The sequence below is a fragment of the Lactobacillus sp. A27 genome (assembly GCF_016742815.1).
Taxonomy (GTDB): Bacteria; Bacillota; Bacilli; order Lactobacillales; family Lactobacillaceae; genus Lactobacillus; species Lactobacillus gallinarum.
Map to the genome: position 1 here is coordinate 1 of NZ_JAEHNT010000010.1, position 51,519 is coordinate 51,519.

Below are 51,519 nucleotides of genomic sequence, written 5' to 3' on the forward strand. Positions count from 1 at the left end.
CTACCTCCGTCTGGTTGAACCAGACGGCTTTTATATTTTATCAAATCTCAAATCCTTTGTCAAGAACTTTTTTGATTTGTTTTTTCACCATCAGGCGATTTCTTTATCACCCGACAACAGTTAAATATATTACACGGTCAATCCTTATTCGTCAAATCCTAGTTTTTGTTCGAATTAAACATGAAACGCTAGGTAACGTTGTAACAATTACTATTTATATTGTCTTTTTCAAATCTCATATATCTTGTTAATTTAATTACTTTTCAAATAAATAGTTCGTCTTTTGCTGTATTTTAGTTTTAAATTCATCAAAATTTTTTTGAAAAAATTTTGATTTTTTGCATTTTTGCTATTTCAGGGCGAACAAAAAGACCCAAGAACGCTAATTCTTAGGCCTTTTTCTAATTATTTTCTTCTACTAAATCAAACTTGATTCTTTAGTAATCTTCTTCATACCATTCATGTATGGTACAAGAACATCAGGAACAGTTACTGAGCCATCTTCATTTTGGTAGTTTTCCAAAATTGCAGCTACTGCTCTACCTACAGCTAAACCAGAACCGTTCAAAGTGTGTGCTAAGTGAAGCTTGCCATCTTCGTCACGGTAACGAATTTGTGCACGACGAGCTTGGAAGTCAGTACAGTTAGAACAACTTGAAATTTCACGATACTTGTCTTGTGCAGGCATCCAAACTTCAAGGTCGTAAGTCTTTGCACTAGTGAAACTTGCATCCCCAGTTGACAAAGCAACTACGTGGTATGGCAAGCCCAACTTTTGCAATAAGTGTTCGGCATTGTGAGTTAACTTTTCAAGTTCATCCCATGACTCATCAGGCTTACATACCTTAACCATTTCAACCTTGCGGAATTCGTGCATTCTGATTAAACCACGAGTATCACGACCAGCTGAACCTGCTTCACTTCTAAATGCTGGTGATAAAGCAGTTACGTTGATTGGCAACTTGTTTTCATGAATGATTTCATTTCTAAAATAGTTTACCAAAGGAACTTCAGCAGTTGGAATCAAAGTCAAATCACGTGGCTTATCTGGATCGTCGTTATCTACGATAGTGTAAACATCTTCGTGGAATTTAGGGAATTGACCTGTACCTTGCATTGATGCATCGTTAACAAGGTATGGTGGAATAACTTCGGTGTAGCCATCCTTAGTGTTTTCATCAAGGAAGAAATTAAAGACAGCACGTTCCAAAAGTGCACCTGCACCAATGTAGTAAACAAAACGTGCACCTGAAACTTTAGAAGCACGATCCCAGTCTAAAATACCAAGGTCAGTACCAATGTCCCAGTGAGCTTTTGGTTTGAAGTTGAACTTAGTTGGTTCATCCCACTTACGAACTTCTTCGTTGTAGCTATCATCAGGGCCGATTGGATCTGAATCTGCTGGGAAGTTAGGCAATCTAAGCAAAATGTAGTTTTGCTTTTCAGTTAATTCAGCAACTTCTTTATCTAAATCCTTGATTTCCTTACCTACTTCACGCATAGCTTTAATAGCATCACTTGCGTCTTCTTTGTTGCGCTTCTTTTCAGCAATTTGCTTAGAAACGTCATTACGCTTAGCCTTTAATTGTTCACTCTTGGTTAAATCCTTACGACGCTTAGCATCGATTTCTACCAATTCATCCAATTCTTCTGGCTTAATGCCACGTGTAGCTAACTTTTTCTTTGACCAATCGAGATTCTCACGAATCACCTTAATATCAAGCATTAAAAAACCTCCATAATGCAAAAAAAGAGCCGACTCATCCCTTGCTTGGGACGAATCGGCTCTTACACAGCTTCGCGGTACCACCCATCTTCAGTCTAATATAAACTGCACCTCTTAATAGACGGATAACGACGCCAAACCGTGCAACTATTAATTGCCCATCTTAACGAAATCTGGAAACGACATCCATTCACTCGCACCAACCGTGAACTCTCTGAAGCAGTCTTAGGATTTCATGTTTGCGTCTATTTTAAGCCATTCTGCTTGTTTGAGCAAATAATATTTTTCTTGATACGAAAAAAGTGTACTAATCTGCGAATAATCTACGGTATAAACATACTGAAATCCTAGTTTTTCCAACAGTTTCTGCGACTTTTCATTATTTACAAAAGTGCCTGCCCAAATTTCTTCTTGTCGTTTCTTTTTAAAAGCATAATTTAAAATTAAACGCAGCGCTTCCGTCATATAACCATGGCCTTCAAAAGCCTGATCTAGCAAAAAGCCAACTTCTTTTGTTTTTAATAAGCCGCTTTGTTCATCTAAACCACGTTCATATAATTCAATCAAGCCAATCGTCTGATCATTTTGACGCAGACAAATAATATAGCTCTCTGGACGGGCCATATACTGCTCTACACCCCGCTGGGCTTCTTCTATATTTTGATAATTCTCAAAGGCAGCCAGATTATGATAGCGGGCATTTCTACCCCACTTCAATAATTGTTCTGCATCTTTTTCTTCAAATCTTCTTAAATATATTCTCTTTGATTCCAGCATTATTTACCCATCAACTTCAGCAGCCATTCGGCACCATACTGCAAGCCAAAGCTATAAGCAATAATTGTCCACGGCTTGCCTAAAACAATTATCCAAAAATAAGTCCAGAACTTCATTTTAGTTAAGCCCGCAAGCAAACAAAGCACATCATCAGGCGCAGCAGGTGCAACAATACAGATGGCAAAGAACCAATTAAACTTCTTCTGATTTTCAGTCCACTTCATATATTTGTCTAACGTTTTTTCCGACACAATATGCAAAATGAATGGACGACCATAGTGCCGTGCCAAAAAGAAGTTAATAATCGAGCCAATACAAATTCCGACATAATTATAGATAAAACCGGCAATTGGTCCAAAAAAGACTACTCCGCCTAGTAGCGACACACCACCTGGAATAATAGGAATTACCACCTGAACAATCTGGATCAATACGAAAATAATCGGTCCCACAATTTGTTTATTGGCTAAATAAGCACGCATCTTATCTTGATCAGTAAATATCCCTAATCGATACCAATAGATGACCAACAGAATAATTACTAATCCGCAAACCACTGTAGCAATATTAATTAATTTTCGACTCGCCTTAGCTGACAAATGATGCATCTTTTTCGCCTTCTTTCATAACTTTAATGCACTAATTCTATCAAAAAACTAAAAAAGACTTTATTAACTTATCTGCTTTTTAATTAATATATAATATTCTTGATAGTACAAATGAAAGGAACACAAATCATGGTTGTCATTAAAAATAATATTATTTATGACGAGAATAAAAAATTAGGAGCTGATATCTACTACCCAAATGATACAACTTCTGAGACTAAAATTTTAATCTTTTGGCATGGTGGCGGCTGGTTCCGCGGAGATAAAAAAGACGTTAAGAAGATCGGCATTAATTTAGCTAATGCAGGGTTCATGACTTTTATTCCTAACTATAGCTTAGCTCCAGCTGCTCATTTCCCAGCTGCTCATGATGATGCACTTCATTTTGTCGATTGGCTATTAGACTCTGATTACACTGATAATGATGATATCAAAAATATAGTCCAGATCGGTGCTAGCGTCGGCGGGACAATGGCATTATACGTAGCTGGTAAGTATGGCTTTCCAACTGTAACTTGGTCTGCTCCTGTTGAATACACTAATTGGATTAAAAACCATCAGGAGGTTAAACCTTCACCACAAGCAAAAGAAGATTTTGGTATCACTGATCCTACTCAAATTAGAACCTCCTTTTACAAATACTTCACTTTAACTTATACCGGCTCAGATAAATCTGATATTTTACAAAAGCTTGATGCTCAATCATATGATTTTTCTAATTTAAATAAATTAATGATGATTAACTCTGCAGATGAACTGACGCCATTATCCACTACGCTAGATTTTATTAAATTCTTAGCTAAGCAAAATCATGGCGTCCAATTATTGGTTATTCCAGGACATGGTCATGCCATGGATTATAGTCAGGATTACATTGATGAATCCCTCGACTTTTTGTATCAAACAATTAAGAGACAAAAATAATGATAATCGATATTAAAAAATTCATTCAAATACGCAAAGCACAGAAACTATCACAAACTGATCTTTGTCATGGCATCTGTACGCAATCAACTTTAAGTAAATTTGAAAATAATGGGCAAGTACCTTCCCTAAAAATTCTCAATCAGTTATGCGATCGTCTGCAAATTGAAGTTGGCTACATTATTAACCGTAGTGATGAGCAACGAATCACGCAGCTATTATTTGATGCAGATTTTGCATTTATTAACTTTGACTACACTAAAATTTTGAACTTATTGTCCGAAGTTAGTGAAGATACGCTTAAACGTAAAGAAGATCAGGTACACTATCAATTTTTACAGGGACAATATGCTCTGAAAAGTGATCGCAACGAAATGAGTGCCTTGTTCTATTTCAATAATATTCTGACAACTAAAGATTTACCTAAAAACGATATCTATCGCTTGCTCGCACTCAATGGTTGTAGTCAGATTTATGCAAACCAAGGTGAAATGCAAAAAGCAGAGCATTATTACAGCCAAGTACTCAAAAATATAAAAAGCGTTGAAATCAACAATCCACTGACCACTTTGCATGCCCTTGCCATTTTATGCGATGCCAGTGAATTCTATGGTCAACGCGAAATGTACAAAGAATCTAATTCACTTTTGCGTTATGCCTACAAGATCGGAACTGAAAAACACGTAATTTTTTACATGGCAAGAATTCTTTTGCAACAAGGTGTCAATGATATAGCCCAAAATAAAAATAAAGAAATCATTAGCCAGCACTTGCATGATGCCTGTGCTTTTGCCCGTATCAATCGTAATAATATCACGCTAAACAAGGCTCGAAAGCTAATTAAAAATTTAGACGATGTAAAATAGCTGAGTTTTTAATGTAAACGTTTTATAATAAAAACAGAGCTTATGCGGATAAACTTTTAATTGAACGGGAGAAAATAAAATGTCTAAATATCAATCAATTAATCCATACACTAACGAAGAATTTGCTAGCTATGATAACCCTACTGCTGAGCAAGTAGAAGAAGCTATTAATCTAGCACATACTTTATACAAAAAATGGCGTCATGAAGACCCAAGTGAACGTGCTAAGTTTTTACATAAAATTGCTGATGCTTTTCGCGAGCATGAAGACGAATTAGCTAAGATGATGACCCTGGAAATGGGGAAAGTGCTGCGTGAATCAAAAGAAGAAGTCGAGTTATGTGCTTCTATTTGTGATTATTATGCCGATAACGCTGCTGCAATGCTTGAGCCTACTCCGATTAAAAGTGATTTAAGAAATGCATATTATCTAAAACAAGCTACTGGTGTAATCATGGCGTGTGAGCCATGGAACTTCCCAGTATATCAAGTTGTACGTATATTTGCTCCTAACTTCGTTGTGGGTAATCCAGTTTTACTTAAGCATGCTCATAATGTTCCAAGCTCAGCTGCGTTAATTGCTAAAATTATTAAAAGAGCTGGTGCACCAGAAGGAAGTTTGATTAATCTCTTTCTTAGCTATGATCAATTGGCAAATATTATTGCTGATCCACGCATTCAAGGTGTTGCCTTAACTGGTTCAGAGCGCGGCGGTAGTGCTGTAGCTGAAGAAGCTGGCAAAAACTTAAAGAAGTCTACAATGGAATTAGGCGGTAATGATGCCTTTATCGTACTAGATGATGCTGATCCAAAATTATTACGCAATGTTTTAAGGGATGCTAGAACTTATAATGGCGGTCAAGTATGTACTTCATCTAAGAGAATTATCGTTGAAAAATCCCGTTATGATGAAGTTCTAGACGACTTAAAGAGTATCTTCTCTGAATTAAAAGCTGGCGATCCACTTGATGATAGTACAACCCTACCACCATTAAACTCACAAAGAACTAAGACCAAATTAGAAAAGCAGGTTCAATCAGCAATCGATGGCGGTGCTAAAGTCTTTTACCAATACCCAGAAATTGATGCTAAGGGTTCATTCTTTAGACCGATGATTTTAACTAATATTGATAAAAACAACCCTATCTTTGATCAAGAATTATTTGGCCCTGTTGCAGAGATCTATGTAGTTGAAGATGATGATGAAGCTATTGAATTAGCTAATGATTCAAGTTATGGCTTAGGCTCATCTGTCATCAGTAGTGATATCAAGCGTGCTCAAAACGTAGCGGCACAAATCGAAACTGGAATGACGGTTATCAACGGTCGCTGGATTACTTCAGGTGAATTGCCATTTGGCGGTGTTAAAAAATCTGGCTATGGTCGTGAATTAAGCGACTTAGGCATGATGGCCTTTGTCAACGAACACTTAGTTATCGATGTTACTAAGAGTAATGAATAGTTCAAACTAAAAAAGAAGCATTTTTGCTTCTTTTTATCTCATCTTTTTCTTGTTTAATCCTAAGCTCAAGATTCCAGATATGCCGGCAATAGCTAAACCCAAAAAAGTGTCTGAAAATATACAATATTGGTATATTTCAGACACTTTTATCTTACTGTTTAGTTTTTTCTTTTTTATCGATTAAGTTATATCCTGATAAAGCTGTAGTTAAAAAACTGGATAAAATCAAGAAATATGTAGATGCTCCAAGTGATACAGCATATGTAATCAGCTGACTGGTTAATTGACTCATGACACCAGTTGCCGCACGACTATAACTTGATAATTTGTAAATTAAATAGATTAAAAAGATCGTCTCAATCAGCGATAAAACAAAGGCTAAAACCTGACTAGCTCGCGTATTTTTCAATACGTTGTAAATAATAAAAATTGGGAACAGGAATAAAAATAGCCAAACTAGGTAAAGCACAATTGAATAAACAGATGTAGCACCAGATGACAATAGTCTTCCTGCCAAGCTAAAAATCACGTTAGAGATCGACATTTTTTGCGTATAACTGACAGCTGAAACAGCGGCACCTGAATCAGTAAAAAGTACAATCAAACTAATTAATGCTGTCAAAATAACTGATAGTTGCACATAGTTAAATCGATTCTGTCTTTGCTTTTTTATTTCACGCACCTGATTTTCAACGCGAGGATGGTTTTGTGCAAAAACTGCGTTACGTTTCTTTATTTGATCTTCACGTTTATCAATCCGATTGAAAACTTTAGATCCCATCTGATTAATTTTTTGCGTTAATCGTTTATCGGCTGTATATTGCTCGATCTTTTCCTGACGATCACAAACTATATAAAGCCAAATCATTAAGACTAAAAAACTAATCCAGCCGGCTGCTCTTGAAAAACTCATCAAAATTAACAGAAATACACCCAATAGAAAAACTATAGTTGCATTTTTTCTAACCCATGCGATCATCCGTTGAACAGTGGTATTTTGCTTTTCAGGATAAAATTCTTCCCGATATGCGGCACGGCTGATAATTTGTTGTCCCTCATCGTCAGATTCATATTTAGTCTTAATATGTTGATCTGTAAAAAAGTTATCACGGTACTTCTTTAAATTAAAACCACAATTTGGACAAATATTATCCTTTTCATTAATTGCTTGACCACAATTTGGACACGTAGTCATATAAAGCCCTCTCTTCTTGGTTCTTTAACAACAATTATAACATGCAGATGAAGGCAAATAGTGACGATATGAGCGGATTTTATTAGTAATTAATTATTCTTTACTTATGGACATAAAAAAGGCTCCACAGGATTTGTAGAGTCTTTTTCATTAATTATTATTTATTGTTTTTCTTAAACAACCTACCAAAGTTGACGCCTTCATAAGTCAATTTAACTGCGGCTGATAAAGTAATTGGCAAGATAAATACCAAGATTAACAAACCAACATTAACAGTTAAAGCAACTTCGATCAAGGTTGGAATACCTGATGGGATCAAGGCTGCAAAAGTACCACCCAAGATAATTGCAGCTGATACAACAACAGTACCGATAATAGCACATGCCTTCAAGATTCTTGAACTTGGAGTTGTGTAGCCCTCAGTCTCAAGTTCACGATAACGAGTCATGAGGAAGATACTGTAGTCAACACCTAAGGCAATCAACATGATAAAGCTGAAGAATGGTGTGTTCCATGAAAGCATGTCTCTACCAAGAACAGCCTTAACAATCCATTGGTTGATTGAAAGTGAGCAAAGGTATGCGATAAGCAAAGTACCAAGAATGTAAACTGGTTGAAGAAGTGAGTGAGTTACAAACATTAAGGCAATGCCGATACCGATTAACATGATTGCGGCAGTTCTAAGGAAGTCGCCACTAGCAACTGTCTTAGTATCCTTAATCTTTGAACTTTGACCACCCATAGCAACAGTAGCATTCTTAAGAGCAGTACCTTGGAAAGTCTTCTTAGCCATTGCGCTCAATTCTTGTGATTCGTTAGTAGCTTCAGTTGCACTTGGGTTTGAATCGAAAACTACGATAATTTGAGCTGACTTCTTGTCAGGGCTGAGGTATACATCCATTGACTTCTTGAACATTTCATTCTTCAAGAATTCCTTTGGAATGTAGAAGGTATCTGCTGCAGCGGATGAGCCTAAGCCCTTCAAGTAAGTTTCACCTTGACCTAAACCACTGTTTACAGTGTCAATACCAGTAGTAAGTTCTGGAACCTTAGCAGCTAACTTGCCAGCACCCATGCTGAGTTGGCCGGCACCACTGTTAAGTTGACCGATACCTGAGATAAGAGCTGGAGCTTGGCTTGCTAATTGACCAACACCTGAGTTAAGTTGACCTGCACCATTAGCAAGAGTACCAAGACCAGTGTTAAGAGTACCTGCACCGTTGGCAAGAGTACCTAAGCCTGATTGAAGTTGACCTGCACCACTGTTAAGTTGGCCAACTCCAGCGTTAAGACGACCTGCACCACTTGCAAGACTGCCAAGACCAGTACTCAAGCGACCTGCACCACTGTTAAGAGCAGCAGCACCTGAGTTAAGCTTGTTTGCACCGGCAACACCTGCACTAGCAGCTGATTGAACTTGACTTAAGCCTGAGCTTAATTGGTTCAAAGCAGTTGCGGCACCTGGAAGTGCTTGGTTTGAAGCTTGAGCTAAAGTATTCACTTGAGTCTTCAAACTTTGAAGTTGGGTCATCAAATCACTTTGTTGCATTGCAGCCATCGAGCCTTGCAAACCTTGAGCTGCTTGAGTTGCATTTTGCATAGCTGACTTTAACTTATCAGTATTAGCACCAGCTTGAGCCTTTTGAACAACTGATTGTACCGCTTGGGTTGCAGCTGCAGTTGCTGCTTGCTGTGCAGCTTGTTTTTGATCACTTGGAACGTCTTTCACAGCTGATTGAACTGCAGCACTAATTGCTAATTGAACATCTGCTTGACTTACAGATGAACCGACACTACCAGCAGCACTTTGCAACTCCTTCAAGCTGCTTTCTAATTGAGCAGCTTGTTTTTGTACAGCAGCTAAACCACTAGTTGCAGATGAAACGTCAACAGAATTGCCTAAAGCAGCATTCAATTGTTGAATACCGCTGTTAATTTGTGGCAAAGCAGTTTGCAATGCAGCAAGTTGTTGCTTGTTTGATCCACTCAATTGGTTAGAAAGTTGTGTACTCAATTGTTGCAATTGGTTAGCCATTTGTTGGGTACCATTTTGCAAGGTCTTGGTACCAGCTTGTAAACTATTAGCACCATTTTGCAACTTGTTAGCACCGCTTTGTAAGCTGCTTGCACCACTTTGAAGTGCGTGAGTACCACTAGCCAAACGACCTGCACCAGTTTCAAGACGAGTAGCACCACTAACTAATTGATTTGAACCGTTTTGTAAACGAACGGCACCACTCTGTAATTGTTGAGCACCGTTTTGCAAACGACTAGTACCACCAACTAATTGTTGTGCACCACTTTGAAGACGACTAGTACCATCTTGAAGTTGATCTGCACCATCCTTCAAGCTGTTGGCACCATTAGCCACCTTGTTAGAACCTTTACTTAATTTACCCAAACCAGAACGAGCTTGATCAACACCGTCGTTAACAGTGTTCAATTGATTGTTTACATAAAGCATATCAATTGGTTCACCATATGGTTGAGTTACAGATGTCGCAAATGAAACATCTTTTGAGTTTTGAAGTTGCTTGGTCAATTGATCAATTAACTTCAAGTTTTCTTCATTATCTAAACGATGCTTACTCTTAATGTACAAGTATGATGGTTCAGCCATACCTTCTGAGAAGTGTTTTTGAACTACCAATAAACCTTGCTTAGATGGAACTGAATCTGCAATTTCATCAGTATCATCGTAATTCAAGTGTCCTGAGTACATTAACATGAATGGAACTACAACTACAGCCAATACAATTAAGTAAATAATTGGATGCTTTAATGTTGAAGCAGAAATTCCATGCCAAAGTTTATCATCGCTTTCACCAGTGAATTTCTTAACTGGCCAGAACATTTTCTTACCAAGAACTGCCATGAAGAATGGGTTGAGTGTTAAAAGCACTACCAAAAGTACTGCAACACCAACCGCTACACCTACGGCTGATTGGTAAACTGAGAACTTAGCTAAACTTAATGCGGTAAATCCGATTAAAATTGATGAGCCAGAATACAGGATGGTCTTACCAGCTTTGAAAAGCGCATCATGTAAGGCTTCGTACTTGTCCATCCCTTTCCCTAGATTCTCTTTAAATTTATCATACAGCAAGATGTTGTAGTCGGTACCAATACCAAAGAGGACGATAACCATGAACACCTGTGTAAAGTTTGAGAATGGGAAATTAGCATGTTCAACTAGGTTTGTAACGATTGAGAAGGAAGTAAGGAATGATACCCCAACTGTCAATAATGAAATTAGCGGAACAATTGGTGACTTAAAGACAATTACCAAAACAATGAAAATAAATACAACGGTAATAGCTTCAGTCTTCTTAATTCCTTGCTGGATTGAAGCAGAGAAGTCATGTTGCAAAATATCAGCACCAGTTACATAAGTGCGAAGACCTTGCGTCTTGGCATCCCTGTTCATTTGATTGTAAACTTCCTCAATCGTGCCATGACTCTTAGCGATATTAAATTGCGCTACCCAAGTCGTGTCATCTTTTGATTGAAGCTTCTTTCTCGTAGCAATATTGGAATCTGGAAGAAGTGAATCCTTAATTCCATACTTGTGTTTATCATTCGTAAACTTGTCAAGCGTATTGTTGATGGCCGCTTTATCAGCCTCCGTTAGCTTGCCGTGTTTCTTGTTAAAAACAAGTGCTACTTCATAGGTGTTCTTCTTTTTTGCACCCCAATTGTTTTTGATAGATTGTGCCACATTGCTTTGTACATTGCTTGGAAGTGTAATGTCCGAGTGGGCATTAGTCAGTTCCTTGATATTAGGCAAAGCAAAAATGGAAATTATCAATATCAAAACCCATGCAATTAAAGAAAAAACATGGTTTTTCAGAAATTTCTGCACTTTCCTATTTCCTTCCTATTTGTAATTCAGGTACTGGTTCTACAAGTCGCAGAATCATCTCATGATAATTACGATTAGATTCATCCTTTGTTTCATCAACAAATGAAGAAGAATTATCCAAAAAAACGTAACCCAATACAGCGCCAATTAAAGCATGGAACGAAATGGCACTTTCTTTTCTAAAATTAAGCCTCTCGCCCAATTTGATCAGATCCAAAATTTCTTGGCTAATTGCCGCATCCTTGGGATATTCATTCAAGTGATACAAAATGCTTGATAAAGCCTGGTCACTCAATAAAAAATCCCGCACCGTATCAGCAAACTTAAGCAATGCATCCCTGCCAGACAAGCCAATCAAGTCATCCATTAATTGATGCCGCAAAATTTTAATCTCCCTTGCACCAACTAAAGATAATAATTGCTTGCGACCAGATACATAATGATATAGCGACTGCGAGCGCACATTTAATGCCTTTGCCAAAGCTGGTAAAGTTGTAGCACTCAACCCCTTTTCACTAATCAACTTAGTTGCTTGATCAATTATTTTATCCAAATCAAGATTTCTCTTTTGTGCCATAACGTCCCTCCTTTTCCTAGCATACTAGATAATATATCACTACAATTTGAAGATTACAATCTACAATCTGTAAATAAATGCTTTTTCTAATAAAAAAATAATGAAGCCCTTTTCAAGCTTCATTATCTTTATTTCTTATTTATGTTTTTTATCAAACCAGGTGTTAACATTCTTTTCTAACTTATTAAAGTTCTTATTGTTGCTGCTCCAAACAGCTATACAGTAATTTCCTCTGCCTTGAACAATTGCCGTAGCAAAATCATTATCACCTGTAGCATAGACACCACCAGTGATGCCTTTAACCATCTTGATTCGCTCTTTTGACTTAGCTAAAGCACTCAAGACCCTGCTGGCATATTGTCGATTCAAGACCCGTCCTTGATAAAGACCAATCATGGTTTTAGCTAAATCATTAGCAGTAGTTTTACCATAATTATCGCCATCAAAGTTCTTGGCAATAGTAGTCTGGTCAGCTCCCATTCTTTTAGCAACTGATTCAATATTTTTAATGCCAATTTTTCTTATCAAAGCATTGGAAGCCGTCTTATTATTCTTCAACATAGCTTCACGCAAGTAGGCAAGGCCATAAGCCATATTAACTTGGAACATGCCATCGCCCTTAGCTTTATCTGCCTTTTTAATTTTAACAGCAGTTTTAGATCCCATCTTACCCTTTTGCTCTTGTTCATAAAGTGCAATCAACAAGAACAATTTCATGACATCTTTAGCGTCATGGGCTTTGGCAGTATTAGATACAACGGCATAGCGACTAGAATTATTCAAATCTTGCACGGCAACTTGATAACTATCATCAAGCCCCATCACATTCTTAATCAACTTAACCAGTTGTTTATTACTACCGCTTTTAGCCTTAACATGATTCGAGTATTCAATCGAATTAACTTTAGGTTCTTTAACCTTTTTTACTTTTGGCTCTTTAGTTTTCTTTTTGCTTTTCTTAACTTTGCTAGTTGTCGGTCCCACGATCTTCAATTGTGCATTTTCAACTCGTCGCATGTTGCTCGTATACAAGATGAATGCCAACAGAGTAGAAATAATCGAACCTACCAATATTTTATGTTTCATAAGATTTCCTCTTTAAAAGAAGTGATGCTTTTTCATCAAAACGACCAGCCATACCATTAAGACGACCATCAAGACAATAATTAAAATCCAGTCAAACGAATTCTTTAAAATAGGTAAACTAACATTCATTCCGTAGAACCCTGTCAAAATAGTTGGAATCGTTAATACCAGTGACCAGACCGTCAAAAATTTCATGGTATCGTTCAAGTTATTGTTCATCATGTTATTTGAGGTAGCCGACAGCGTCTTGGTGACTTGTTGTGAAATCTGAACCATTTCTGCAGACTGGCTTGACTCAATGAGAACGTCATCAAGTCTTTCACGCGCATCCTTAGTAAAGTCTAATTTGCTATGGTCCAAACTGTGAAGCATCATCAAATCTGTCTGAATTGAACTGGATAAATAAACTAAACTTTTTTCAATATTAGATAATTCAACCAGATCTTTATTATTAATATCATCAGATAATTTCTGATCCAGACTATTACGCTCAACATCCAATTGAGTCACAGCACGCTGGAAATATTGTGATGAATAAAGGAAGAAGAGCATTAACAGCTCTGTTACATCTTTAGCCTCCGAAAGCCGTTCACGCATGTGTTCATCATTGAATTCATCAAAAACATAGCTAGTTGATTCCGTATGGAAAGTAAAGACATTTTCACCAACAACTAAGAAAGTGATTGGGTGTGAAGTGAAATGTTTAATTGTATTAGTTGGCCAAATAGGTACATCATAAACTAACAGGTGACTATGCGTATGCACATCATAGTCATAGTGAGGACGTTCGTGACGGTCGGAAATATAAGAAATAATATCCGGGGTAAAATTGAAGTCTCTTTGCAATTTCTCACTATCTTCTTCACTTAAGTTGTTGATGTCGTACCACTTATATTTTGTTGGTACGGGGAAATTTTGTTGTCTAATCAACCAGCTCACCTCTACTTTTTATTCGCTTCTTAAATGTTAACATTTTTTCTAAGCACATAGGAACTGCAAACTTATTATTTCCATCAAAAAAAGCAGACCCAGCACGGTCTGCTTTTAACATTAATTGCTATTTAGTTTTATTGCTTCCAAGCAGCATCAAACTTTTGCTTACCAGCGTTAATTTGGCTGTTAACATTTTGACCCTTTTGTGCTGCGGACAAAATGTTTTGCATAATGCTGTTCAATTGTTGGTATGCAGCGTTTGAGTTCTTTGAAACAGGAACACTATACAAGTGCTTCATTGAGTCTTCAAGTTTAGCAGGAAGCTTGGTGCTCTTGTTGTTCTTGTATTCGCTTGAAGTTACAACGCTTTCGTTAACTGGAATGTAACCAGTAGCATTAGCCCACTTAAGTTGACTTGACTTAGATACCAAGAACTTAATGTACTTAAATGCGGCTGCCTTTTGATCAGCAGTTGCGTGGTTGAACATGTAAATGTCAGTACCTTGTTGCATAGTGTACTTGCCAGGACGAGGAGCAACATCGTAAGTAAACTTGTTGCCTACACCTTGCTTAACGAAACCTTCACCTGCTGAAGTACCGATGAACATAGCAACCTTTTCGTTAGCAAATGGACCTGAAAGGTAGTGTTCTGAACCAGCTACTCTGAAGTAACCCTTCTTGATACCATCTGCGTAGTAGTTAATAACTTTCTTTGAAGCAGCACCACTGAAGTTAACCTTGTCTGAGAAGTTAACGCCTTCGTTCTTCAAGCCAAGAGTGTAGTAGTTTGAAAGTGAGTCAAAACCAGCACCTACAACCTTGTGGTTACTCTTCTTGTAAATAGTTTCTGACACTTGCTTAAGTTCGTCCATAGTGGTTGGAACTTTCTTAATGCCATACTTCTTGAACATGTCAGCGTTGTAAGTCAAGGTTTCGATTGACTTGTTAAACGGAATACCATATTGGGTACCCTTGATCTTAGCACCGTCAAGAAGTTCGGTTCTAATACCGGATGCCTTAGCACTACCCCAACCAACATTCTTGTTGTTGATGTATGGAGTCATGTTTACAAGCATCTTGTTTTGTGCAGCATTCCAAAGCCAGCCTGGATATGCTTGGGTGATAGTTGGCAAGTTGTTTGGTGATTGCAAAGCTGAGTTAATCTTAGCTTGCAAATCATTGTAATCACCTTGGTTTTCCAACTTAACATTAATCTTTGGGTTCTTCTTTTCGAATTCGTTAGTCAATTGCTTCAAAGTAGAACCTTGTACACCAGGCATAGCGTTCCAAAAGACAACTGTAGTCTTCTTAGTAATCTTTGATGGAATCTTTTCTGATGAACTTGATGAAGAGTTGCTACCGCCATTTGAACAAGCGGCAGTTCCTACTAAGGCTAAAGCAGCAACGGCAGCCATAGCAAGTTTCTTACTAAACTTCATTTGGATAAATCCTCCTAAAAAATAAAACTAAACAACAATAATCTTTAATTTTACTAAAGCGTGACTGTTTGACCACGTTTAGGTAAAATACGTTCTCCAAATGGATTCTCTTCCAGCTCCGGATGCAATGTGTGCACCGGTACCAAAATAGCTGGCTGAATCCCACCAATTATTTCTTTGAGTTCTTTTTCATCGGCGTGGCCTGAGCAACGCAATGCAATGAACTCAATTTTATTTTTAGCGAATTGCTCTACAAATGGCTTGTAGGCAGGGTCAAAGTCACCCAATGGCTCGGCATTTGAGTGGATGTAAAGGCCGCCCACTTGAAGCTTATCATAATCGCTTACAGCTTGCCACAAGTATTTATGATTATCCGCCAAAAGCTCGTCATAGCTGACTTCAAGCTCTGGATTCAAATCAGAATACTTCTTGTCTTCTGGCAAGTAGTAATATGGATAATCTTCGTTAAGACTGTCCTTAATCAAATGCGCACGCTTAGCATGCAAAACCACCTTACGTGGAGAATCAGAAACAATTCTAAGCAAACGCTCCACGTTAGTTGGGTAAGTGTTAAAGGTGATTTGGCGATCAGGGTTGGCGTTTTGCAAGCGCACGATTTTTTCAGTTAACTCCACTTCGTTCTTAGGACCAGTGAATTCTTCGCTGCTTTCATCGTGCTTTTCTTCTGGCCAAGAAACGCCAGTACCCTCAATGATCAACATATCGCTAGCTTTGGCCGCTTGCATGAAGGCACGAACCCAATCTGGGTGGTAGCCATGCAAACGAATATCACCAGTGTAGGCGATTTGCTTGTCCGGTGTCTTAACTAGTAAGCCAGTTGCACCGTAAGCATCGTGGTCACTAGGATATATTTCCAAGGTAATATCTCCCACCTTGATCGGCTTCTTATACTCAGCCGCAATGATTGGACGAGTGTAGTTCTTCTCGTGTCCAGCGGCTGGTAAAAGAAAGTCGCCATTTTCATTCAAAGCAGGAAGTAAATGAGCAGTAATTGGACCTGCATAAAGTGAAATTTCAGGTGCAAGCAAATTTAGGGCCTTGCTGTGGTCCAAGTGTAAGTGTGAAATGTAAGCCGCAGAGTGTTCCCAGCGTTCAGTATCGATTGGCTTGCCCGTAATTTTTGGATCGTAAAAATTAGGCACATCCCCAATCAGCTGATTTTTAATCAAAGTTTGGTAGCTTTCATCTGGCAGCTTTAACTCAGGACGATATACTTCGCCTAAGTCAAACAGAACGTGTGACTTGTTATAAGCCACTTCGATCATTGGTCCACCAATTGTGGTTAAACCGTTATAAAAGGTAACGGTTGTTTTATCCTTTAAGGTCATTACGTACTACTCCTCGAATAATTCGCTTTCTAAAGATGAAGTATAAGATCAAGATTGGCAAAACGGTTAATGTAGCAGCTGCTAATTGCAATTGCGTTTCGCTACCTGCATCTGAGGCAAATGAAGTTAAACCGTTGTTCAACAGTCTCATGCTGTCTTCATTGGTTACCAATAATGGCCATAGGAATGAATTCCAACCTGAAATGAAGCTCAAAAGCGCTACAGTGAACAAACCACCTTTAGACATTGGTACCAAAATTCTCCAGATGTATTCCCAGTCGCTAGCCCCGTCAATCATCGCAGCCTTGTAGATGGTTTGTGAAATTGAGCCGAAGTAGCTTTGTAAGTAGTACATGTAGAAAATTGAAGTCAAGAATGGTAATACCAAACCGATGTAGGTATTAAGTAAGCCCATTCTGGCAATGGTGTTGTAGTTAGTGAAGATGATTGCTTCACCTGGCACCATCAAGAGTGACAAAAGAACGACTTGTACAACGCCCTTACCCTTGAACTTCAAGTTAACCATGGCAAAAGCACCAAGAAGTGCGTTAAACAAACTTACGATAGTCGTTACACTAGCCGTAATAAAGGTGTTTAAAAAGTAACGAGCAAATGGTGCTTGGGCAAAGACCTTAGCATAGTTTGACCATTCAAAGTGCTTAGGAATTAATGTTGGCGGAATCGTTGTCGTTTCTCTAAAACTCATTAGTCCGCCCAAAATCATGTAAACAAATGGAAAGACAGTAATAATCGCAAAGATTGCTAAAACGATGTAAGCAACTAAAGCACCCCAACGAATCTTCTTCATTTTTTACCGTCCCCCAATCTTTTTCATCATCTTACGTTGTAAGAAGGTTACGAACATAATGATGAGGAATAAAATTACCGTTGCGGCCATCGCTACACCTGGCGTACCTACAATTTGAAATTTGTTATAAATGTAGAACACTGCCGTTGTAGCTGAGTTTCCGACACCTGCTTGTCCGTTGAACAATGCATATACGGAAGTATAAATCTTGAATGCCGCAATAATGTTCATCGTCAATAAGAAGGCGATCGTTGGTACAAGTTGTGGCATAGTAATACGCCAGAACCTTTCGGTACCGGTTGCGCCGTACATATCGGCAATAGTGTAGTAGTTTGGATCAATGTTACGAAGAGCACCCATCAAGATAACGATGTTAAAGGCAAGTGATGTCCAAACACCAAAGATAATGATGGTTGTCAGTGACATTGATGGATCATCAATCCAGTTAGGAGCTGGCAAATGAAGTGCTCTTAATAGGAAGTTAAGCATCCCGTATTCACCATTAAAGATGTAACGGAACACGATACCAATCGCAATGGTTGAAGTAACGTAAGGCATAAAGAAAGTCGTTTCAAAGAATGACTTGTGCTTTACCTTACTGAAAATAAACCATGCGAGCATGATTGAAATAGCTAATGCTACAGGCACCGAAATTAGCGCATAAAGAATGGTGTTTCTAATTGCGCGCCAAAATTCGGGATCACTAAAGATGTATTGATAGTTGCTAAAGCCAGTCCAGTTCAAATTGATTAATGGACCGCTTTGGAAACTCATTACAAATGCCCGTAAAATTGGGTAAATACTAAAGAAAGTAACAAAAATGATTGTTGGCGCTAAAAAAAGCCAAGCCTTCTTTTGATTGCTCCTCATTAGTAGACACGCTCTCCTTCCTTAGTAAAGAGGAATACGCGATCAAGGCGCATCTTTAAGTTAACGTTGTCTCCCCTCTTAATTTGGGTTTCAAGGTCAACAAGTGAACGAGCTTGAACGCCATCATGAGTAAATTTCAAAATACGTTCACGGCCGATCAATTCAACGTCGTCTATCTTAGCTGAAACATGACCAGTTTTGGCTGGCAAAATATTTTCAGGGCGAACAGATAATGTGTATTCGCCATCAGTCAAGTCACGCTTGAAGCGACTTTTATCTAAATCATCTACATTAATTTCAAAGTCTGAGCCGGTAATCTTGCCGTCTTTTACATTAACCTTGAAGTTATCGATTACTGGGTTACCAACGAAGTTAGCAACGAAGTAGTTATTTGGTTCAAGGTAGAAGTTTTGACCCATATCGTCTTGTTGGATCACACCATTGTTGAAGAGGATGATTTTATCACCAATGGATAGGGCTTCTTCTTGGTCGTGGGTAACAAATAAAGTAGTGATGCCCACTTTCTTAACCAAGTTACGGATTTCTTCACGAATCTTCAAACGAAGACGTGCATCAAGGTTACTCAATGGTTCGTCCATGAGCAAAATCTTAGGTTGTTGTACCAAAGCACGTGCAATAGCAACACGCTGTTGTTGGCCACCGGATAAGTTACCTGGCTTTTGATCAGCTAATTCCATAATTTGGGTAGTCTTCATGTACTTTTCCGCAATTTCCTTAGCCTTATCCTTAGGCATCTTTTGTTTACCTACAGTTAAAGGAAACATTACGTTTTGCAGTACTGTCATGTGTGGATATAAAGCATAGTTCTGGAAAACATAACCGATTTGTCGATCTTTTGGAGCTACGTTAACAACAGACTTTCCATCAAAAAGGATATCTCCACTAGTAGGATTAAGTAATCCTGCAAGCATGTTCAAAATGGTTGTCTTACCACAACCTGAAGGGCCAAGCAAACAAACAAGGTCGCCTTTCTTAACTGAGAAGCTAACGTCCTTGATTGCTTCGTGACCATTGTCGTAAACCTTTTTAAGGTTCTTTACTTCAACAAATTTATCATCATTCATAAGTTTCACACACCACTATATATTGATTTAAGTTTATAAATTTCTCTATTAATTCTAAGCTAAAAGGGCAAAAAGCACAAATGATTCAGTTAAAAAATTCGTGGTTTCTCAGTGTTGATGAAATAAATTTCTCTCAGTATTCGGATTTTGTTCGTATTCAAGCCTTCGCGTTATAATATTTTATTTTTTGTTCGCGTTTTCTAAATATTGTGGTACGCACCAAAAAAGGTCATGGTTGAACATGACCTATTTTTTATAAATTATCTCCGCGTTCGAATTGATATTTAGAGCTGTTTAATGCTTGTCTTACCAAATCACTCATTAACTTCTTAGTCTTCTTGGTAATCACACCAGCAGTCTCATCATTGGCATTAGTCAAGTACTTGATCAATTCTGTATCTTCAAGATCTTTAGCTTTTTCATCAATAGCGTCAACACGGCTAATAGCATAACTTTGGCAATCGTCACGGTAGGCATTTACTTGATAAATGTATTGGTGGTAACGTGGTTCAACGATTACTTGCAAAGTCTTGTAGAGCCAGTAAGCACTGCTATCAGGATCTACCATGTGTTCAGCTACCTTATAGTTAAGTGGCGTATCTTCGATGTTGGTATAGAAAGGAACATATGGTGAGTATGCGTAAAAGCCCATGTTGATCCATTGAATAGCAGCCATCTTAGCTGGAACATCGTTTCTGATTTGCAAGATGCTTGATTCTTGGTTTCTGTCTAATGCGATTGAACGGAACATCTTTTGTTCTTTTTCAGTGCCGGATGAGAAAGTATCCATTGGATCATATGGGGTGCCGTTGTAGTGACTTGATAAAAACTTTTGTACATCTTCAACGCCAATCTTCTTTTCAGGTACACGAGTAAATGGCATTTCTTGGCTAGTTGGATCTTGTTCAATGCTTGGATTAAACAACTTTTGACCATACCAGGTTCTTGGGGTGTTGTAGAAAGCATCAGCTTCATCCTTAGTGCCAAAAATATCTCTAAATGAGAAACTGCCATCAGTACTATTATTCAAATGATTCTTCTCAACGAATTCTTGAATACCTTCTGAATACATAAAGTTGTCTGGATCATCAAAATCAACGTGTTGAATCACCATAATGTTAGGACAAATTGCGTAAGAATCATCTGGCACACGAGCAGCTACCCATTGGTGACCTGCACCAGTTTCAAGGTACCAAACTTCTTTATTATCTGAAAAAGCAATTCCGTTAGTTTCACCAGTACCATATTTTTCAATTAAACGGCCTAAGCGTAATACCCCTTCACGCGCAGTCTTAACAAATGGCAAGGTGATATAAACCATTGAATCTTCATTAATACCATCTTCAACGAGTGGGTCATGGCCTAAGCAACGTGCATTAGTTGCTTCAGTTTCGGTAGCTGACATGGCAACGTTATATTCGTTAATACCTTGTTCATCCCAACGACCTTCTGAACCGTCTGCAGTTGGAGCAGCAGTCCACTTGCAGCCATCACCTTCAAGATGCATCTTAAAGCCGTTGTATTTTGAAACGTAGTCTTCATCATAGTGGCGTGCTTTGTTGACAACAAAAAGCTTTTCATTGATGCCGCCGTAACCATCTTCGTCACGAGCAATCATAGTTGAGCCATCAATTGAAGCATCTTTACCAACAAGCATCGCGGTACAGTTATCTTTTTTCATGCATGTACTTCCTTTTTTAATCTATATTCAAATTTTGCTATTCATTAACCTGAATTTGTTGATTAACTTTAGCCCTGCCATTATTATAGTTGAATTCATAGCCAGGTTGCACGTTATAAAGATAAACATTGAAATTTAATGAGCCATCAGTAGAAACAGCTTGTAGATTTACCCCTCGTGCCATTAGTTCATTGCCCCTAAAAATTGCGGTTGCCTGGTAAATTACCCGCTTATTTTGACGTAATGCTTTACGCACCTTTGCTTCAAAAATTGTCTGAATTTTTTGATTAGAAAAAGCAGACTGAGTAAACAAATTCTTAGGGTTATTCTGATCACCTGACTGATTACGCGGATTGTAATTACCATCTTGATCAATACCAGCTGAAACAGAATAAGCAATTAAGTGGCCGCGATTATAAATTTGTGTGCCATTTCTACGATTATAGTGCCAGCCAGTGGGCTCTACAAATTGCCGTACTCTCAAACTATCATTAGCCACATTGCGCTTTTCTAAAAATGCAGTGTTAGGACGAGAGGTCCGGTTAAGTGAATCAAGATTAGAATAAATTACACGATTAACTTTCCATGAATTTTTCACTAAAGTTGAGCGGTTGTGATTCACTACAGTAAAAGCTTTATCTCCGCTCTTAAAATTCAAATTAGCTAACTTTTTATAATCAACATCAGACAATCCGCCATAAGCCTTATTCGCTTTAGAAGCATCCCCAATCGTGTTGGTTACATGCTGTTCATCATGATTGCCGGTAAAATCTTTCAAAAATTGACTACCACTTGGATCGCCGCCAGCTTTAGTAAAAAGTCCCCATGCGATTGCTATCAGAACAATAACTGATGACAGAACTGTCCCCTGTTTTTTACGTTTTCTTCTTGCCATAAAAATCCTCCATTTATTAAGAAATAATACTAATTCAAACATCAGTTTGCAATAGAACAAAAGAAAAAAGCCATCTTTTTTCAAGATAGCTTTTAACTACGAGCCCAATCATCAAGCATTGATAAAAAGAAACTCTCTGATAAACGCTTAATCTTAACCCCATCTTTAATCAATAAACGCGCTCTATTCAAGTCATCATTATCTTTTCTAAAGAAATCATGATCACCCATAATCAAATAATTCGTAGTATTTTCTACATTTTGATCAAGTTGACCACCCATATTGTTAATCATTTTTTCCGCATCGTGCTGATACATGTGTAAATTACCAGATAAAACAATATTTTTATCTTGAACAGGATTACGGAACCCAAGTTGGTAACAATCAACTTCATCCCCAGTTAAATCGACATTCTTAATTTTGCCAATTGCCTGCTCTAATAAATCCTCCGTAAAATGCTGATTAAAGTCGTTATACACCTTAATTGTATCAAGAGAATCTGCCAAGCCGTGGTGCTGTTCTACTTGAGCAATTCCCGCACGCTGCATGCAGTCAATCAAACGATTATGCTGGTGCGGATAATATACTCTTGCTAGGCGAAGCACATCGACATAATCATTATTTAAAACTGGCAAGTTGTACTTTTGACTAAGATCATATAAGAAGTTTAAGTCAAAGTTAACATTATAACCAATAATGATGTCATCACTGATAAACTCACGAAATTCCTTAATTGCCTGTTCTGCAGGAATTCCCTCATTAACTAACTGTTCTTCAGTAATTCCGTTTAATTTAGTAATAAAAGCAGGAACTTTATTATTTTTAGGGAATTTTACTAAATTAGTGTATTGATCAACAATTTGACCATTTCTCACTTTTACCCCACCAAGTTCGGTAATCCGATCACGGAAAGGACTAAGACCAGTTGTTTCAATATCAAGCATTGTGTAATTAGACAAAAAGTCTGGTTTTTCTTGTCCCTTTTGCCGGAGTTTATCTTGTGCACCATCTACATGCAAAACCCCGTTTTTTACGTAAATACTCATCGTTCACCCTATTTAGTTAAATTCATCAACATATCACGCGAGCTAGTTGCAAAGCCTGCTGATCTCTTCTTCAAATCATCTAGCATGTCTTCATCAGCCAAATCAGCTGCTACATACTTCCAATTTGGAAATTGTTCTACCAATTTAACCATTGGATCAAGAAGCTGTGGACTAGTCTCATCGACGCCAAGCTCTAAAACTACAACTTTCTTGTCTTCATTACCAGTTAAAAACCAACGAAAACGAGTATTAGCATCTGTATCAGGGAAGAAGTTAGCATTAAGCGGCATGTGCAACTCCATTGGACTGTTGCAATCTTCACATTTTGGCACTTCACCTTCACCCACTAAAAATTTTTTGACTACTTCACGATCATCTTTTTGTCCATGGTTAATACCACTAGAACATTGCATTCTGGTCCAATCGCCAAAGGCATTGAAAATGTGATTCTCATTAAAACCAGCATTTTCAAAAAAGTGAGCAAAAGTACTAGTTGCAATAAAGTATTCCTTATCTTGCAAAAGTTTCTTTAAAGCTTGCATCGTTTCGCCAGGTTCGTATTGAAGAGAATATTCATTCACCAATTCACTCCAAAAACTCCATTGTTCACTCCAAGATTCGAATTTCTTATCAAGGGCATCCCCAATTGTATGCACATCGTATTTGTCGGCAATTTTGCCAAACTGGTCATCGAAGTTTTCTTCACTTAAGATGTCCAATCCTTCTTCTTTAGCCATGCCATTACCTGCAGTAACGATCACTGCATCCGCATCTTTAATCCATTCTTTTACCTTAGTAAAATCTGCCATCTTTATCTCTTTTCTTATTTAGAATAACCGGTCAAACGTAATTGTCCATCGATGTATTCACCTAAGAACACATCATTGATTCCATTATAACCTGCAGCTTGTACTTCTTGCTCAAGCCATGCTTTTCATCCTGATTTTCTTATTCTTCAACTTTTTGTTTAATTCTACCATAATAAAAAAGCAGCGTTTTTTGCGCTGCTTTTTAAATCTTATTATTTAGAAATTTCTTTAAGCCCAGCATGACGACGTCCCATGTTAAACCAAGGTGAAACGGTAAATGCCAAAACATCATTAATGACATAAATCAATGAGTTGATAGCCATAGCCAAGTTGGCATCACCTTGTGCGTAAGTGATTCCCCAAAGAACAAGTTGAAAGATACCACTTGCAGTCCACCAGAAGTATTGGTTGTTGTAACGCATGAAGCACATGATACCGGCAGTAAGTGAAATAGCAAAACTGATAGCATCAACCCAAGGACGTGGATCATTAGTGAACTTACCAATTAAGAAGCCTGATACTAAGTAAACAGCCAATGTACCAACGATAGCGATGATCCATTCTTTTGAGCCAAATTTTCTCAAATGGTTCTTAGTATCATTATTCCATGACTTTACTGACAAAATAACTGGTAAGTCCAAAGTTGCAATATAAGCAATTTGTTCAAAGATGGAAAGATAATTCTTAGCTGACCAACCTGCATAAATAAAGCAAGCTGCTGATACTAATCCTAACCATCCATTAATTGCCTTAGTAGCATTAATTGCCAATACACAAAGCGTACCTAATAAAGTACCAATAAAAGTAATTAAAGTTACGCTGGTAACCTTAGCTTGAATAAGTAATGCTAATTGAAAACCAAAAGCAAAAAACCATAAACAATAATTTTGTATTGGCCATCCCTTTAATTGATTAAATAGCCAAACGAAATAATTCTCGTGTTCTCTTTCCATCTACACAAACTCCTTTAAATTTAGGTTCACAAAACACAACATTTTGTGCCTTATCCGCTTTTTCCTAATAAAAGCATCGATATATATCGTAATCGAATTAAGCATTTTATACAATCTTGAATCTTACAAAATATTGTGCTAATAGCACTTAAAGATGTCTATATGTTGTGTTTATGAGAAAAATTATTAGTTTTGATTTTTATCTATATAAAATCAAATTTGAATACTTAAGAATATATAAAGGTACTCAAAAAGTACTATTCTGGAGTGGCACACCATCATATAATATAAGTGTAAATTAGTGACATATTGTCATACTATCCAGATGAGGGTAAAAAAATGTTTAAATCAACAAAATCACAATTTGCAATTAGAAAATTAAGTAAGGGCGCTGTTGCGGTTTTATTGACTTTCGGTATTTTCGCTAACACTACTTCTGGTATCGTGTCAGCTACAGTAAATGATGGTATCGATATAAGCGCTATCGAAATCAGAGGGGGTACAACAGATACTACTGAATCTTCAGTAGAAGATATTACTCCTGAATCCACTACTGAAGTTTCAACTTCAAATGATGATCAATCAACTCCAGTAAATTCAGAAATTACTCAAAATACAGAAACTATTTCTGAAAATACTCAAGTTGAAACTGCCACTGAAATCAACAAAGCTGAAAATACAGCTAAAGAAGAATCAACGGTAGAAAATGCAACTACTAATGATGCAACCGTCACCGAAGATCAAACCACTACTGATAAAACTGAAACTTCTTCTCCAGAAAATACAAATCAAACTGAAACAACTACTAAGAAGCCAACAATTAACGTTGATACTGAAAAAGTAGACAAAGAGGATGAAGAAGAAACAAAAAAATTAGAAGATATTAAAAAATATATCGAGGAAGTAGCTGCAAAACACCCATTGGGAATTGCCGGTATCTTCCACATCTTTGGTAATGAAGTAGATGGTCAAGTGCACATTGCTGGTAATATTGCCGCAGATAAAGTTGGCGCTGGCGATTTTGGCACTAACTCAGGTGCTACCAGCAACTTAACTAATGGTGATATTCACTACATCGGTAGCATTGACCACCTCAATAAAATTAATGGTGACAACAAGTTAGTTATCTTCGGCCCAGACATTGAATACCGTTCATGCGAAAATGGTAGCGCTATTCAAGTTAACTTTGGTACTAAGGATGAACCTAAATGGCAAAAAGTTGACATTAAGCACAGCCACATTATTCAAGCTGACAAGCCTTTAGACATTCAAGGTGAGTTAGACAAATTAGGTGAAAAGTCAGACAACTGGGCAGGCCAAAGCCAAACTGAGGGTGTTAAGGCTGACTTCACTGACCACAATAACAGTTGGATCGATGTTTCCGAAGCAATCAAAAATGCCGGTGATAGAAAAGAACCTATTTACGTAACAGTTGATGCTAGTCACATCTCAGGTGATAACAAGCGCAATATCACTATCAAGGGTATCCCTGCTGGTGAAAATGCTCCAATCATCATTTTGAATGTTACTAATGTTCAAAACGGAGACTTGACTGTAAAAACACATCTGGTTTTAGAATACTCAGACCAAAACAATGTAAATGGTTCTAGTGAAAAGCATGGTCAAGCTAACAAGTTATTGTGGAACTTTGGTACCAACCTTAACTCATTGAACATTGATGGTGACTGTCACTTAGGCAGCATTCTAGCTTCAAACGCACACATTACTACAAATGTAAACGTGGATGGTAACATCATCGGAGACAAGGTTACTATCAAAGGTGAAAGTCACCGTTGGGACTTAGTTCCACCAATGGAGGAAATTCAGATTCCTGAAGAGCCTAAGCCGGAAGACCCAACTCCGGAAGAGCCTAAACCCGAAGAGCCAACTCCGGAAGACCCAACTCCGGAAGACCCAACTCCGGAAGAGCCTAAACCCGAAGAGCCAACTACACCTCCTACTGATGAAGAACTTCCTCCTAGTGAAGAAGACTTCATCCGCCCACTTCCTGAAGATGTAGTAGACCCTATCGGAGAGGAAGAAGAACCTAAAGAAGAGGAAAAACAAGATGAAGAAGACTTCATTCGTCCGCTTCCTGAAAATGTAGTTAAGTCTACAGCTAACAAGGTTCAAGAACAACAAAAAGAAGAAAAGGCAACTCCTCAAACAAGCACCAGTACAGTCGTTGAAACATCAACTGAAGAAGAGATCGCTTTGCCAGAAACTGGCGAAAAGCAGAACCCACTTATCTCTATCGGTGCTGTGATGAGCGCAGTTGCAGTGGCTCTTCTCTCACTTGGCCTTATTATCAAAAAGAAGAACTAATTACGAAAATGACTCATCTAAGAGTCGTTTTTTAATTATTTCTAAATAGTGACGCTTTGTCATTTACAAATCAAAAAATAGTTGATACGATTAGTATAATTAATTTAAGAAGCGAGGCTGAATATATTGAAATCAAACATAACAAGTATTCCCAAAAAAGTAGTTAAACGTACTACTTCATTATTTTTATCATTTAGTTCCCCGTCTCTACCTACCAAAAAAATTACGATTAATTATTACGATGCCGAAGGCAATAAAGTTGACTCTCATTCTCTTAATCCAGTCAAGGATAACCGGGTTATCACCAAGGATGCCTTAAGAATCTTAATTGATTTGCATATTCCTCAATATTATAAAATCATGCCATACTTTGCTTATCCAGAAGAAGACATTACTTTAAATAATATTCCTGACGAAATCATGATCGCAGTAAAACCTAGCTACTAAAAAAGCAGCTCAAAATTGAGCTGCTTTTCTTTCTAAAATTAATGTTGTGAAGCACCTGAAGTAGTGTCAGGCTTTTCTTCAACCTTTTCTTCTTTAGCCGCCTTAGCCTTAGTAGAAGCACCACTGACTGCATCTGGATCAGAATTTCTACGATAAGTTGCACCAGTTGTTGCGTCATCATCAACTACCAATTTTTGACCAGTAGTTTCACAGAAGTACTTAACTAATGGATACAAATCTTGTACCCATTCATAAATACCAGCATAGTTGCCGTTATCATCTTCCACACGCTTATAGTAGTGCAAAACCAACTGTTTTAAGTTACCGGTTGGCACGGGCATATAAACATCATCGTGACCATCTTGCTTTTCACGCAATGCATGAACAACCTTCTTAGCATTAGGAATAACGTCACGTACATCTGGGTGAACTGCACCCATGTTATCCCCAACTTGATCAGGAGTACGCTTAGCTTTCATCTTTGCATTTGGATCGACTGGACGGTTGTACCACAAGAATTGATTATTATCGTCAACAAAGGTCATTTCACCAATCGTATTACGAAGCATCCAATTCAATTGATTTACTGTCAAAAGACCTGAATCAAGCTTAACATAGTCATCACCTTCTGCAGCGTGAACCTTCTTAGCAGCCTTGTCTAACCAGTCAGGATCATTTTTATCGATACCTTCAACTGTATACCTAGACTTTCCTTTTGCTTCAAAGTCTTCTCTTAAATATTCATCAGAATTCATATTGTGTAACCATTTGGGCTCAGCCATAATTTCATCCCCCTAAAAGAATTATCATTGTTACTTTGATTATATAGTGGAAGTGGTTACATTTCAATAAAAGATATCATTTATAGGAATATTCTTTGTGTGAATATCATATATTAAATTATATAAATATTTACATAAAAATAAGGGATTAACACCCCTTACATCTTAGTTTCAACTGTATGCTTATCCAAATGAATAATTACATCAAACATAGCCTTTTCTTCTGGTGATATCTTGTGAGCCACCTCAAGTACAGCTACCTTAGGATTTTTAAGCAAGGTCTTGTGAATATCAAGTGACAGCTTAGGATCAAGCGCACTCGTTGCTTCATCAGCCAGTAAGATTGGTCTGCCAGAAAGCAGCGCACGTGCAATTTCTACTCTTTGAATTTGACCACCTGAAAGTTCACTACCGTTTTCACCGACTTGCTTGTCTAAGCCTTGTTCTTTCACCAGTTCATCAAGTCCTGCTTCATTAATTACTTGCTTCAATTGCTCATCACTAACTTGTCTTCCAAATGTGATGTTAAAGCGAAGTGTATCATCAAACATAAACGGCTTTTGATTGACATAAGAATAATAGTTATGGGCTGCATCCCAATTACCCGTTACGTTCTTATTATTAAGCAAAATCTTACCACCTTGCGGCTTCTTTAATCCAAGAAGCAATCGCAACAAGGTCGTTTTACCCCAACCACTTGGGGCCATGAGCAAGACCTTTTCACCAGGCTTAATCTGCAAGCTTACACCGTCAAAAATACGCTTATGATCGCTATTAGTAACATAAGATAAATCCGCAACTTCCATGCCTTCAAAATGACTGATCTTTTGCTTATCATCTTTCATCACGTGCTGCAAAGCCGTTTGCGTCTTTTCCCACATCGGCACTGTTGATTTAACCTGATTAAATTCATTAAACAGCGTTACGACTGGCGTTATAAAGTTCATCGCCAAGTCGACCATCATAACCAAGGTACCAACCTTTAAGTTGCCTTGCATCATCAATATTCCACCAACAGTACATGGAATAATAAAACAGAAAAGTTCCGCAGCTGAATAAATCAACTCCAGTGCCCATGCCTGCGTCAAAGTCATATTTCTTAACGCATTTTCCATTTGTTGGGCAGCGTTTGCGGCACGCGTTACAATATTTGTTCGCACGTTATAAAGCTTAGTAGCTTGCGCACCATTCAATGAATCAGATACGTGCTGTGTATAATTGGCATTAGTTTTAGCCCAGATCTTGGATTTTTTAGTAATAATTGGACTGGTAATCATTTGCACTAACGCTGGTGCAATTGTCGCTACTAAAAATACTAAAGTCATTTGCCAAGAACTATAAAATGCAAAACTAATCGCACCAAAAAATGATAGTCCTTGAAAAATCATATCTAATTGAGCAGTAACACGATTAGTTTCAATTTGCTTCAAATCGTTGGTCATCAGTGACAAGCCACTCTTAATATCTGGATCCCCCTGATCAACCAGATAGCGCAGGTTAGCTCTCTTCAAAGTCATGTTGACATCACGAATGATTCCCATTTTAACTGTTTCATAAACAAAGTTGCTGGCCATGAAGCACATTTGACCTAGAGCAGTCAATAAAGCTAGTCTAATCAAATGCATGTAATCATGTGAACCAGATGAAGCCACATTCAACATGATTTGGATCATGTAAGCTACAAAGACGATGTTGCAGGCTTTAATTGCCGCCAAAATGGTAAAGCTAATTATTTGGCTTTTTTTAGCATATTTAAGACTCATAAACTCTCCTTTTTTATATACTTGAACCATTATACCCGCATACTTGTCTTTTTCTCAATCTGATACGATAATTAATGTAATACATTCTATTTTTAATAAAGACTGAAAGGAAATTCTATGAAAACTGGTACTAAAATTATTACTTTAGACAACGGTTATCACTTATGGACCAACACTCAAGGTGAAGGTGATATTCATTTATTAGCTCTTCACGGCGGTCCTGGCGGCAACCACGAATACTGGGAAGACACTGCTGAACAATTGAAGAAGCAAGGTCTTAACGTTCAAGTTACCATGTACGATCAATTGGGTTCTCTTTATTCAGATCAACCTGATTACTCTGATCCTGAAATTGCTAAAAAATATTTGACTTACGAATACTTCTTAGACGAAGTTGACGAAGTCCGTGAAAAGCTTGGCCTCGATAACTTTTATTTAATTGGTCAAAGCTGGGGTGGACTTCTTGTTCAAGAATACGCAGTTAAATATGGTCAACATTTAAAGGGTGCCATCATTTCATCCATGGTTGACGAAATCGATGAATACGTTGCTTCAGTTAATAGAAGAAGACAAGAAGTTCTTCCACAGACTGAAATCGACTTTATGCATGAATGCGAAAAGAACAATGACTACGACAACCAACGTTACCAAGATGATGTCCAAATCTTGAACATTAACTTCGTTGACCGTAAGCAACCTTCTAAGCTTTACCACTTGAAAGATATCGGCGGTAGTGCTGTTTACCACGCATTCCAAGGTGATAACGAATTTGTCATCACTGGTAAGTTGAAGGACTGGCACTTCAGAGATCAATTGAAGAACATCAAGGTTCCTACTTTGCTTACCTTTGGTGAAAATGAAACTATGCCAATTTCTACTGCTAAGATTATGCAAAAGGAAATTCCTAACTCACGCTTGGTTACTACTCCAGATGGTGGTCACCACCACATGGTTGATAACCCAGACGTATACTACAAGCACTTAGCTGACTTCATTCGTGAAGTTGAAAACGGCACTTTTAAAGGTGAATAAAGATTGAAAAGAAGTCCAATTTGGGCTTCTTTTTTCTCCCTAATATGCTAGAATTAGAACAATTTAACATATTTAAGGGGATGACAATATGAGGAAACTGATTGATTTACACCTTCACCTAGATGGTTCCGTACCATTTACCACTATCAAAGAGTTAATGACCATCCATGGTCTGCCTACTATTGATGATCAAATTCTGCGGCAAAAACTATCGGTGGGTCCTGACTGCCGTGATTTAAATGAATTTCTGGAGAAATTTGCTTTTCCCGTTCATTTAATGCAAACGGCAGCTGATCTGCAACTGATTGTATTTAGTTTGCTAAAAAAAATAAAGAAACAGGGACTGGTTTACGTCGAGATTCGTTTTGCGCCCCAGCTTCATACTGAGCAAGGTCTGACTCAAGAGGAAGTAGTGCGCGCAGCGATTAGCGGCTTAAACCAGTTTTTTAATTGGCAAAAAATGCATTCCTCTAGTCAGCCTGAGCTACATGCTAATCTGCTGCTGTGCCTGATGCGACTACCTCATAATTATGACCAGAACCTAGAAACGATCACTATAGCTAAGCATTTTCTGGACCGCGGCGTCAGTGGCTTAGATCTAGCTGGAGCCGAAACGCCCGCCTTTGCCATCAACAATTATACTTCTTTGTTTAATCTTGCTAGTCAAAACAGCATTCCTTTCACCATTCATGCAGGCGAAGCGATGGGCCCAGAGTCGATTTACCAAGCGTTAGATTTAGGAGCCAGGTGCATCGGCCACGGCATCCGCTGCATTGAAGATACGCAGCTAGTAGCAGAGCTCATCCAAAACAAGATCACGTTAGAATGTTGCGCTACCTCAAATTTGAATACTAAAGTATTTGATCAAATTGACCACTACCCTGTTAAAAAGTTGCTCAATCAGGGCGTTAACGTCACGCTCAATTCTGATGACATGACCGTTTCTAACATCGACTTGCCCCATGAATACGAACTGTTAGAAGAAAAGACGGGGTTAACTCGAGCCGACGAAAAACAACTCTATTTAAACGCGGTTACTGCCGCCTTTTGCTCAAATGCGGAGAAAAAGCGATTATTTTCTTTAATCTAAATGTGCTAAAATCAAACTAATTTTTAAATTAACTATGATGGGGGAAAATTATGAAAGCAGTAGTTCCAACAGGAAAAATTTATTTAGGTTCACCATTTTACAGCGATGCTCAAAGAGAAAGAGCAGCTAAGGCAAAAGAGTTGTTAGCAAAGAATCCAAGCATCGCGCATGTCTTCTTCCCCTTTGATGATGGTTTCACCGATCCGGACGAAAAGAATCCTGAAATCGGCGGTATCAGAAGCATGGTTTGGCGGGATGCGACTTACCAAAATGATTTAACTGGTATTTCAAATGCCACTTGCGGCGTATTTTTATATGATATGGATCAATTAGATGATGGTTCTGCCTTTGAGATTGGCTTCATGCGTGCCATGCACAAGCCGGTAATCTTGGTGCCATTTACTGAGCATCCTGAAAAAGAGAAGAAAATGAATCTGATGATCGCTCAAGGCGTAACCACGATCATCGATGGCAATACTGAATTTGAAAAACTTGCTGAATATAACTTCGACGAATGTCCTTCTAATCCAGTTCGCGGCTACGGCATTATCTAATATCAATAAGCAATCCCTTAATTTCATTAAGAAATACATAAGTTAGTGACAATATGTCATTTTTATCTATACTTATTTCTCGTAAGCGTGTATAATTAATATCATGATATAGAAAATGATATTGATGTAAATGTGTCAGGAGAAATGTGTATGAATAAATTAACTAAACTCACCGCTGGTGCTGCCTTAATTGGCGCTTTAGCTGTTGGTACTGTTGCATGTAGCAACAATGATCACAGTGAATCAACCCAATCTTCTAAGGTTGAAAAGTCAAAGAAGAATACTAAGAAGGCAGTTAAGCAAAACGAAACCAAGCTTAAGAGAACTAAAATTGATCTCAGTCAAAGCGAAGCTTTAAACAAATTCAATGAAAAATACCCTAACAAGAAAATTAAGAGTATTGATTTGAAGCAAGAAAACGGTACCTACGTTTATGAAATCGACGGTTTTGACAAGACTAATGAATATACTGCAACAATTAACGCCGATACTGGCAAGTTGTTACATTCACATTCTGAAAAGCTTGACTTAGACGATCGTCACCAAAAAGCGCTTGATCTTGATAGCGTAATCAGCCGTGATGAAGCAACTAAGATTGCGGAAAAACATGCTGACGGCGTAAGTAAAGAATGGAATCTTGAACTCGATGAAGACGATGGCAAGGCTTACTGGGATGTTGAAGTAAGCGATGGCACTAAGTCAACTGAAGTTAAGATTAATGCCACTAGCAAAGACGTTGTGAGAACTGATCGCGATCATGGCGATGATAATGACTAAAAAAGAGGTCCAAATTGGACCTCTTTTCTATTGCAATTTTTTAAGTAATAACCAGTCAGTTTGTGGATCGCTGCCAACTTGAAAAGTATGCTCGCTTACCTTTTCAAAACCATGATGCTTGTAGAAATGTTGGGCATTAATATTCTTTTCGTAAACGCCAAGCCACATATAGTCATAGCCCTCTTTTCTTGCCGTATCTTCTGCATAATCTAGCAACACATTACCTAATCCTTTATGTTGAAAACTTGGCAATAAGTAAATGCGTTCCACTTCTAAAGCATTTTCTTTTAAATGCTCAGTTTGCGCATCCCCTACATTAATCTTCAAGTAGCCTGCTACTTCATCGCCCACCATCAAGAAAAAGAAGCGACTATTCGGATTTTCTATTTCCTTAATCAACTTGCTGGTTTCATAATCTTCTTTCAAAAAGCGCTTCATATCATCTGGAGCAGTATAGTCATCAAAAGTATCCTTGAAAGTCTCACGTGATACTTCTTGCAACTTCTCCACATCATTAGTTGTTATAGACTTAATTGTGTAATCCATTAATATTCCCTCTTTCCACCGTTTTTAACAAAATACCAATTGGCACTGACATTCTTCTCTACTATCTGCAGTAAGGCAGTTAATTCCGCTCTCTGTACTGAATCTAATCCTGTTAAAGCCAACTCATTTGAATAGGCATTCTCCTGCTCAATTTTCTGCGCTAACTTCTCGCCTTTATCCGTGACAAACAAATGCTTGATCTTTCTATTTTTCTGATCATTCTTCTTTTCAATCAGACTGTTTTTTTCAAGCTTTTGAATAGCTCTAGCAGTGGTCGTACGATCAACACTCAACAACTCAGCTAAATGATTAGCAATAATCCCCGGATTTTCCTTAATTCTAGTCAAATACAAATACTGACCACGATTGAGTTCAATCTCCTTAAACTCAACATTAGCAATTGAATCCAGAGCACGGGCAATCGTTCCGATTCGTCTTAAAATATCTTCTTCCATTTTTTCACCTTAAGAATATTATATTAATTATTGTTGCAAATGCAACAATAAAATAAACATTACAAAATAACAACAAAAGACATAAGAAATTTTTAAGCAAACAGTAACGCTATGTCACTTTTAGATTATATAGTTTATAATTTAGATAAATTCAACAAAACTACACAACAGAGGACTATTATGAAGAAATTTATCAAACCTGTTTTAATTGGCGTTACAGGAACTTTAATCGGTGTATTTTCGACCATTTTCTGGATCAAGCAACAACCACAAAAGCCTATCAATTTTTCAATAACCACTAAGAATGTTTTACCAAAAAATGTAAACTATTCCAGCAACAAATTGCCCCAAATTAGAATGAGTCAAGTTTCCGCAATCCAAAAATTCAAATCCTTGTATTCAAACGCCGAGATTAAATCCATTACTTTAGCCTTAAAAAATGATACTTATGTTTACACCATTGTTGGTTTTGATTCCATAAAAGATTGCACTATTCAGCTCGATGCAACCAATAACAAAATCATGGGACAATCTACTCAGCTTTTAGATTACGATTACAACAAAGAAGAAGCATTAAATCTTAAAAAGACCATTTCTCGGCAAGAGGCCAATGCCGTTGCACTCAGAGAATTACGCGGTGCCACCCCAATTCTTTGGGAATTAACCGATGAAGACGGCAAGGCTATTTGGAAAATCAATCTAATTTATAATAATCAAAAACGTGAATTAAAAATCGATGCTTTAAACAAAAATATTATTTAAAAAATTTTTAGCTGATTGCAACCTAGCATTGTAATCAGCTTTTGTTATATACAATCCAAATTGACATCCTCACTTCCATAACACATTTTTATCAAAATACAAGATCTTGTAGTCAATATTTTATATGCTACAATAGCTAGTGCTTATAAAAATATTCATCGGAGGATTACTAATGAGATTAGGTAAAAAATTAATCACTTTTGCTGTAGCCGGCCTTGCGTTAGTAGGTACAGCTGCTTGTTCCAATGGTAAAAACAATTCATCTTCAAATGATGCTAAGATTCCATCTAAAATCACTAAAAAGACTACTGTAGTATTTTGGCACGGGATGCATGGTGCTCAAGAAAATACTCTTAAGCAATTAACTAATGATTTTGAAAAGAAGAATCCTAACATTAAGATCAAGCTGGAAAACCAAGGCTCTTACATTGATTTGCAAGGCAAGATCAATTCTACTATGCAATCACCTAAGAATTTGCCAACAATTACCCAAGCTTACCCTGGCTGGTTATATAATGCCGCTCAAAATAGAATGTTGGTTGATTTAACTCCTTACATCAACAATAAAAATGTTGGTTGGGGCAGCGCCAAAGCTTCTAATATTCGAACTGAATTGTTAGATGGTGCCCAAATTAAAGGTACCCAATATGGTATTCCATTTAACAAATCTATCGAATCTTTGACTTACAACAAGACTATGTTCAAGAAATATGGCATTAAAAAAGTTCCTACAACAATGGAGGAACTCAAACAAGTCTCTGAAACTATCTACAAGAAGAGTAACCACAAGGTAGTCGGTGCTGGCTTTGATTCATTAGCCAACTACTACACCCTTGGTATGAAGGATGAAGGCATTAACTTTACCGACAAGATTAATTTCACCGGTGCTGCTTCAAAGAAAGTTATCAATTACTATGCAGAAGGCGTAAAGAAGGGTTACTTCCGTGTAGCTGGTTCTGAACACTACTTATCTGGTCCATTTGCTAACGAAAAAGTCGCAATGTTCATCGGTACTTCTGCAGGTGAAGGCTTTGTAAAACAAGGTGTTGGCAACAAGTTTACTTACGATGTTGCTCCTCGTCCTGGCAAATATACCATGCAACAAGGTACTGACATCTACATGTTTAAAGAAGCTTCATCAATGCAAAGAGCTGCCGCCTTCAAGTACATGAAATTCTTAACTTCTGAATCCTCACAACTTAAGTGGGCAAATGCTACTGGTTACACTCCAGTTAATAACGGCGTACTTGACGACAAGGAATTCCTTGATAACAAGAACATCAAGATGCCTACTAAGTTGAAAGCAGCAATGAAGCACCTCTACAGTGTTCCAGCTAAAAAGAACTCTAATACTGCCTACAACCAATTAGACAGCATTATGCAAAACATCTTATCCGCAGCTCAAAAAGGTCAAAATGTTAACAGCCAAATTGACAACGGTAAGCAAAAATTTGATGCCGCTTGGAAACAATAAAGTGCAAAATAAAAAGCTCTCTTTCGAGAGCTTTTTTTCTGCCTATTTTTATCTCGGTTGACTGTCGGCACGTGACTTGTAATCACCATTTTCAGTACCGATAATCAACTTCTCGCCTTCCTTAATGAAGTCAGGAACTTGAACAACCAAACCTGTTTCCATTGTAGCTGGCTTACCACCACCAGCAACAGTAGCACCCTTAATTTCTGGTTGAGTTTCCTTAACAGTCATTTCAACAGTTGATGGCAATTCAATACCGATAATCTTGTTGTCACCAGTGAATTCCATATCTACCATGATGTTAGGCATTAAAAACTTAACATCATCACCTAATTGGTCAGCAGAAACTTCGTATTGATCATAAGTTTCAGTGTCCATAAAGGTATAAACATCGCCTTCACCATAGAGGTATTGTGCAGTTCTCTTAGTGATATCAACTAAATCTACTTTTTCAGTTGGACGCATAGTCTTGTGGACAACAGCACCGCTCTTAACGTCACGCAAATCCATTTGCATAACGGTGTTACCCTTACCTGGCTTATGGTGGTTAGCCTTTAAAACCTTAATTAACTTACCATCTTGACTAAAAATCATGCCTTTTTTCAAATTAATTGCTTGCATAAAATTCTCCTTATCTACACATAGATTATAACAAACTAAATATGTCTCAAATAAATCTTGTCAATTAAATGTCCATCAGTCTTATGCAAAATTAGGCTTGCACGTTCTTTAGTTGGAGCAATGTATTCACGAAGGTTTACTAAATTGACCATTTGCCATACTTCTTCGGCAAACTGCATCGCTTGATCTAGTGGTCCATTAGCCATTTGATAATAAAAATTATCAGGCTTGTTTTTATTCAATTTCAATACTTTTTGGAATCGTTGCATATACCATTTTTCAATTAAATCTTCTTCCGCATCGATATAAATTGAAAAATCAAAAAAGTCACTAGTCACAACTTGTCCACTTTCCGGTAGTTGCAGAGTATTGATTCCTTCAATAATTAAAATATCTGGGTTCTTAACATGACCATATTTTCCAGGAACAATATCGCTCAATTCTTGTGAATAAAGTGGGTAAACAATATCCTTTTTACCACTTAAAACATCCCACAAAAAGTCACTTAATAAGGCCATATTATAGCTTTCAGGGAATCCCTTGCGTGACATTAATCCCTTACGCTCCAATTCTTTATTTGGATAAATAAAACCATCCGTGGTCATTAAATGTACTTTGAGATTGGGATAAGTTCTTTGCAAAAGTAGCTGCAAAAGACGCGCCGTAGTCGACTTTCCTACAGCTACCGAACCTGAAATACCGATGATAAACGGTGCTGGTTCAAAAGATTTATGCAAAAATCTAATCTGAGCTTGGCGCGCTTGTTGTTTATCCTGATAAACTAAATGTAGATAGCTAATTAGGCTAGTATAAATTTCATGCACATCGGTCAAATCGACTACATCGCCTAGTGACTTGATTTGTGTTAATTCTTCTTTAGTAATATTTACTTTATTTTTTGGAGCTAGTTTAGCCCATTCATTTCTTTCAAAACTCGTATAATTTTTCATTGCTATTATCCATTTTTTCTTTTACATACATTTACTTATTATAATTGAAAGGCATTAAATTATGAAAAAAATAATTTTATTCGGTGATTCTATCTTTAACGGCTTTCGCGATGGTCAAGACACAGATTTAGTTACTAATCTATTTCAAAAAGAGCTAAAAGATTATGCACAGGTGGAAAACATCTCTAAAAGTGGTGCCACTACCGTTGAAGCAATAGATTATTTGCATTTAATTCCTCAAAAAAGAGATTTAGTTGTAGTTGAATACGGTAATAATGATGCCGCAACCGGTTGGGGAATTCGCCCAGAAAGTTATGAGCGAAATCTAAATGAAGTTCTCACCCAAGTAGGCAAAGCCATAGTTGTTGGCCTCTGTTATCCTGATCCTACCAATAGTGAAATTAACCAATTTTACGGAGACGAAAGATTAGATCTTTTCAACGGCATCGCTAAAAAGGTCGCAGAAAAGCACAGTGCACAATTTGTGGATATCTTACCCGCCTTTAGAAAGCTCAAGGCCATTTCGACATACTATCAAAAAGATGGACAGCATCTAACAGACAAAGGCAACGAATTTTTAGTTAACCAAATTATGCCAGCAATCAAAAAAGAACTTGATTAACTCAAGCTCTTCTTCATCATAATATGCTCAACGCCGCCCTCATCAAATGGCTCGCCGCATGTTTGATAACCTAATTTTTCATAGAATGGCTTAACATGCATTTGAGCATGACAATACAAGGCTGAGGCATTTTGCTCTTTTAAGTAATTATGCACAGCTAGCAGCATTTTCTTACCTAAGCTTTGGCCGCGACTTTTCTTTGAAACTGCAACGCGGCCCAGCATCCATTTATCTTTTTCCACAAACAGACGACATGTTGCAAGGGCATCCGTCTGTTTTTCATTTAGCAAAAAAACTTGAACTGCTGTTAAATCTTGATCATCTAAATCCGGCAATGTAATTTTTTGTTCTGCTACAAAAGTTTCATTACGCAGGCGAGCTACGGCAAACATTTCTCTGCTCGTCATTTCATCAATCTTTTTAAAAGAAAAATTATTATTCATCGTTACTTTCCTAAATAATTACTATCTTTACCAAACCATTTCTCATTAATTTGTCTTAACTTGCCATTTTTCTGCAATCTGGCCAAGCCCTCGTTGAGCTTTTTTTGCAAAGTCTTATCATCTTTACGCATCCCGACCGCAAACAGATCCATCGGTACACGGTCATTTTGTATCACCTTATACTCGCTACTCTTAGCCATGTGTGCAATGTAGTAATCGGCGTAAACTTCATCAAGCAAGATTCCTTGGATACGACCTGAATTTAAATCTAAGAATGAATTAGAAATTGTATCGTACAAAATTGTTTTTTTAGCATGCAAGACATTCTGCTTAGTCTCATACCACTGCTCCGCGGTTGAACCAGTTTGCATCCCCAATTCATACTTTTTCATTTGCGCAAAATTGTCGATGCTGCTATTTTTCTTTACAACCAAAACTTGACGATTACGCAAATACGGGCGACTAAAAGCAACCTTCTTCTTGCGCTCAGGCGTAATACTGTAGCCGTTCCAAATCAAATCAATAGTGCCGTTACGCAGTTCCGTTACGTTCATCGACCAGTCGATCGTTTGAAAACTAACTTTAATGCCATACTCCTTAAAAACGGCTCTTGCTAAATCAATATCGTAACCTGTAAGTTGGCCATTTTTCTTCTCAAATCCCATTGGCACAAAGCTATCATCTAAACCGATGACCACTTGCTTATTCTTTTCCATTGTTTGCCACGTATCAGCATTATTGGACTTAGCGCACCCAGTTAAAGTCAGCACTAGAACTCCAATAATTGCTATTATCCATTTTTTCATGAGCTTATCCCTCACTTAATGGTTGAACCTTTAACATCTGATCTGCCACATTCTTTGCAAACTGCAAGTCGTGCGTAATAATTAATTGCGTTAACCCGGATTTTTTCAGACCTAAGATCATCTTCTCAACCTCTTTGCGCAAATTAGGATCAAGCGCTGATGTTGGTTCATCATAACAGAGAATGCGTGGCTTCATTGCCAATGCCCGTGCAATGGCGACACGCTGCTTTTGACCACCAGACAATTCATAAGGATATTGCTTCTCACGGCCATTCATTTGCAAACGATTAAGCAATTCATAAGCCTTCTTATTGGCTTCTTCCTTGCTCTCCTTAAGTACCATCGTCGGTGCCAGGGTAATATTTTGCAACACATTCAAGTTAGGGAAAAGATTATAATCCTGAAATACCACGCCAACTTTACCTGAATCATAAGCTTGACCATCGATTAAAATTTCGCCGCTATCCTTGGTTTCAAGACCAGCAATAATTCTAAGAAGCGTGGTTTTCCCCGCACCAGATGGACCAACAATGGTCATGATTTCACCATCTTTTAGAGTAAAAGAGATATCTTTTAAAATTGGTCGATTATTAAATTCTTTGTATAAGTTTTTTACTTCTAACATTTAATCCACCTGTCACTATCTGTAATAAGAGAAGTGCTTTTCCAACTTTTTCAAAACAAAAGCACAAATACTAATCAAAAGTAGATAAATCACGCCAACTAAAACTAATGGTATCAGCGTTACATCACGCGCCATTGCTACATTACCTGCTCGAAGTAAATCGCCTAAGCCGATCACATAAACAAGTGATGAGTCCTTAACCAAGTTGATCACTTCGTTACCAATTGAAGGTAAAACAATTTTGATTACCTGGGGAATGACAATCTTAGTCATTGTTTGCCAGCGATTCAAGCGTAACACTTTTGCGGCTTCAAATTGTCCTTTATCAATTGATTGAAAACCGCCCCGGAAGATTTCCGCAAAATATGCAGCATAATTTAACACAAAGGCAAGAAGCGCTGCCTGATAACGTGGAAATACAATATGGATAATTGGTAAACCATAAAATACAAAAATCAATTGCAATAACAGTGGTGTACCCCGCATGATCCAAACGTAAAAATTAACTAGCCATTTAATTGGCTTAATTTTGCTCATTTCTCCAAGTGAAACTAAGATTCCGAGCGGCGTTGCCAAAATAATAGTCCAAAAGAAAATACTAAGCGTCATCGTTGCGCCGTTAAAAAGGGCTGGTAAAATTTCTCCAATATATTTTAATGACATATCCTCACCTGCATTTTTCTAATAAAAAAGCCCTCTTAGGACTAACCTAAGAGGACGAACTGATCGTGTTTCCACCTCATCTTCGCATCTGCTCACGCAAAATGCCTCACTAGGTTGATTATCTTAAAAAAAAGCCCCCATAGCCAATTGGCTACGAGGGCGAATGAAATCGCGATTCCACCTCATATTCACAGGCTATTCACATAACCTGCCTCAATAAGTTAATAATCAACCTTTAGCTATAACGGGCTATCCCGGGTCTTCCTACTCAATTCAGAAAATCAACTCACAGATGTGACTTCGGATTAGCTCGTGTTTCATTTCCACCATCAGAAACTCTCTATTACCGCAGCTAGCCTTACTGCTTCTGTTCTAAGTTGTTTTTAATATTGCTATAAATCTTATAAGATTAATTAGTATTTGTCAATTATCTATTAATTACTTTTCTTCATAAGTAACTGGATCCACATCTAAAAGCGGACTCTTTTCACCAGTGTAAATCACGTCTAACTTGTACATAGCACGAGATGTAATCGTGTAAACAAGTTGCGTTTCATCTAATTGATGATAATTCTTTTTATTTGCGCCCCACATAACTACAGCATCAAACTCTAGTCCTTTAGCCAAATATGATGGAATAACCAAGGTGCCATCAACTAAACGCTGGTTAGCCGTCGCAATCAAAGTGGATTTTTCACCTTTTTCGCTCAACTTTTCATGGACAAATTTAGCATCAGCCAAATCCTTCGTAATGATAGCAGTAGTCATCTTGCGCTTTTCATTATCACGTAAAACATCGACTAAAACATCAATTGCCTGTTCATCGCTATCTCTACCCCAAATCACAGGCTTTGGACCTTGACGGTTAAAGGCTTCGATCTTTTCACCTTGACGCAAAATCTGCTTGGTAAAGTTAGTCAGTTGCTTAGTTGAACGATATGACTTAGTAAGTTGGACCACATCGATTTTTTCTGGATCAAATAAACCTGAAATCTGCTTGAGCAAACTGCGGCTTTCATCCTTAGTAAAAATAGCCTGATTCAAATCACCGAGCATCGTGAATTTGGCACGTGGGAAATTATATTTAAGGTAGGCCAATTGGAATGGCGTATAATCTTGAATTTCGTCGATGAAAGCATACCGCATTTCATAATCAGTTCTACGACCAGTAATTAAATCATACAAGTAAAGATAAGCAGAAACATCAGTGATTGCAATATCATGCTTCTTGAAATTTTCCTTAACTTCATCAATATGATGCATCCAGTCTTCTTCATCGATATTCCACTTAGCTAAATCAACCATTTTAGGTACAGCACGCAAGAAGCTTAAGTATTGCGCACGCATATTGATAAAGTGATTGTGCAAAATACGCTTGTGCACGCCCTTCAATGCCTTAAGTACAATCTTTCTGCCTAAGAATGCCTCTTCCTTAGCTTCTGATTCAAATTCTTGATCAGGTCGATCGTACAATTCATTTAACTCAGATTGACTCATCCCTTCAATGGTGCGAGCAACCCAAGCTTTTCTAGCTTCTGGCGCGATCTTGCGATTAAGTATCTTAATCAATTCTTCACGCGTTGCATCAATGCGGTTAGCCAAATTGTAATTGTCGTTATATGAGTAATAGATTTCCTTGATCTTTTCCTTATCAAAGTAAGGCTTCTTCTTGTCACGGAAATAAATATTCTTAAAGACTACACCGCGTTTATTTAAATGCTTTGCATAACGCGTTACCAAATTAAAGAAGTTAACCGAATCCTTAAATTTACTAATATTAGTATCCGCATTTTGATCTTCAAATTGTTTAAACAGGTTTTCCACATTCATCCCTGGAAGCCGGCGGGCAACAAATTGCCAGTAAGTCATCTGTACCATATTTTGTTCACCCATTTCAGGCAAAACATTCTTAATATAGTCATTAAACAATTGGTTAGGACTGAACATGATAACATCACTAGAAGTCAAATTACCACGGTAACGATAAAGCAGAAATGCAATTCTTTGCAAAATTGCACTAGTTTTACCAGAACCTGCAGCACCTTGAACGAAAAGCAAGTCAGCACTAGTATTTCTAATAATCTTATTCTGTTCTTGTTGAATCGTAGTTACTATTGATTTCATCTGAGTTGATGATTTTTCAGATAAAACCTCTAAAAGCATTTGGTCACCGATTGACTCATTGGTGTCAAACATGTTGACAATCTTGCCATCTTCAATCATGAATTGGCGTTTCTTAGTCATATCAACGGTAATTTTGCCTTCTGGCGAATTATAAGATACTTCACCTAACTTACCATCGTAATAAATTGAAGAAATAGGCGCACGCCAGTCATAAATCAAAAAGTGATCGTTTTTATCTGCAAAAGATCCCAAACCAATATAAATAGTTTCAGGCTTCTTTTCCCCTTGCTCTTTAAAATCAACTCGAGCAAAATATGGCCGTTTTTCCAGCCTTTCAACGGTATCCAATTGCTTAGCTGAATGCTGCCAAGCATGTTCGCGTTCACTTAATAATTGCTGCTGTTGATGAATCGACAAGGCGGTTTCCATTGAAGTCGAGTAACCATCATAATCCAACTTAACATCATCAAAGAAGTGTGAATTAAGATTTCTAGCTTCGCCTTCAGCGGATTTAATTGACTTTTTTAAAGATTTTTCACGTTCCTTGATTTGTTTCATAATATTATCAAGGTGTTTTTGTTCAAGTGCTTCTTCACTATTTTCATTTTTTGCTGTGGTCATTTAATCACCTTTTCTTTAAAAACTCGCATTCTATTTTATCATGAGTAGCGCTTTTTTATCATGAGTAGCGCTTTTATAGTAGTCTGCACGCTCATAGGCAAAATACAAGTAAAAATAGATGAAAACTTAAGATTTGAAGATTATAATTTCAACATTGGAGTTGAAAATTATGAGAACGTTTTTTAGAATCATCAGAAATATTTTCTTGCTTGCAGTACTCGCCTTTGCCGTTTGGACTTATAAAAATGATTCTAACATGCGCATGGCAGCGCAAGATTCTCTGACTACATTAAATTATCGCATTCAGCAATTATTAAAAAATGGAACTACTACCCCGCATAAATTAGGCGATAAAGACACTTCTACCAGAACTGATAAAACAAAAGATGATGATACCTTTGAAAACCGGACATGGTCAAAACCGAAAGCAAATGTTTACGTAGATGTCAAAAATAACTTACAGTTACGTTCGGCTGCAATCGATGCCATGAATGCTTGGAATCGAACCGGAGCCTTCACTTTTCACCAAATTAGTAATAAAAAGAAGGCACAAATCGTTATCAGCATTGTGGATGATAGCGACACAAATGCTGCTGGTGAAACGGCTACAACTTATAATCCAGCAACTGGACATTTATTAAAGGCAGATGTTCACCTCAACCGCTATTATTTGCAAAATGAGTGGTACGGTTACAGCAATAATCGAATTATCAACACCGCTGAACATGAACTAGGACATGCGATTGGTTTAAATCACACCAACAGCGTTTCAGTCATGTATCCTAAGGGATCAATTTACACCATTCAGCCACAAGATATCAAAAAATTGAGAAAAATCTACCACGAAAACAATTAACTTTAATTACTCCTCTCTTTTTTCTAAAATAAAGAGGAGTTTTTTGATGAGGAGAAAATTATGAAAAGAATCTATATTGTCCGTCATGGTCAAACTTATATCAATCGTTATAACAAGATGCAAGGTTGGTGTGATACCCCACTAACTACTGCAGGAATTGAAGGTGCCGAAGAAGCTGGCAAGGCATTGCACGACGTTTCTTTTGACATTGCCTTATCTAGTGATTTAAAAAGAGCTAGCGACACCTGCGAAACAATCATGAAATACAACGTTAACAAAGATGAATTGCAGCATATTGCCAGTCCATTTTTCAGAGAACAATTCTATGGCTATTTTGAAGGAATGGATTCTGAAATGGCTTGGCGCATGATCGGTGGCAGTCACGGCTACGCTACTAGACAAGAAATGTTTAAACATGAAAGTATCGATACCATTAAAGATTGGATCAAAGAAGCTGACCCATACCACCAAGCAGAAGATGCTGAAGAATATTGGTCTCGCATGGAAAATGGTTTAAAGATGATCAGTGAACTTGATGGAGCTGAAAACATCTTGTTGGTTACCCATGGCTTTACTATTAGAAGCTTGTGGTACCGTTACGGCGATAACATCCCTCTTGTACCCGGTCCAAAGAATGCCTCAATTACCGTGATGACCATGAGCGATAAAGGTGACATCAAGATCCCTATTTGGAACAAAATGCATTTATGAGCATATACAAAAAGAAGCTTAGATCAACTTGATCTAGGCTTCTCTTTCTAATGAACGCTATATCATTACTATGCTATTTAGTTTGTGGGTATTTAATTTAATCATACATATATTTCTTAACTGCTTCTTTTGGATCCATTCCATTTCTAATCTTTTCTTCTAGTTCAATGGAAACGTCAGCAATAATTGATTAGGGGTCAATTACTGCAACATCAGGATCGGGTGCTTTTGTTGCAGCCAGCCAAAGTTCAGGCCAGCGAACAATGCACCACTACCGCCACCAAGAGTAAGTGGGATCTTGTGAATCGTAATTACGATAACACCAAGCAAGATACCTATTGACATGAAGCTAACATCTGTTTTGGTTCCAGTAACTTTTTCATAACCAATTGTCTTAATGGCATTAGTTATACAGTTTACTGGACCAATGATTGTTACATGATCGCCAACAGTTAACCGGGTGTAGAAAGTAAGTTTTCAAATATGCATATTAAAAAAGCTGTCATTTTGACAGCTTTTTCGTATACCTAGCTTATTAACGAGTACTGATTTAAGCCTAAGATTCTACTTTTTCAGCACTATATTCTCGTATAATTTTACAGTCACAATGTAGTAAATGAAGTAAAGTACGATGAAAATTAAGAATGGTAGCCAGATGCCCATGTATGGCTTAGGTAATAATGCCTTGAACAATCTCAAACCGAAGAGAACATCGATGATACCTAGTGCTCCAGGTAAAGCAAATAGCACCCCAATTTCATTTCTAATTGATTTTCTAAGCATCTTTTCCCTAGTCCCAATCTTGTAGAGCATTTCGTAACGTACTTTGTCGCTGGCGGCGCCGCTTAAAACTTTGAACATCAAAGTTGAAGCGAGCATGGTTAGGAACGCGATTCCTAGGAAGAAACCCATGAATTCGAAACCGCTGGCAAAGCCAAGCACTACTTGATAAGTAAATGGCTTAGTGTTGCTCAACACTCTACTAATCATAGGTGAAGTCATTTGAAGCTTTTCAATCTTTGTTAAAGTTGGATAGTCTTTAACAAAATCCTTAACTCTAATTAAAGTTATAAACTTCTTTTGTCCTTGAATAGTATTAAATTTAGCTGGAGAAACTAGTTCAATCTTTTTAGTGCCATTAAGTAGCATCATGCTCAAACGAGTATTAGCAGAATTACCAGGAGTAACCAAATCTTTGGTCTTGGCTACAGTTGGTGTATAAGTTGGGAAATCATTACCGTGTTGACTAAATTTAATATATTTAAATGGCTTTTTGTCGAAATCAGCCTTGTTAAAGAATAGTTCTTTCTTAGTTTCAACGTAGTGGTAAGTAGCCTTAGATTTAATATCTAACTTGTCCACATTTTTTTGCACAGCTGGTGTATTTTGCACAATCTGTGCATCATAGTAGTCGCTGACTACTGCTTGGTTCTTCAATGAATTGAAGTTAAGACCAACAGTAATCGCACCAAGAGCTAAAGCGAAAAGTAGTGAGATAACGGAAAGAATACGTGTGTAATCACGAATTCTGAATTTTAGTTGTCCAAGAGTAAAGACGCGAATACCGCGGTAAGCGAAGCCTTTTTTCTTGAGCAAAAGATTGATGATGAGAGTGAAAAATGAATCAAAAGTGAAGTATGAGCCTGCCACGATAGTTACTAATGCTGCTGGAATGATGAAGAAAATAGCATTAGCGGGCATCCCCATAATGTAATAGCCTGCTGCTAAAAGCAAAAGACCTAAGATAGCTTCAACCACGCGCAAGCCGTTCTTGCGGCTGATCTTAATTGGCTTTTGACTCTCATGAAGCAAGTCAATCACTTTACTACGCACAAGTTTATGCACATTTCTCAACGCTGCTAAAAAGAATACAACTACAAAGAAAATCAATGTCCATAAAATTGCATTAGGCAAAATTATTTGAAAGTGCGTAATATGTAAGTCTAAACTGCTAATCAATAATTTAGACACAAGAGCAGTTAAACCCAAGCCAACAATAATTCCTAAAATAGCTGCCAAAATCCCTGTTAACAAGGTTTCACAGAAAATCAGCAAACCAAGCTTAGAACTTTTTGCCCCTAGCATCATGAACATGCCATAGTCGTGCTGGCGCATGCTGAGCAAAAATGAATTCGCATAAACCAAGTAAACGAAAGTAATAATTGCGAGTAAGACAATCCCGAAGCCAAAGATGAAGCTTAAGTATTGTCCTGGTGCATTAACATCTTTACTCATGAAGCCTGGGTTAATTGCCAAGGATAAGAACATATAAAAGATTGTACTTGCAACTACCAATCCTGAAAACAGGACCGTGTAGTCTTTGAGCCGGCTTTTAATCCCGGTTAAAGATAATTTCCAAATCATTTTTCCTTCCTCCTATTCCTCAGTACCCAAGTGAGCAATCAATTCATGGTAGAAGTCTGTTCTAGATTTTTCACCTTTAATCATTTGTTCACCGATTTTACCGTCTTTGATGAATAAAATGTGATTAGCAAAACTTGCTGAAAATGGATCGTGGGTAACCATCAAAGTTGTTACGCCGTCATGCTTGTTTAAGTTTTCCATCGTGTTTAGTAATTCTCTTGCACTCTTAGAATCAAGCGCACCGGTTGGTTCATCGGCCAGTAAGATTGATGGTTCGTGAACCAAGGCACGTGCAGCCGCTACTCTCTGCTTTTGTCCCCCTGAAATTTCTGCAGGGTACTTATTCAAAATTTCTTTAATTCCTAATTTTGCTGCAATTCTATCCACAAGTGGATTAATTCTGCGTGCTGATAATCCACGCAAGCTAAGTGGTAATGCAATATTTTCTCGATTAGACAAATTTTCTAGCAAATTAAAGTCTTGGAAAATAAAACCTATTTCTTTGCTACGGAAGTCAGCCATCTGATTAGTATTCAAAGTGCTAACATCATGCTTATTAATGAAAACTTGCCCCGTAGTTGGTTTATCTAAAGTTGAAAGAATGTTAAGTAAAGTAGTCTTACCAGAGCCAGAAGCACCCATGATTGCTACAAATTCACCTGCGGCAATCTTAAAATTGATGCCCTTCAAAGCTTGGTATTGTTTTTCGCCTTTTTTACCGTAAGTTTTGGTGACGTTGTCAACCACAAGAATTTCGTTCATTTTTATACCTCTTTCTCCCCAATTTATTTACTGTATTATTTGCTTAATACACTAATATGATATTAACCTTTTGTCAATCTATTTTTGCGTAAAAAAATAGTTCTTCACGTCTTAACGCGTGAAGAACCTTGATCTATCAACATTTAGTTGCTAGTTTTTGTTTTGATTAATTTACATTTTCCTAATGTTTGAATCTCTTGATGACCGTTTACTAGATGTAAAATTGCATCCCGATATAACAGTTTTTCTGTCTTTTTGCTCTTATCCTTGTACTTTTTAACAAAAGTTACTTCATAATCAATCTTGCTATAATTGCGCTTACCTGGCAAAACAGATAAAACTTTGACCTTAACGGTGAACTTCTTAAGTTTCTTATCCTTTTTCCACTTCTTGATTTGTTGCTCAATCTTCTTATAATCGGCGTTTTCTTTACCATTTTCAAAATTGGCTACCATCGGCTTTTTAAAGTTGGTATACAGCATTCTCGCCGCATTTTCAACTTTAATTAAACCTGGCCAAATTGGGTTAACAATATAGTCACCTTCTGCATCTTGGTAAACGTCTTTTTCACCATTGCCTTGGTAATCTGCTGCACCATCATAATCAGTTACATCGTCTTCGCTATCGCTAAATTCCGAACTGATTGATTGTGATAAATCTGTCACATTTTCAGATTTAATGGTTTGACCATCAACCTTGCTTTTAACAAAAATTTCCATTCTCTTAGCAAGCGGATAATCCTTAAATGTATAGTGGCCTTTTTTATTAAGAGTGGCTGCTTTATGATCATTGATATAAACTACGCCATTAGGAACGCTGCGAATTTGGAAAGTGGCAGTTTTAATTTTCATATCTACTGTCTTATTTGACCAAATATTTACAATTGAGTCAGCATCTAACTTTCTATTGTTAACCTTGGATTTAACCAAAATATGGTAACGACCAGGGAAAACTAATCCTAAATCTTGATAGTAATTCTGATTGCCGCCATTCATTTTGCCGTAATCTTCCCCGTTAACAAACAAAGCCGAATTGGCATGGTTGGTTTGAACCTGCGGACGATAGCACTGCACTCGCAACTTATATTTACTGAAAAATAAGAAATAGCGGCCAGCTTCAACTAATTGAATCTCACCATTGTCACGATCATGGCGTAAGTTAGAATCCAATTTTTTTGCAGCCGCTGCATGATTCTTAAAATAATTTTGCAACGGCTTTAAACTATCATCGGTTACCTTCATATCAGGAGTTGAAGCAACCACATATTGCGCCATCCCCGTCTTAGGGTCTTTTAAGTTGGCAACAATGCGGCTAATCTGCCGATCTCTTGTATAATAAAAATTGCCAGCGGTAATTAATCCGCCAACTAAAATCACAATAATTCCAAATAACCAAATAGTTTTACGTTTTTTCATACTTAAAACCCACCAAATTAATACTTTTAATCTAGATTAACAGGTTGAGCCAAAATAGCAACTATCTTCATTTTTGTGAGGAAAAATTATGGAAATTAACTTCAATTTTATCAAAAATAGTCCAACATTTAACGAGGAATACTCTACTGCTGAAAAGATTCACAATTTATACACAATCGATGATTATCGTGACGTCATCAGCAACTCTCGCCTTTTGTTTGAAACACTTACTAAGAAAATCTTCAAACTAGAGAATCTGAATGCTTATTATCATGTGCCAGACGGTGAATATCGCAATTTGCGCAATGACACGCATTATTTACGCGAGGAACTCGATTATCCTTTAAGCATTATGGCTTTATTCGATGAAGTCCGCCGGATGGGGAATGCAGCGATCCACGATAGCAAAATCGAACCTGATAAAAAGCAGGCCTGGCGCTGCGTTTGCGACGTTCATGACATTCTAGTCTTTTTAATCAATAGCTATGATGGTCAGGATTTATATTACATTCGCCCCGACATCGCTATGGAGGCTCAAACCTCTAGTCAATTTCATACCCGTGTCAAAAATACTAAACCGCATATTAAACTTAAAGATCATCAGACTAAAAAAGTCGAAAAGCATCATTTACACACTAATTTGAAAAAGGTTAAGCATTTCTCTAGTGTAAAATCTGTGGATAAACCTGCTGAAAAACATGAACAAATTAAGCCTGCAAAACAGAATTGGTTTACCAAACTTTTCCACAAAAAATAGCAAGGTATACGTAACCTTGCTATTTTAATTCAAGAAAGTGTAATCATTAAAGATCACATTATCCGACTACTAAAAAACGGGCTGTACATACTCCCCCATCAATACACCCGTGCAATCATCATACACCTTATTTTTTGAGTCAACTACCCTAGACTGAAGTCTAGGGCTTAGTGGCTCGTTAGCTTACGCTAACCAGAACACCAACTTGCTTAGATACGGAC

General features: G+C 37.5%; 48 protein-coding genes, 1 pseudogene and 1 other annotated feature. Of the genes and pseudogenes, 15 read left to right on the top strand and 34 right to left on the bottom strand.

Annotated features, from left to right (window positions below):
• Window positions 1–418: 418 nt before the first annotated feature.
• The 3 genes from serS to JEM49_RS01645 form a co-directional block, all read right to left on the bottom strand.
• Window positions 419–1,726, bottom strand: coding sequence for a serine--tRNA ligase (gene serS, locus JEM49_RS01635; protein ID WP_201873342.1), 1,308 nt, complete (start codon window positions 1,724–1,726; stop codon window positions 419–421).
• Window positions 1,727–1,951: 225 nt separating this feature from the next.
• Window positions 1,952–2,503: a GNAT family N-acetyltransferase gene (locus JEM49_RS01640; protein WP_201873344.1), complete on the bottom strand. Its 552-nt coding sequence runs from the start codon at window positions 2,501–2,503 to the stop codon at window positions 1,952–1,954.
• Window positions 2,503–3,111, bottom strand: a complete 609-nt coding sequence (locus tag JEM49_RS01645) for a TVP38/TMEM64 family protein (RefSeq protein WP_025006305.1) — start codon at window positions 3,109–3,111, stop codon at window positions 2,503–2,505. Before JEM49_RS01645 ends, JEM49_RS01640 begins: the two co-directional genes overlap by 1 nt.
• 129 nt (window positions 3,112–3,240) lie before the next feature.
• On the opposite strand from JEM49_RS01645, the gene JEM49_RS01650 reads away from it, so the two are divergent.
• The 3 genes from JEM49_RS01650 to JEM49_RS01660 all read left to right on the top strand — a co-directional run bounded on the left by JEM49_RS01650 (window position 3,241) and on the right by JEM49_RS01660 (window position 6,363).
• On the top strand, window positions 3,241–4,035 hold the full coding sequence (locus JEM49_RS01650; RefSeq protein WP_201873394.1) for an alpha/beta hydrolase family protein: 795 nt from the start codon (window positions 3,241–3,243) through the stop codon (window positions 4,033–4,035).
• A 2-nt stretch (window positions 4,036–4,037) separates the two neighbouring features.
• Window positions 4,038–4,901, top strand: a complete 864-nt coding sequence (locus JEM49_RS01655; RefSeq protein WP_201873396.1) for a helix-turn-helix domain-containing protein — start codon at window positions 4,038–4,040, stop codon at window positions 4,899–4,901.
• A gap of 79 nt (window positions 4,902–4,980) precedes the next feature.
• Complete coding sequence (locus JEM49_RS01660; protein WP_201873346.1) at window positions 4,981–6,363, top strand: NAD-dependent succinate-semialdehyde dehydrogenase; 1,383 nt, start codon at window positions 4,981–4,983, stop codon at window positions 6,361–6,363.
• A gap of 151 nt (window positions 6,364–6,514) precedes the next feature.
• Here JEM49_RS01660 and JEM49_RS01665 read toward each other — a convergent pair whose 3' ends face one another.
• The 15 genes from JEM49_RS01665 to pnuC form a co-directional block, all read right to left on the bottom strand.
• A complete protein-coding gene (locus JEM49_RS01665) occupies window positions 6,515–7,558 on the bottom strand; it encodes a zinc ribbon domain-containing protein (RefSeq protein ID WP_201873348.1) in 1,044 nt (347 codons plus the stop codon).
• Between the two features lie 157 nt (window positions 7,559–7,715).
• Window positions 7,716–11,420, bottom strand: a complete 3,705-nt coding sequence (locus tag JEM49_RS01670; protein ID WP_201873353.1) for an MMPL family transporter — start codon at window positions 11,418–11,420, stop codon at window positions 7,716–7,718.
• Window positions 11,421–11,424: 4 nt separating this feature from the next.
• A complete protein-coding gene (locus JEM49_RS01675; RefSeq protein ID WP_098036662.1) occupies window positions 11,425–11,997 on the bottom strand; it encodes a TetR/AcrR family transcriptional regulator in 573 nt (190 codons plus the stop codon).
• A gap of 135 nt (window positions 11,998–12,132) precedes the next feature.
• A complete protein-coding gene (locus JEM49_RS01680; protein ID WP_201873354.1) occupies window positions 12,133–13,083 on the bottom strand; it encodes a serine hydrolase in 951 nt (316 codons plus the stop codon).
• 12 nt (window positions 13,084–13,095) lie between these two features.
• Window positions 13,096–14,013, bottom strand: coding sequence for a magnesium transporter CorA family protein (locus tag JEM49_RS01685; protein ID WP_056945472.1), 918 nt, complete (start codon window positions 14,011–14,013; stop codon window positions 13,096–13,098).
• A gap of 137 nt (window positions 14,014–14,150) precedes the next feature.
• Window positions 14,151–15,455: an extracellular solute-binding protein gene (locus JEM49_RS01690; protein ID WP_201873355.1), complete on the bottom strand. Its 1,305-nt coding sequence runs from the start codon at window positions 15,453–15,455 to the stop codon at window positions 14,151–14,153.
• Between the two features lie 53 nt (window positions 15,456–15,508).
• A complete protein-coding gene (locus JEM49_RS01695) occupies window positions 15,509–16,804 on the bottom strand; it encodes an MBL fold metallo-hydrolase (RefSeq protein WP_098045828.1) in 1,296 nt (431 codons plus the stop codon).
• Window positions 16,788–17,612: a carbohydrate ABC transporter permease gene (locus JEM49_RS01700; RefSeq protein ID WP_201873361.1), complete on the bottom strand. Its 825-nt coding sequence runs from the start codon at window positions 17,610–17,612 to the stop codon at window positions 16,788–16,790. The genes JEM49_RS01695 and JEM49_RS01700 overlap by 17 nt, the downstream gene beginning before the upstream one ends.
• Window positions 17,613–17,615: 3 nt before the next feature.
• Window positions 17,616–18,482 (bottom strand): carbohydrate ABC transporter permease, encoded by an 867-nt coding sequence (locus tag JEM49_RS01705; RefSeq protein WP_025006297.1) that lies wholly within the window; start codon window positions 18,480–18,482, stop codon window positions 17,616–17,618.
• Window positions 18,482–19,567 carry an ABC transporter ATP-binding protein gene (locus tag JEM49_RS01710; RefSeq protein WP_087235744.1) on the bottom strand — a complete coding sequence of 362 codons (1,086 nt, stop codon included), beginning with the start codon at window positions 19,565–19,567 and terminating at the stop codon, window positions 18,482–18,484. The genes JEM49_RS01705 and JEM49_RS01710 overlap by 1 nt, the downstream gene beginning before the upstream one ends.
• Before the next feature lie 253 nt (window positions 19,568–19,820).
• Window positions 19,821–21,248 (bottom strand): C69 family dipeptidase, encoded by a 1,428-nt coding sequence (locus JEM49_RS01715; RefSeq protein WP_201873365.1) that lies wholly within the window; start codon window positions 21,246–21,248, stop codon window positions 19,821–19,823.
• A 37-nt stretch (window positions 21,249–21,285) separates the two neighbouring features.
• Window positions 21,286–22,143 carry a DNA/RNA non-specific endonuclease gene (locus JEM49_RS01720; RefSeq protein ID WP_056945475.1) on the bottom strand — a complete coding sequence of 286 codons (858 nt, stop codon included), beginning with the start codon at window positions 22,141–22,143 and terminating at the stop codon, window positions 21,286–21,288.
• A gap of 92 nt (window positions 22,144–22,235) precedes the next feature.
• Window positions 22,236–23,189 carry an exonuclease domain-containing protein gene (locus tag JEM49_RS01725; protein ID WP_201873367.1) on the bottom strand — a complete coding sequence of 318 codons (954 nt, stop codon included), beginning with the start codon at window positions 23,187–23,189 and terminating at the stop codon, window positions 22,236–22,238.
• A gap of 8 nt (window positions 23,190–23,197) precedes the next feature.
• Window positions 23,198–23,998: a Sir2 family NAD-dependent protein deacetylase gene (locus tag JEM49_RS01730; protein ID WP_201873369.1), complete on the bottom strand. Its 801-nt coding sequence runs from the start codon at window positions 23,996–23,998 to the stop codon at window positions 23,198–23,200.
• Between the two features lie 212 nt (window positions 23,999–24,210).
• Window positions 24,211–24,951 (bottom strand): nicotinamide riboside transporter PnuC, encoded by a 741-nt coding sequence (pnuC, locus tag JEM49_RS01735; protein ID WP_201873371.1) that lies wholly within the window; start codon window positions 24,949–24,951, stop codon window positions 24,211–24,213.
• 339 nt (window positions 24,952–25,290) lie between these two features.
• Between pnuC and JEM49_RS01740 the strand changes: the two genes are divergently transcribed.
• A complete protein-coding gene (locus JEM49_RS01740; RefSeq protein ID WP_201873372.1) occupies window positions 25,291–27,276 on the top strand; it encodes an LPXTG cell wall anchor domain-containing protein in 1,986 nt (661 codons plus the stop codon).
• Between the two features lie 126 nt (window positions 27,277–27,402).
• On the top strand, window positions 27,403–27,723 hold the full coding sequence (locus JEM49_RS01745; protein ID WP_087176375.1) for a hypothetical protein: 321 nt from the start codon (window positions 27,403–27,405) through the stop codon (window positions 27,721–27,723).
• Window positions 27,724–27,761: 38 nt separating this feature from the next.
• Here the strand turns inward: JEM49_RS01745 and JEM49_RS01750 are convergent, their stop codons facing one another.
• Together JEM49_RS01750 and JEM49_RS01755 are read right to left on the bottom strand one after the other, a co-directional pair.
• Window positions 27,762–28,505, bottom strand: a complete 744-nt coding sequence (locus JEM49_RS01750; protein ID WP_025005999.1) for a PAS domain-containing protein — start codon at window positions 28,503–28,505, stop codon at window positions 27,762–27,764.
• Window positions 28,506–28,663: 158 nt separating this feature from the next.
• Window positions 28,664–30,268 (bottom strand): ATP-binding cassette domain-containing protein, encoded by a 1,605-nt coding sequence (locus JEM49_RS01755; RefSeq protein WP_201873374.1) that lies wholly within the window; start codon window positions 30,266–30,268, stop codon window positions 28,664–28,666.
• 117 nt (window positions 30,269–30,385) lie between these two features.
• On the opposite strand from JEM49_RS01755, the gene JEM49_RS01760 reads away from it, so the two are divergent.
• The 4 genes from JEM49_RS01760 to JEM49_RS01775 all read left to right on the top strand — a co-directional run bounded on the left by JEM49_RS01760 (window position 30,386) and on the right by JEM49_RS01775 (window position 33,721).
• Entirely contained in the window at window positions 30,386–31,300 is a 915-nt protein-coding gene (locus tag JEM49_RS01760; protein WP_003627833.1) for a prolyl aminopeptidase, read from the top strand.
• Window positions 31,301–31,388: 88 nt separating this feature from the next.
• Window positions 31,389–32,390 (top strand): adenosine deaminase, encoded by a 1,002-nt coding sequence (gene add / locus JEM49_RS01765; RefSeq protein WP_201873376.1) that lies wholly within the window; start codon window positions 31,389–31,391, stop codon window positions 32,388–32,390.
• A gap of 50 nt (window positions 32,391–32,440) precedes the next feature.
• Window positions 32,441–32,944, top strand: a complete 504-nt coding sequence (locus tag JEM49_RS01770) for a nucleoside 2-deoxyribosyltransferase (RefSeq protein ID WP_201873378.1) — start codon at window positions 32,441–32,443, stop codon at window positions 32,942–32,944.
• A gap of 150 nt (window positions 32,945–33,094) precedes the next feature.
• Window positions 33,095–33,721: a PepSY domain-containing protein gene (locus JEM49_RS01775; RefSeq protein ID WP_025006002.1), complete on the top strand. Its 627-nt coding sequence runs from the start codon at window positions 33,095–33,097 to the stop codon at window positions 33,719–33,721.
• Window positions 33,722–33,748: 27 nt separating this feature from the next.
• On the opposite strand, the gene JEM49_RS01780 is transcribed toward JEM49_RS01775, so the two are convergent.
• Window positions 33,749–34,267, bottom strand: coding sequence for a GNAT family N-acetyltransferase (locus JEM49_RS01780; RefSeq protein ID WP_098044242.1), 519 nt, complete (start codon window positions 34,265–34,267; stop codon window positions 33,749–33,751).
• Entirely contained in the window at window positions 34,267–34,722 is a 456-nt protein-coding gene (locus JEM49_RS01785) for a MarR family winged helix-turn-helix transcriptional regulator (protein WP_025006004.1), read from the bottom strand. Before JEM49_RS01785 ends, JEM49_RS01780 begins: the two co-directional genes overlap by 1 nt.
• A 180-nt stretch (window positions 34,723–34,902) precedes the next feature.
• On the opposite strand from JEM49_RS01785, the gene JEM49_RS01790 reads away from it, so the two are divergent.
• The gene (locus JEM49_RS01790) at window positions 34,903–35,484 is read left to right on the top strand and encodes a PepSY domain-containing protein (protein WP_239464578.1); all 582 of its coding nucleotides are present in this window, start codon (window positions 34,903–34,905) and stop codon (window positions 35,482–35,484) included.
• A 172-nt stretch (window positions 35,485–35,656) separates the two neighbouring features.
• Window positions 35,657–36,958, top strand: coding sequence for an extracellular solute-binding protein (locus JEM49_RS01795; protein WP_087176380.1), 1,302 nt, complete (start codon window positions 35,657–35,659; stop codon window positions 36,956–36,958).
• A 48-nt stretch (window positions 36,959–37,006) separates the two neighbouring features.
• Here the strand turns inward: JEM49_RS01795 and efp are convergent, their stop codons facing one another.
• Window positions 37,007–37,579, bottom strand: coding sequence for an elongation factor P (gene efp, locus JEM49_RS01800; protein WP_025006006.1), 573 nt, complete (start codon window positions 37,577–37,579; stop codon window positions 37,007–37,009).
• A 35-nt stretch (window positions 37,580–37,614) separates the two neighbouring features.
• Window positions 37,615–38,529 carry a type I pantothenate kinase gene (coaA, locus tag JEM49_RS01805; protein WP_087176381.1) on the bottom strand — a complete coding sequence of 305 codons (915 nt, stop codon included), beginning with the start codon at window positions 38,527–38,529 and terminating at the stop codon, window positions 37,615–37,617.
• A gap of 61 nt (window positions 38,530–38,590) precedes the next feature.
• Between coaA and JEM49_RS01810 the strand changes: the two genes are divergently transcribed.
• Window positions 38,591–39,151 carry an SGNH/GDSL hydrolase family protein gene (locus JEM49_RS01810; protein WP_087176382.1) on the top strand — a complete coding sequence of 187 codons (561 nt, stop codon included), beginning with the start codon at window positions 38,591–38,593 and terminating at the stop codon, window positions 39,149–39,151.
• Here JEM49_RS01810 and JEM49_RS01815 read toward each other — a convergent pair.
• The 5 genes from JEM49_RS01815 to helD form a co-directional block, all read right to left on the bottom strand.
• Entirely contained in the window at window positions 39,148–39,594 is a 447-nt protein-coding gene (locus JEM49_RS01815; protein ID WP_025006009.1) for a GNAT family N-acetyltransferase, read from the bottom strand. The genes JEM49_RS01810 and JEM49_RS01815 overlap by 4 nt on opposite strands.
• Before the next feature lie 2 nt (window positions 39,595–39,596).
• Window positions 39,597–40,400, bottom strand: a complete 804-nt coding sequence (locus JEM49_RS01820) for an amino acid ABC transporter substrate-binding protein (RefSeq protein WP_201873380.1) — start codon at window positions 40,398–40,400, stop codon at window positions 39,597–39,599.
• 4 nt (window positions 40,401–40,404) lie between these two features.
• Complete coding sequence (locus JEM49_RS01825; RefSeq protein WP_201873382.1) at window positions 40,405–41,025, bottom strand: amino acid ABC transporter ATP-binding protein; 621 nt, start codon at window positions 41,023–41,025, stop codon at window positions 40,405–40,407.
• Between the two features lie 15 nt (window positions 41,026–41,040).
• Window positions 41,041–41,688, bottom strand: a complete 648-nt coding sequence (locus tag JEM49_RS01830) for an amino acid ABC transporter permease (protein ID WP_087176386.1) — start codon at window positions 41,686–41,688, stop codon at window positions 41,041–41,043.
• Between the two features lie 152 nt (window positions 41,689–41,840).
• Window positions 41,841–42,072: a binding site (T-box leader), on the bottom strand.
• A gap of 54 nt (window positions 42,073–42,126) precedes the next feature.
• Window positions 42,127–44,433 carry an RNA polymerase recycling motor HelD gene (helD, locus tag JEM49_RS01835; protein WP_201873384.1) on the bottom strand — a complete coding sequence of 769 codons (2,307 nt, stop codon included), beginning with the start codon at window positions 44,431–44,433 and terminating at the stop codon, window positions 42,127–42,129.
• Window positions 44,434–44,602: 169 nt separating this feature from the next.
• Here helD and JEM49_RS01840 point away from each other — a divergent pair, with 169 nt between their 5' ends.
• Both JEM49_RS01840 and JEM49_RS01845 read left to right on the top strand, forming a co-directional pair.
• Entirely contained in the window at window positions 44,603–45,289 is a 687-nt protein-coding gene (locus tag JEM49_RS01840) for a matrixin family metalloprotease (protein WP_201873389.1), read from the top strand.
• A gap of 60 nt (window positions 45,290–45,349) precedes the next feature.
• A complete protein-coding gene (locus tag JEM49_RS01845) occupies window positions 45,350–46,000 on the top strand; it encodes a histidine phosphatase family protein (RefSeq protein ID WP_025006015.1) in 651 nt (216 codons plus the stop codon).
• A gap of 97 nt (window positions 46,001–46,097) precedes the next feature.
• Here the strand turns inward: JEM49_RS01845 and JEM49_RS01850 are convergent.
• The 5 genes and pseudogenes from JEM49_RS01850 to JEM49_RS01870 all read right to left on the bottom strand — a co-directional run.
• Window positions 46,098–46,250, bottom strand: a pseudogene (locus JEM49_RS01850) (aspartate racemase); the annotation flags it as partial.
• Entirely contained in the window at window positions 46,202–46,345 is a 144-nt protein-coding gene (locus tag JEM49_RS10410; protein ID WP_242509731.1) for an aspartate-alanine antiporter-like transporter, read from the bottom strand. The pseudogene JEM49_RS01850 and the gene JEM49_RS10410, both read right to left, overlap by 49 nt.
• Window positions 46,346–46,564: 219 nt before the next feature.
• Window positions 46,565–48,364: an FtsX-like permease family protein gene (locus JEM49_RS01860; RefSeq protein WP_191335247.1), complete on the bottom strand. Its 1,800-nt coding sequence runs from the start codon at window positions 48,362–48,364 to the stop codon at window positions 46,565–46,567.
• Between the two features lie 12 nt (window positions 48,365–48,376).
• The gene (locus JEM49_RS01865) at window positions 48,377–49,126 is read right to left on the bottom strand and encodes an ABC transporter ATP-binding protein (protein ID WP_056945490.1); all 750 of its coding nucleotides are present in this window, start codon (window positions 49,124–49,126) and stop codon (window positions 48,377–48,379) included.
• Between the two features lie 143 nt (window positions 49,127–49,269).
• Entirely contained in the window at window positions 49,270–50,541 is a 1,272-nt protein-coding gene (locus JEM49_RS01870; RefSeq protein ID WP_201873390.1) for a TcaA 3rd/4th domain-containing protein, read from the bottom strand.
• An 88-nt stretch (window positions 50,542–50,629) separates the two neighbouring features.
• Here JEM49_RS01870 and JEM49_RS01875 point away from each other — a divergent pair, with 88 nt between their 5' ends.
• A complete protein-coding gene (locus JEM49_RS01875; protein WP_201873392.1) occupies window positions 50,630–51,298 on the top strand; it encodes a hypothetical protein in 669 nt (222 codons plus the stop codon).
• Window positions 51,299–51,519 lie beyond the last annotated feature (221 nt).

Excerpts from the sequence above, each read along its gene's own strand:
- JEM49_RS01650 (WP_201873394.1), top strand. The coding sequence starts at position 3,241 with ATGGTTGTCATTAAAAATAATATTATTTATGACGAGAATAAAAAATTA.
- JEM49_RS01780 (WP_098044242.1), bottom strand. The coding sequence starts at position 34,267 with ATGGATTACACAATTAAGTCTATAACAACTAATGATGTGGAGAAGTTG.
- efp (WP_025006006.1), bottom strand. The coding sequence starts at position 37,579 with ATGCAAGCAATTAATTTGAAAAAAGGCATGATTTTTAGTCAAGATGGT.
- JEM49_RS01695 (WP_098045828.1), bottom strand. The coding sequence starts at position 16,804 with ATGACCTTAAAGGATAAAACAACCGTTACCTTTTATAACGGTTTAACC.
- JEM49_RS01710 (WP_087235744.1), bottom strand. The coding sequence starts at position 19,567 with ATGAATGATGATAAATTTGTTGAAGTAAAGAACCTTAAAAAGGTTTAC.
- JEM49_RS10410 (WP_242509731.1), bottom strand. The coding sequence starts at position 46,345 with ATGTCAATAGGTATCTTGCTTGGTGTTATCGTAATTACGATTCACAAG.
- JEM49_RS01740 (WP_201873372.1), top strand. The coding sequence starts at position 25,291 with ATGTTTAAATCAACAAAATCACAATTTGCAATTAGAAAATTAAGTAAG.
- JEM49_RS01845 (WP_025006015.1), top strand. The coding sequence starts at position 45,350 with ATGAAAAGAATCTATATTGTCCGTCATGGTCAAACTTATATCAATCGT.
- JEM49_RS01700 (WP_201873361.1), bottom strand. The coding sequence starts at position 17,612 with ATGAAGAAGATTCGTTGGGGTGCTTTAGTTGCTTACATCGTTTTAGCA.
- JEM49_RS01660 (WP_201873346.1), top strand. The coding sequence starts at position 4,981 with ATGTCTAAATATCAATCAATTAATCCATACACTAACGAAGAATTTGCT.
- JEM49_RS01825 (WP_201873382.1), bottom strand. The coding sequence starts at position 41,025 with ATGTTAGAAGTAAAAAACTTATACAAAGAATTTAATAATCGACCAATT.
- JEM49_RS01770 (WP_201873378.1), top strand. The coding sequence starts at position 32,441 with ATGAAAGCAGTAGTTCCAACAGGAAAAATTTATTTAGGTTCACCATTT.
- JEM49_RS01730 (WP_201873369.1), bottom strand. The coding sequence starts at position 23,998 with ATGGCAGATTTTACTAAGGTAAAAGAATGGATTAAAGATGCGGATGCA.
- JEM49_RS01795 (WP_087176380.1), top strand. The coding sequence starts at position 35,657 with ATGAGATTAGGTAAAAAATTAATCACTTTTGCTGTAGCCGGCCTTGCG.
- coaA (WP_087176381.1), bottom strand. The coding sequence starts at position 38,529 with ATGAAAAATTATACGAGTTTTGAAAGAAATGAATGGGCTAAACTAGCT.
- JEM49_RS01865 (WP_056945490.1), bottom strand. The coding sequence starts at position 49,126 with ATGAACGAAATTCTTGTGGTTGACAACGTCACCAAAACTTACGGTAAA.
- JEM49_RS01690 (WP_201873355.1), bottom strand. The coding sequence starts at position 15,455 with ATGAAGTTTAGTAAGAAACTTGCTATGGCTGCCGTTGCTGCTTTAGCC.
- JEM49_RS01810 (WP_087176382.1), top strand. The coding sequence starts at position 38,591 with ATGAAAAAAATAATTTTATTCGGTGATTCTATCTTTAACGGCTTTCGC.
- JEM49_RS01830 (WP_087176386.1), bottom strand. The coding sequence starts at position 41,688 with ATGTCATTAAAATATATTGGAGAAATTTTACCAGCCCTTTTTAACGGC.
- JEM49_RS01720 (WP_056945475.1), bottom strand. The coding sequence starts at position 22,143 with ATGGCAAGAAGAAAACGTAAAAAACAGGGGACAGTTCTGTCATCAGTT.
- pnuC (WP_201873371.1), bottom strand. The coding sequence starts at position 24,951 with ATGGAAAGAGAACACGAGAATTATTTCGTTTGGCTATTTAATCAATTA.
- JEM49_RS01785 (WP_025006004.1), bottom strand. The coding sequence starts at position 34,722 with ATGGAAGAAGATATTTTAAGACGAATCGGAACGATTGCCCGTGCTCTG.
- JEM49_RS01725 (WP_201873367.1), bottom strand. The coding sequence starts at position 23,189 with ATGAGTATTTACGTAAAAAACGGGGTTTTGCATGTAGATGGTGCACAA.
- JEM49_RS01840 (WP_201873389.1), top strand. The coding sequence starts at position 44,603 with ATGAGAACGTTTTTTAGAATCATCAGAAATATTTTCTTGCTTGCAGTA.
- JEM49_RS01705 (WP_025006297.1), bottom strand. The coding sequence starts at position 18,482 with ATGAGGAGCAATCAAAAGAAGGCTTGGCTTTTTTTAGCGCCAACAATC.
- JEM49_RS01680 (WP_201873354.1), bottom strand. The coding sequence starts at position 13,083 with ATGAAACATAAAATATTGGTAGGTTCGATTATTTCTACTCTGTTGGCA.
- add (WP_201873376.1), top strand. The coding sequence starts at position 31,389 with ATGAGGAAACTGATTGATTTACACCTTCACCTAGATGGTTCCGTACCA.
- serS (WP_201873342.1), bottom strand. The coding sequence starts at position 1,726 with ATGCTTGATATTAAGGTGATTCGTGAGAATCTCGATTGGTCAAAGAAA.
- JEM49_RS01665 (WP_201873348.1), bottom strand. The coding sequence starts at position 7,558 with ATGACTACGTGTCCAAATTGTGGTCAAGCAATTAATGAAAAGGATAAT.
- JEM49_RS01755 (WP_201873374.1), bottom strand. The coding sequence starts at position 30,268 with ATGAGTCTTAAATATGCTAAAAAAAGCCAAATAATTAGCTTTACCATT.
- JEM49_RS01750 (WP_025005999.1), bottom strand. The coding sequence starts at position 28,505 with ATGGCTGAGCCCAAATGGTTACACAATATGAATTCTGATGAATATTTA.
- JEM49_RS01675 (WP_098036662.1), bottom strand. The coding sequence starts at position 11,997 with ATGGCACAAAAGAGAAATCTTGATTTGGATAAAATAATTGATCAAGCA.
- JEM49_RS01640 (WP_201873344.1), bottom strand. The coding sequence starts at position 2,503 with ATGCTGGAATCAAAGAGAATATATTTAAGAAGATTTGAAGAAAAAGAT.
- JEM49_RS01815 (WP_025006009.1), bottom strand. The coding sequence starts at position 39,594 with ATGAATAATAATTTTTCTTTTAAAAAGATTGATGAAATGACGAGCAGA.
- JEM49_RS01820 (WP_201873380.1), bottom strand. The coding sequence starts at position 40,400 with ATGAAAAAATGGATAATAGCAATTATTGGAGTTCTAGTGCTGACTTTA.
- JEM49_RS01645 (WP_025006305.1), bottom strand. The coding sequence starts at position 3,111 with ATGCATCATTTGTCAGCTAAGGCGAGTCGAAAATTAATTAATATTGCT.
- JEM49_RS01860 (WP_191335247.1), bottom strand. The coding sequence starts at position 48,364 with ATGATTTGGAAATTATCTTTAACCGGGATTAAAAGCCGGCTCAAAGAC.
- JEM49_RS01760 (WP_003627833.1), top strand. The coding sequence starts at position 30,386 with ATGAAAACTGGTACTAAAATTATTACTTTAGACAACGGTTATCACTTA.
- JEM49_RS01715 (WP_201873365.1), bottom strand. The coding sequence starts at position 21,248 with ATGAAAAAAGATAACTGTACCGCGATGCTTGTTGGTAAAGATGCTTCA.
- JEM49_RS01875 (WP_201873392.1), top strand. The coding sequence starts at position 50,630 with ATGGAAATTAACTTCAATTTTATCAAAAATAGTCCAACATTTAACGAG.
- JEM49_RS01775 (WP_025006002.1), top strand. The coding sequence starts at position 33,095 with ATGAATAAATTAACTAAACTCACCGCTGGTGCTGCCTTAATTGGCGCT.
- JEM49_RS01870 (WP_201873390.1), bottom strand. The coding sequence starts at position 50,541 with ATGAAAAAACGTAAAACTATTTGGTTATTTGGAATTATTGTGATTTTA.
- helD (WP_201873384.1), bottom strand. The coding sequence starts at position 44,433 with ATGACCACAGCAAAAAATGAAAATAGTGAAGAAGCACTTGAACAAAAA.
- JEM49_RS01790 (WP_239464578.1), top strand. The coding sequence starts at position 34,903 with ATGAAGAAATTTATCAAACCTGTTTTAATTGGCGTTACAGGAACTTTA.